This is a genomic window from Deltaproteobacteria bacterium (assembly GCA_029210625.1).
In the GTDB taxonomy this organism is placed as follows: Bacteria; Myxococcota; Myxococcia; order SLRQ01; family SLRQ01; genus JARGFU01.
Genome location: JARGFU010000036.1, coordinates 1 through 43,271 on the forward strand (window position 1 = coordinate 1; position 43,271 = coordinate 43,271).

Below are 43,271 nucleotides of genomic sequence, written 5' to 3' on the forward strand. Positions count from 1 at the left end.
ATCGCTGCCGGGGGTCGCGCGAGCCTCGTCGAGCTCGGGGTCGAGGGGGGGGAGGGGAGGCGGTGGGCTGCCGATGGCCGGGGTGCTCATGGGGTGACGCTCTGGCAAGGTCCGTGCCGCGCCGCCGGCTGCCGGGATCCGGTGGCTCTCCGGGCCGGGACCGGTCCGGCTCCCGGACGAGCGGCCCGGTGCCGCTACCGCCTGCTCGCTCGCTAGGCGAAGCCGGCCCCCGGTTGCTAGGGTCCGAAGATGCAGCGTTCAGGCTCCCGGATCGTTCGCGAGTGGCTCCCGCTCGTCTTCCTCGCCTCCATCCTGGCCCTCACGGGCTGCAACTGCGGGGAGGGCACCCTCGGGAACTGCCCCGCGGAGCGCTGCGACAACATCGACAACGACTGCGACGGCCAGACCGACGAGCTCGAGCTCTGGGAGGCCAAGGGCGAGAGCTGCAGCGTGGGCGTGGGCGCCTGCGCCTCCGGCGGCGTCTTCATCTGCAACCCCGACGATCGCCTGGGCCCGCTGACCTGCTCCGGCACGCCGGGCCAGGCCGGCGTCGAGGTCTGCAACGGGCTCGACGACGACTGCGACGGCCTCACCGACGAGGAGCCGGAGTGGTCGAACCTGAACCAGCTCTGCACCGTGACCATGGGCGGCTGCGTCGCGAACGGCATCTTCGTCTGCGACCAGCTCAACCCCACCGGGCTGACCCTCTGCTCGGCCACTCCGGGGCCGCCGGTGGTCGAGGTCTGCGACGGCTTCGACAACGACTGCGACGGTGACACCGACGAGGAGGCGATCTGGGCCGACCTCGGGGAGCAGTGCACGACCGGCGTGGGGTCCTGCGAGCGGGCCGGCATCCGGGGCTGCGACCCGGGCGACCCCACCGGGGCGACGATCTGCCTGGCCGTCGGCGGCAGCGAGGGCGTCGAGGTCTGCAACGGCGTCGACGACGACTGCGACGGCGAGACGGACGAGGACCTGGCCTGGGCGGACAAGGGGCAGCCCTGCGTGCTGGGGATCGGGGCCTGCGAGGCGCCCGGCATCCGGATCTGCGACCCGGGGAACGCGGCCGGGCCGACGATCTGCAACGCCATCCCCGGCAGCGGGGTGGCCGAGGTCTGCAACGGGCTGGACGACGACTGCGACGGGCAGACCGACAACGGCGCCCTCTGGGCCGGCAAGTTCGGGCCCTGCACGGTGGGCGTCGGCGCCTGCACCGCGGCGGGCCTGATGGTCTGCGACCCGGCCGATCCCACCGGGGCCCTGGTCTGCAACGCCGTGGCGGGCTCGCCGAGCGCCGAGGCCTGCAACGGCCTGGACGACGACTGCGACGGCCAGGCCGACGAGGACGCCCTCTGGCTGACCCTCGGCGACATCTGCAACGTGGGCATCGGCCAGTGCCGGGCGACCGGCGTCGAGATCTGCGACGTGGGCAACCCCGGCGGCGCCACGATCTGCTCGGTGAGCTCGGGGGCGGCCGGCTCCGAGATCTGCAACGGGCTGGACGACGACTGCGACGGGCAGACCGACGAGGAGGCGACCTGGTCCGACCTGGGCACCGTCTGCACCGTGGGCGTGGGCGTCTGCGAGCGGACGGGCGTCCGGCGCTGCGACGGGACCGATCCGGCGGGCGCGACGATCTGCGACGCCACCGCGGCGCCGGCGGGGGTCGAAGTCTGCAACGGGCTGGACGACGACTGCGACGGGCAGACCGACGAGGACGCCACCTGGGCCGACCTGGGCACGGTCTGCAGCGTGGGTGAGGGAACCTGCGAGCGCAGCGGCGTGCGGATCTGCGATCCGGGCGCCCCGGCGGGGCCGACGATCTGCAACGCCTCCCCCGGGAGCACCGGCGCCGAGGTCTGCGACGGCCTGGACAACGACTGCGACGGGCAGACCGACGAGGACGCCCCCTGGGCCAACAAGGGGCAGGTCTGCAACGTCGGCGCCGGCGGCTGCCAGGAGAGCGGCACCTTCATCTGCGACCCCACCGCGCCGGCCGATCCGACGATCTGCTCGGCGAACCCCGCGCCGCCGGGCACCGAGATCTGCGACGGCCTGGACAACGACTGCGACGGGCAGACCGACGAGGATCTCCTCTGGGTCGATCTGGGCACCATCTGCCGGGTCGGGCAGGGGGTCTGCGAGGCCGTGGGCATCAAGGTCTGCGATCCCGGCGCCCCCCTCGGCGCGACGATCTGCTCGGCCACCGCCGGGGCGCCCGGCACCGAGACCTGCAACGGGCTGGACGACGACTGCAACGGCAGCATCGACGACGGCCCGGCCTGGGCCGATCGGGGTCAGGGCTGCACCGAGGGCGTGGGCGTCTGCGCCTCGGCCGGCGTGCGGATCTGCGACGGGGCGAACCCCGCCGGCCCCACGGTCTGCTCGGCCACCGCCGGGGCGCCCGGCACCGAGACCTGCAACGGGCTGGACGACGACTGCAACGGCAGCATCGACGACGGCGCCCTCTGGGGGGACAGGGGCACCGGCTGCACCGCCGGCACGGGGATCTGCTCCGCCGCGGGCGTGAAGGTCTGTGACCCCACCGACCCCTCGGGCGCGACGGTCTGCTCGGCGACGCCGGGCGCGCCGGGCAGCGAGGTCTGCAACGGCCTCGACGACGACTGCGACGGCGCCATCGACGACGGCGCCCTCTGGTCCGATCTGGGCACGGGCTGCACCTCGGGGCAGGGGGTCTGCGCCACGGCCGGGGTGAAGGTCTGCGATCCGGGGAACGCGGCGGGGGCGACGGTCTGCTCCGCGAGCGCGGGGGCGCCGGAGGTCGAGGTCTGCAACGGCGTGGACGACGACTGCAACGGCAGCATCGACGACGGCGCCCTCTGGGCCAACAAGGGCCAGAGCTGCAAGGTGGGCGAGGGCGTCTGCGTCGAGTTCGGCGCCCGGATCTGCGATCCCGCAAACCCGGCGGGGGCGACGATCTGCTCGGGGACGCCGGGCACGCCCGGCACCGAGATCTGCAACGGGCTGGACGACGACTGCGACGGCAGCATCGACGAGGGCGCCCTCTGGGCGAACCTCGGCGACGGCTGCAGCGTGGGCACCGGCGTCTGCGTGGAGTACGGCTCGCGGATCTGCGACCCGGCGAACGCGGCGGGCGCGACGATCTGCTCGGCGACGCCCGGCGCGGCCGGCCTCGAGATCTGCAACGGGCTGGACGACGACTGCGACGGCAGCATCGACGAGGGGGTCCTCTGGGCGGACCGGGGCCAGGGCTGCACCGCCGGCACCGGCATCTGCGCCGCGGCCGGGGTGAAGATCTGCGACGCGGCGGACCCCACGGGCGCCACCGTCTGCTCGGCCGCGCCCGGCCCCGGAGGCGTCGAGGTCTGCAACGGGCTGGACGACGACTGCGACGGGGTGATCGACGACGGCGCGCTCTGGGCGGACAAGGGGACGGGCTGCACCTCGGGGGTCGGGGTCTGCGCCGAGGCCGGCTCCCGGATCTGTGACGCCGCCAACCCCTCCGGCCCGACGATCTGCTCGGCGACGCCGGGCACGCCGGGCACCGAGGTCTGCAACGGGCTGGACGACGACTGCGACGGCGCGATCGACGACGGCGCGCTCTGGGCGGACCGCGGCACCGGCTGCACCGTGGGCGTGGGCACCTGCTCCGCGGCCGGGGTGAAGGTCTGCGATCCGGGGAACGCGGCCGGGGCGACGGTCTGCTCGGCGACGCCGGGCGCGCCGGGCAGCGAGGTCTGCAACGGGCTGGACGACGACTGCGACGGCGCGATCGACGACGGCGCGACCTGGGCCGACCTGGGCCAGGGCTGCACCGTGGGCGTGGGTACCTGCTCCGCGGCCGGGGTGAAGGTCTGCGATCCGGGGAACGCCGCCGGGGCGACGGTCTGCTCGGCGACGCCGGGCGCGCCGGGCACCGAGACCTGCAACGGCCTCGACGACGACTGCGACGGGGCGATCGACGACGGCGCGCTCTGGGCCGACCTCGGCAGCGGCTGCACCTCCGGGCAGGGTGTCTGCGCCCAGGCCGGCTCGCGGATCTGCGATCCGGGGAACGCGGCGGGGCCGACGATCTGCTCGGCGACGCCGGGCGCGCCGGGCACCGAGGTCTGCAACGGCCTCGACGACGACTGCGACGGGACCATCGACGACGGCGCGCTCTGGGCGGATCTGGGCACCGGCTGCACCTCGGGGCAGGGCATCTGCGCCGCGGCCGGGGTGAAGGTCTGCGATCCGGGCGCCCCGGCGGGGGCGACGGTCTGCTCGGCGACCGCCGGCGCGCCGGGCACGGAGGTCTGCAACGGCCTCGACGACGACTGCGACGGAGTGATCGACGACGGCCCCCTCTGGGCCGACAAGGGCACGGGCTGCACCTCCGGCGTCGGAGTCTGCCTGGAGAGCGGCGCCAAGGTCTGCGACGCCGGGAACCCGGCGGGCCCCACCGTCTGCTCGGCGATCGCCGGCACGCCCGGGACCGAGGTCTGCAACGGCCTCGACGACGACTGCGACGGGGCCATCGACGACGGCGCCCTCTGGGCGACCCTGGGCGACGGCTGCACCGTGGGCACCGGCGTCTGCTCCGAGGCCGGCTCCCTGATCTGCGACGCGGGGAACCCCGCGGGTCCGCCGGTCTGCTCGGCGACGCCGGGCGCGCCGGGCACCGAGGTCTGCAACGGACTGGACGACGACTGCGACGGCAGCATCGACGAGGGTGCGCTCTGGGCGGACCGGGGCACGGGCTGCACCTCCGGCGCCGGCGTCTGCTCGGCGGCGGGCGTGAAGGTCTGCGATCCGGGCGCCCCGGCGGGCGCGACGATCTGCTCGGCGACGCCGGGCGCGCCGCAGACCGAGGTCTGCAACGGGCTGGACGACGACTGCGACGGCAGCATCGACGAGGGCGCCCTCTGGGCGGACCGGGGCGAGGGCTGCACCTCGGGCCTGGGCATCTGCGCCGCCGCCGGCGTGAAGGTCTGTGATCCCGGCGCCCCGGCGGGGGCGACGGTCTGCTCGGCGACGCCGGGCGCGCCGCAGACCGAGGTCTGCAACGGCCGCGACGACGACTGCGACGGCGCCATCGACGACGGCGCCCTCTGGGTGGACCTGGGGGAGGGCTGCAGCGCCGGCACCGGCGAGTGCATCGAGTTCGGGTCGAAGATCTGCGATCCGGGCGACCCCGCCGGCGCGACGATCTGCTCGGCGACGCCGGGCGCGCCGGGCGTCGAGGTCTGCAACGGCCTGGACGACGACTGCGACGGCAGCCTCGACGAGGGGGCGCTCTGGGCCGACCTGGGTGACGGCTGCAACGTGGGCACCGGCCTGTGCCTCGAGTACGGCTCGAAGATCTGCGACCCGGGCGACCCCGCCGCGGCGACGATCTGCTCGGCGACGCCGGGCGCGCCAGGCGTCGAGGTCTGCAACGGCCGGGACGACGACTGCGACGGCAGCATCGACGAGGGCGTCCTCTGGGCCGACCTGGGCGAGGGCTGCACGGCGGGCACCGGCGTCTGCTCGGCCGCCGGGGTGAAGGTCTGCGATCCGGGCGCGCCGGCGGGCGCGACGGTCTGCTCGGCGACGCCCGGGGCCCCGGGCACCGAGGTCTGCAACGGCCTGGACGACGACTGCAACGGGACGATCGACGACGGCGCCCTCTGGGCGGACAAGGGCGAGGGCTGCGCGGTGGGCACCGGCGTCTGCCTGGAGTACGGCTCGCGGATCTGCGATCCGGGGAACGCGGCGGGGCCGACGATCTGCTCGGCGACGCCGGGCGCGCCGGGCACCGAGGTCTGCAACGGCCTGGACGACGACTGCGACGGGACGATCGACGACGGCGCCCTCTGGGCCGACAAGGGCACCGGCTGCACCGCCGGCACCGGCATCTGCGCCGCGGCGGGCGTGAAGGTCTGTGATCCGGGGAACGCGGCCGGGGCGACGGTCTGCTCGGCGACGCCGGGCGCGCCGGGCACCGAGGTCTGCAACGGCGTGGACGACGACTGCGACGGCAGCATCGACGAGGGCGCCTCCTGGGCGGACCTCGGCCAGGGCTGCAGCGCGGGCACCGGCGTCTGCGTGGAGTACGGCTCGCGGATCTGCGATCCGGGGAACGCGGCGGGGCCGACGATCTGCTCGGCGACGCCGGGCGCGCCGGGCACGGAGGTCTGCAACGGCCTGGACGACGACTGCGACGGGACGATCGACGACGGCGCCCTCTGGGCCGACAAGGGCACCGGCTGCACCGCCGGCACCGGCATCTGCGCCGCGGCGGGCGTGAAGGTCTGTGATCCGGGGAACGCGGCCGGGGCGACGGTCTGCTCGGCGACGCCGGGCGCGCCGGGCACGGAGGTCTGCAACGGCCTGGACGACGACTGCGACGGCGGCATCGACGAGGGCGCCAGCTGGGCGGACCTCGGCCAGGGTTGCAGCGCGGGCACGGGGATCTGCGTGGCCTACGGCTCGAAGGTCTGCGACCCGGGCGACCCTGCCGCGCCGACGGTCTGCTCGGCGACGCCGGGCGCGCCGGGCACCGAGATCTGCAACGGCCTCGACGACGACTGCGACGGGACGATCGACGATGGCGCCCTCTGGGCGGACCGGGGCACCGGCTGCACCGCGGGCACCGGCATCTGCGCCGCGGCCGGGGTGAAGGTCTGCGATCCGGGGAACGCGGCCGGCGCGACGGTCTGCTCGGCCACCCCCGGCCCCTCGGGCACGGAGGTCTGCAACGGCCTGGACGACGACTGCGACGGCAGCATCGACGAGGGCGCCACCTGGGCGGACCTCGGCCAGGGCTGCAGCGCGGGCGCCGGCATCTGCCTGGAGTACGGCTCGCGGATCTGCGATCCGGGGAACGCGGCGGGGCCGACGATCTGCTCGGCGACGCCGGGCGCGCCGGGCACCGAGGTCTGCAACGGCCTGGACGACGACTGCGACGGGACGATCGACGACGGCGCCCTCTGGGCGGACCGGGGCACCGGCTGCACCGCGGGCGCCGGCATCTGCGCGGCGGCCGGCGTGAAGGTCTGCGACGCGGGCGACCCCGCCGGCGCGACGGTCTGCTCGGCCACCCCCGGCCCCGCCGGCACCGAGGTCTGCAACGGCCTGGACGACGACTGCGACGGGACGATCGACGACGGCGCCCTCTGGGCGGACAAGGGCACGGGCTGCACCGCGGGCCTGGGGATCTGCGAGGCCGCCGGGGTGAAGGTCTGCGATCCGGGCGCGCCGGCGGGCGCGACGATCTGCTCGGCCACCCCCGGCCCCTCCTCGACCGAGGTCTGCAACGGCCTGGACGACGACTGTGACGGCGCCATCGACGATGGCGCCCTCTGGGCGGACAAGGGCACGGGCTGCACCTCCGGGGTCGGCGTCTGCTCCGAGGCCGGCGTGAAGATCTGCAACGCCGGCGACCCCGGCGGCGTGACGATCTGCTCGGCCGTCCCGGGTGCGCCGGGTACGGAGGTCTGCAACGGCCTGGACGACGACTGCGACGGGACGATCGACGACGGCGCCCTCTGGGCGGACAGGGGCACGGGCTGCACCTCGGGGGTGGGCATCTGCGAGGCCGCCGGGGTGAAGGTCTGCGACGCCGGCGATCCCACGGGCGCGACGGTCTGCTCGGCGACGCCGGGGGCCGCGGGCACGGAGGTCTGCAACGGCCTCGACGACGACTGCGACGGGTCGATCGACGACGGTCCGCTGTGGACCGACAAGGGCCAGAGCTGCATCTCGGGCGTGGGCATCTGCGCGGCGGCCGGGGTGAAGATCTGCGACACCGGCGCCCCCGCCGGCGCGACGGTCTGCTCCGCCACGCCGGGTAGCCCGGGCACGGAGACCTGCAACGGGCTGGACGACGACTGCGACGGGACCCCCGACGACAACCTCAGCGCCGCGTCCTGCGCCAACCAGAACGGCGTCTGCTCGGGTTCGACCCAGCTCTGCGGGGGCACCGCCGGCTGGCTTCCCTGCGACGCCGGCAGCTACGGGGCCGACTACGAGACCAACGAGTACAGCTGCGACGCGCTGGACAACGACTGCGACGGCAGCACCGACGAGAGCCTGGTCGGGGCCTCCTGTCCTCTGCAGCAGGGGGTCTGCGCCGGCGTCCGGCAGGCCTGCTCGGGTGGGACCTGGCAGGCCTGCGACTACGGTCCGGCCTACCAGGCCGCCGAGGCCACCTGTGACGGCCTCGACAACGACTGCGACGGCGCGGTGGACGAGAGCCTCACCGGGGCGCTCTGCCCGCTGCAGGAGGGCGTCTGCGCCGGGGCGCGGCAGGTCTGCGCCGGGGCCTCCGGCTGGCTCGCCTGCAACGCCGGCAGCTACGGGGCCGACTACGAGGTCAGCGAGATCAGCTGCGACGGCCTCGACAACGACTGCGACGGCGTCACCGACGACGTCGACCTCGATGGTGATGGCCACGTGGACTTCGCCTGCGGCGGCGACGACTGCGAGGACCTCAACCCGCTGGTCTTCACCGGCGCCGAGGAGCTCTGCGGCGACGGCATCGACAACGACTGCAACTTCATCGCCGAGGACCGGGACGAGGACGGTGACCTGCACATCGACGTGGCCTGCGCGACCTACGGCGGCGCGCTGCCCATCGACGACTGCAACGACGCCTCGGCCCTGGCCAACCCCGACGAGACCGAGACCTGCGGCGACGGCCTCGACAACGACTGCAACGGTAGCATCGACGACGTGGATCTCGACGGTGACAAGCGCATCGACGTCGCCTGCGGGGGGGTCGACTGCGACGACAGCGACGCCGCCGTGCACCCCGGCGCGGTCGAGCTCTGCGACGGCAAGGACAACGAGTGCAACGGGGTGATCGACGACAAGGACCGGGACGTCGACGGCCACGTGGACGTGGCCTGCGTGCTCTACACCGGCGGCCTGCCCGTCGATGACTGCGACGACGCCAACGTCGGCGTGAACCCCGACATGGACGAGGTCTGCGGCAACGCCCTGGACGAGGACTGCTCGGGCGCCACCAACGACAAGGACGTGGACGGCGACGGCGCGGTGGACACCGATCCTCTCTGCGGCGGCCTCGACTGCGACGACGACGATCCGATGACCTACCCGGGGGCGCCCGAGGTGCTCGACGGCCGGAACAACGACTGCGACGCCGATGGCCGGGCCGACGAGGGGCTGGTCGCGGCGGGCCAGGTGATCGTCACCGAGATCTTCTACGACTCCTCGCAGACGCCGGACGAGAACTACGAGTGGTTCGAGGTCTTCAACCCGGGCGACCGGCCGGTGAACCTGCGGCAGTGGCTGCTGCGGGATCAGCCCGGCATCTCCCAGGAGATCGCGGTCATCAGCGCCGACGTGATCGTCCCGCCGCGGGGCTTCGCCACCCTCTGCCGCACCGGCGATCCCCTCTACAACGGTGGGGTCACCTGCGACTACGAGTACGGCTACATGCAGCTGGCCAACAGCGCGGACGAGCTGATCCTCGAGTTCGAGGGCGTGCTCGTGGACGAGATCTGGTACGGCGGCGCCGGCTGGCCCTCGGCCACCACCGGCTCGCTCAACCTCGATCCGGATCAGTACTTCGCCGACAACAACACCTCGGGGCCCTGGTGCAACCACCCGGCCGGCCCCCCCGAGCTGGCCAACGGCGACGACTGCAGCCCCGGGATCTCGAACATCTCCTGCACCCTCCCCATCGACGACCCGCAGGTCGTGGCGGTCCACCCCGACAAGGGCATCGAGGGCGGCGGCACCGAGGTCATCATCGTCGGCTCGGGCTTCTCCGGCGCCACCGACGTGCAGGTCGACGGCTCGAGCTGCAGCGCCTGGGTGGTCGACAGCGACGATCAGATCACCTGCACCGTCCCGCCGGGCACCGCGGGCACGGTGAACGTGACCATCGTGGAGGGCGCCACGAGCGACACCCTCAGCGCGGGCTTCACCTACACCCGCGAGGCCAGCTCCAACCCCGAGACGGTGAACGCGATCTCCATCGATCGGCCGGCCACCCTGGACGTGATCCGCGATCGCTGGTGCGAGGGGATCTTCGGCCTGGTCGAGGAGGGCGGCACCACCGGCGGCGGCTGCCCGGCCGGGCGGGAGTACGCGCCGGGCGCCCTCATCGCCGAGGTGGGCTACGGCACCCTCTCCACCGACCCGCGGACCGACGGCTCGTGGATCTGGTTCCCCTCCTTCTGCGCGCAGTCCATCGGCTCGGCCGACGAGTTCGTGGGCACCCTGAAGGTCTCGACCCCGGGCACCTACAGCTACGGCTTCCGGGTGAGCGTCGACGGCGGCGACACCTGGAACTACGGCGACCTCGACGGCAGCGGCAACGGCTTCTCGGCCGCGCAGCTCGGCGTGATGCTGGTGAGATGATCGAGGCGAAGATCGTGGAGGGCGACCTCCTCAACCAGGAGGTCGAGGTCATCGTCAACGCCTGGAACCGCAACCTGATCCCCTGGTGGCTGCTCCTGCCCCAGGGGGTCTCGGGGGCGATCAAGAAGCGGGGCGGCGCCGCCCCTTTTCGGGAGATCGCGAGGGGTGGGGCGATGCCCCTGGGCAGCGCCCGCCTCTCGGGGCCCGGGCGGCTCCCCTTCCGGGCGATCATCCACGTGGCGGGCATCGACCTGCTCTGGCGGGCCTCGCGGGCCTCGATCCAGGGCTCGGTGGAGAGCGCCATGGCCCTGGTCGAGCAGGAGGGCTTCGCCAGCGTGGCCTTCCCCGTCATCGGCGCGGGCTCGGGCAGCTTCGACGAGGAGGGCGCGCTCCGGCTCATGCAGGAGGCGCTCGCCGGCCTCTCGAGCCGGGCCGAGGTCCGCATCGTCCGCTTCCGCCGCGGATGACGCTGGCCTTCGGGGCCGGTCGGGACGAGACTCCTCCCATGGCTGATGGACCCGTCACCGAGGTGGAGGTGCAGCGCCACGGCCGCGAGCCCGGGCGCCGGGAGGACCGGGTGGTGGTCGAGGAGCCGATGGAGATCCGCCTCGAGTTCGGCCCCCTCGAGGCCCGGCTGGGCAAGAGCGTGAGCATCACCATGCGCACCCCGGGCGAGGACTTCGAGCTGGCCTCCGGACTCCTCTTCTCCGAGGGCATCATCGAGAGCGCCGCCGAGCTGAAGGGCGTCGAGCGCTGCGGGCCTCCCGCCGCCGGGAGGAGCGAGAGCAACGTGGTGAAGGTGAGCCTCTCGCCCGAGGCCGAGATCGATCCGGTGCGGCTGCAGCGCAACCTGATCTCGTCGTCGGCCTGCGGGGTCTGCGGCAAGGCCAGCCTGGAGGCGGTGGTGCCCGCCGAGCCGGTGGGGCCGGTGCCGGCGGGGCCGCGCCTGTCGGCGGCGACGATCCAGGCCTGGCCCGCCCGCCTGCGCGAGGGGCAGGACGCCTTCGCCGCCACCGGCGGAGTTCACGCCGCCGGGGTCTTCACGCCCGGCGGGGAGCTCGCCCTGCTGCGCGAGGACGTCGGCCGCCACAACGCCGTGGACAAGGTGGTGGGCGCGCTCCTCGCCCGCGGCGAGCTCCCGGTGGGCGAGCGCTGCCTGGTGGTCAGCGGCCGCACCAGCTTCGAGATCCTCCAGAAGGCGATCCGGGCGGGCTTCCCGGTGGTCGCCGGCGTGGGGGCACCCTCGAACCTCGCCATCGAGCTCGCCCGCCGCTTCGGCCTCACCCTCCTGGGCTTCCTGCGAGAGGATGGCTTCAACGTCTACGCCGGAGAGGAGCGGGTGGAGTAGGCTAGCGGGGGGGTGAGAAAGAAGGGCGCCAGACCGGAGGAGATCCTCCCCTCCCTCGCCGAGAAGGGCGGGGTGCTCGGTGGAAGCGTGCGCGAGGTCTCTCGGGAGACCGGCGTCCCCGAGGCCGAGGTCTGGGGCGCGGGCACCTTCTACGGGCTGCTCGCCGAGCCGGGCGAGCGGGTGCGGGTCTGCGGCGGCCTCTCCTGCCACCTGGCCGGCACCGATCGCCTCTGCGACGACCTGCGGGCCGAGGGGCACACCGTCGAGCAGGTGAGCTGCCTGGGCCGCTGCGACCAGGCCCCCGCCGCCCTCGACCCCTCCCTCGAGCTCCTCTCGGGGGTCGAGCCCGGGCGGGTGCTGCCCGCCGACCGGGAGCTCCCGATCGATCTGGGGGGGCCGGACTACGGCGGCTACACCGCCCTGGAGCGCGCCCGCGACCTGGGCCCGGCGGCGGTGATCGACCTCGTCGAGGCCGCCGGCCTGCAGGGGCGCGGCGGCGCCGCCTTCCCGGCACACCTGAAGTGGCGCGCGGTGCGGGCCGCCCGGGACGCGACCCGCTACCTGGTGGTGAACGCCGACGAGGGCGAGCCGGGCACCTTCAAGGACCGCGAGGTGATGCTGCGTCGGCCGCACCGCCTGCTCGAGGGCGCCGCCATCGCCGCCGAGGCCGTCGGCGCCCGGGAGATCGTCCTCTACCTGCGCGGTGAGTTCCTCGACTGCGCCCGCAGCCTGGAGCGGGCGCTGGAGGAGGCCCTGCCGGCGCTGGCCGGCCTGACGCTGCACCTGCACCTGGGCCACGGCGCCTACATCTGCGGCGAGGAGACGGCGCTCCTCGAGTCCCTGGAGGGCCGGCGCGGCGAGCCCCGCCTCAAGCCTCCCTTCCCCACCGAGGCGGGCCTCCGGGGACGGCCCACCCTCATCCACAACGTCGAGACCCTCGCCTGCCTGCCCTTCGTCCTCACCGAGGGCGGGGAGGCCTTCCGCGCTCTGGGCCGCACCGAGCCCGGCACCAAGCTCTACTGCGCCTCCGGGGCGGTGAAGCGGCCCGGGGTCTACGAGCTGCCCCTGGGCGTGACCCTCGACGAGCTGGTCGAGGCGGCTGGCGGCTACCGAGGCACGCCCCGGGCCTTCTCCCCCGGCGGCGCCTCCTCCGGCTTCCTGCCGATGCGCGAGCGCGGCCGCCCCCTGGACGTGAAGCACCTGGCCGAGGTCGGCTCGATGCTCGGCAGCGCCGGGGTGGTGGTGCTGCCGGACACCGTCGATCTGCTGGAGGCGGCGCGGGTGCAGCTCGCCTTCTTCGCCGCCGAGAGCTGCGGGCAGTGCGCGCCCTGCCGGATCGGCACCCGCTTCCTCCTGCAGGCCGCCACCCGCTTCGCCGGAGGCGAGGCCGCGGCGCTGGCCCACGCCGGGGACGTGGCCTGGGAGATGGCCGAGGGCTCGATCTGCGGGCTGGGGATGAGCGCCGCGAGCCCCCTGACCAGCCTGCAGCGGCACTTCCCCGAGCTCTTCGAGGGAGGCGAGGGATGAGCCGGCGCCTCTCGATCCGGCTGGACGGCCGCGAGGTCGCGGCGCAGGAGGGCGAGACCCTCCTCACCGTCGCCCGCCGCGAGGGGATCGCGATCCCCACCCTCTGCCACGACGACCGCCTCGCGCCGGCGGGCGCCTGCCGGGCCTGCCTGGTCGAGGTCGAGGGTGAGCGGCGGCTCCAGCCGGCCTGCACCTACCCGGTCCGTGACGCCCTCGCGGTCGAGACCGCCAGTGCGCGGGTGAAGCGGCACCGCGAGGTGCTCTTCGGCCTCTACCTCGCCGATCACCGCCTCGACGCCGGCGGCCAGCCGGTGGAGACCCCCAACGGCAACGCCCTGCGGGCGCTCGCGGCCGAGCACGGCGCGCTGCCCCTCGCCGGCCTGCCGATGCTGCGGCGCGGCCGGCCCGAGGACCCCAACCCCTACCTCAAGTTCCGGCCCGAGCTCTGCCTGGTCTGCGGGCGCTGCACCCGCTACTGCGACGAGGTCGAGGGCGTCAGCGCCATCGCCCTGGGCTGGCGCGGCGGCGAGACCACGGTGGCCACCGCGGGGATGCGCGGGCTGCTCGAGACGACCTGCGAGCTCTGCGGCGGCTGCATCGACACCTGCCCCACCGGCGCCCTCGTCGAGCGCAAGCCCCCCGCCTCCCTGCGGCCCGGAGACACGGAGAAGGTCCGCAGCACCTGCAACTACTGCGGGGTGGGCTGCCAGCTCGATCTCCACGTGAAGGGCGGGCGGCTCTTGAAGGTGACGAGCCCCGCGCCGGGCACCACCGTCAACGACGGGAACCTCTGCGTGAAGGGGCGCTTCGCCCACGACTTCGTCCACCACCCCGAGCGGCTGACGACGCCGCTGGTGCGCGGCGAGGACGGGGAGCTGCACCCGGCGACCTGGAGCGAGGCCCTCGACCGGGCGGCGAGGGGGCTCCTGGCCGTGAAGAAGCGCCACCACGCCGGGGCCCTGGGCTTCGTCTCCTCGAGCCGCTGCACCGGCGAGGAGAACTACCTGATGCAGAAGCTGGCCCGGGCCGCCTTCGGGACCAACAACTGTCATCAGTGCGCGGCCACCTGACACGCCCCGACGGTCGCCGGTCTGGTGACCATGTTCGGTGCGGGCGCGATGACCAACTCCATCCCGGAGATCCGGGACGCGGAGCTCCTCTTCGTCATCGGCTCGAACACCACCGAGGCGCACCCGATCATCGCCATGGAGATGAAGCGGGCGGTGCAGCGGGGCGCGCGGCTGATCGTGGCCGACCCCCGGGCGATCTGGCTCACTCAGATCGCGGATCTCCACCTCCCCCTGCGCCCGGGCACCGACGTCTGGCTGCTCAACGCCATGGCCCACGTGATCCTCGCCGAGGGGCTCGAGGACGCCCGCTTCGTCGCCGAGCACACCGAGGGCCTGCCCGCCCTGCGGGAGGCCGTGAAGGAGTACAGCCCCGAGGCCGCCGAGGTGGTGACGGGGCTGCCCGCCGGGCAGATCCGCGAGGCGGCGCGCGCCTACGCGACGACGCGGAGGGCCGGCGTCTACTACACGCTGGGCATCACCGAGCACACCCACGGCACCGACAACGTCTACGCCCTGGCGAACCTCGTTCTGATGACCGGCCACCTCGGCGTGCGCTCCGCGGGGATGAACCCCCTGCGCGGTCAGAACAACGTCCAGGGCGCCAACGACGCGGGCGCCTCGCCGATCTTCCTGCCGGGCTACCAGCGGGTCGACGACCCGGAGGCCCGCGCGCGCTTCGGCGCGGCCTGGGGCGCCCCGGTGCCGGAGGAGGCCGGGCTGAACCTCAACGCGATGATGAAGGCGATCGGCGAGGAGGTGAAGGGCCTGCTGGTGATGGGGGAGGACCTGCTGGTCTCCGAGCCCAACGTCGGCCGCCTCGAGGAGGCCTTCAACGGGCTCGAGTTCCTGGTGGTGCAGGACATCTTCCCCAACGAGACGATGCGCTTCGCCGACGTCGTCCTGCCGGCCGCCTCCTTCGCCGAGAAGGACGGGGTCTTCACCAACAGCGACCGCCGGGTGCAGCTCGTCCGGAAGGCCGTCGAGCCTCCCGGCGAGGCCCGCGCCGACTGGGAGATCCTCTGTGACCTGGCCCGGGCGGCGGGCTACCCGATGCCCCACTACGCCTCGGCCGCCGAGATCTACGCCGAGATGGCCTCCCTCTCCCCGAAGTTCGCCGGCATCTCCCACGCCCGGATCGCGGCCGAGGGCGGGCTGCAGTGGCCCTGCCCCACGCCGGATCACCCCGGCACGCCCACCCTCCACGAGGGCGGACCGATCATCGGCAAGGCGACCTTCCAGCCGGTGGCCTACCGGCCCAGCGCCGAGGTGGAGGACGTGGAGTACCCCTTCCTCCTCTCCACCGGCCGCACCCTCTACCAGTACAACGCCGCCACCCAGACCCGCCGGGATCCGGGCACCGCCCTGAAGGACGGGGTCTGCTTCCTCGAGATGCATCGCCACGACGCGAAGGTGGCCGGCCTCGAGGACGGCCAGCGGGTGCGGGTCAGCTCCCGTCGCGGCAGCGTCGAGGCTCGCCTCTCGGTCTCGAGCCGGGTGCGCCCCGGCCGGGTCTGGATGCCCTTCCACTACGCCGAGGCCCGGGCGAACCTCCTGACCAACGACGCCGGGGACACCGTCACCGGGACGGCCGAGTACAAGGTCTGCGCCGTGAAGGTCGATGGGCTCGGCGACGCGTAGGGAGAGCCTGGCCCCCGAGTTCCTCCGGCCGGCGCCCCTCCTGGCGGTGGCCGTGCTCGCCCTGAACGACCACTGGCTCAAGGGCGCGGACCTCCTGCCCGGCTGGCTGACCGGCAAGCTCTCCGACCTCGCCGGCCTCTTCTTCTTCCCCCTCTTCCTCTCGGCGCTGGTGGGCCTCCTCACCCGCCGCCCGCCGGGCACGCGCCGCCTGGCGGTCTGCGCCGGGATCACCGCGCTCGCCTTCACCGCGCTGCAGCTCTGGCCGGCCTTCCGGAGCCTCTACCTCGACCTGCACCGGGCGCTGCTCCCCTCCTGGCACTTCACGGTCACCGCGGATCCCACCGACCTGCTCGCCCTGCCGATGTGCGCCCTGGCCTTCTGGTACGGACACCGTCGATTGACAGCGGCGACCGCCGGAGATTGATAGGGCGCATGACTCCTGCATCCGAACTGAAGCGTGGCCACCGCATCCAGGTCGACGGCGAGGCCTTCGCCGTCATCGACGTCGCCCAGCAGACCGCGACCGCCCGCGGCGGCGGCACCCTGGTCCGCCTCAAGCTGCGGAACTTGCGGACCGGCCAGCTCCTCGACCGGGCCTTCAAGGGCACCGAGCGCCTGCCCCAGCCCGACTTCGAGCGGCGACAGGTGCAGTTCCTCTACCAGGAGGGGGATCAGGTCTTCCACTTCATGGACACGAGCTCCTACGAGCAGTTCTCCATGGAGCGCGATCGGATCGCCGACGAGGTCGGCTACCTCAAGCCCGAGGACGAGGTGCGCGGCAACTTCCTCGACGGGGTCTGCATCGGCTTCGAGCTGCCCACCTCGGTCGAGCTCAAGGTCGTCGAGACCGAGCCCGGCTCCCAGGGCGACACCGTGAGCAAGGTGATGAAGCCCGCGACCCTCGAGACCGGGATCATCGTGCCGGTGCCCCTCTTCGTGAACGAGGGGGACGTGATCGTCGTCGACACCCGCGAGGCGCGCTACGTCAAGCGAGCCTAGCGGTCCATCGTTGGCCGGAGTTCGGCTGCGCTCGGAGGGCGGCGGTCTCCTTGCAGGCAGCTCTCGGCTGTCAGCTATCAGCCCTCAGTCGCGTGGCTCACGTGTCGACAGCTGACAGCTGACAGCTGACAGCTGACAGCTGGACCACCGCGCCTCGGAACGGACTCTGTCGCCGCTCTTCAAGCCTCTCGTCGCCGGGTGTACCCTCGCCCGCCATGAACGACGCTCTCATCTGCTCCGCCCTCCGCACCCCCATCGGCCGCATCCGCGGCGGCCTCTCGGACGTGCGCCCCGACGATCTCCTCGCGCTGGCCATCGAGAAGGTGGTCGAGCAGTCGGGCGTCCCTCCCGAGGTGATCGACGACGTCTACGGCGGCTGCGCGAACCAGGCCGGCGAGGACAACCGCAACGTCACCCGGATGGCGCTGCTCATCGCCGGCCTGCCCGACTCGGTGCCTGGCGTCACGATCAACCGCCTCTGCGCCAGCAGCCTCGAGGCGGTGAACCAGGCCGCCCGGGCGATCAAGCTCGGCGAGGAGTCGGTCTGCATCGCCGGCGGCGTCGAGTCCATGAGCCGGGCGCCCTGGTCCATGCCCAAGCCCGCGATGGGGTACCCCTCGGGGAACGTCACCGTCTACGACACGGCGCTGGGCTGGCGCTACCCGAACCCTAAGCTCGAGGCCCGCTTCCCCCTCGAGGGGATGGGTGAAACCGCCGAGAACCTGGTCGAGAAGTACGGCATCGGCCGGGAGGAGCAGGACGAGTTCGCCTTCCAGTCCCACCAGAAGGCGCTGAAGGCCCAGGAGTCGGGCGCCTTCGAGGCCGAGATCATCCCGGTCTCGGTGCCCCAGCGAAAGAAGGACCCGATCGTCGTCGACCGGGACGAGGGCCCCCGCGCCGACACCACCCGGGAGAAGCTCGCCAGCCTCAAGCCCGTCTTCCGCAAGGGCGGCAGCGTGACCGCCGGCAACTCCTCCACCCTCAACGACGGCTCGGCGGCCCTGCTCCTGGCCTCGCCCGAGGCGGCGAAGGCGCACGGCCTGAAGCCCCTCGCCCGGGTGGTGGCCTCGGCCGCCGCCGGCGTGGATCCGCGGCACATGGGCATCGGCCCGGCGCCGGCCACCCGCAAGGCGTTGAAGCTCGCCGGCTGGTCGCTGGCGGACATCGAGCTGGCCGAGCTGAACGAGGCCTTCGCCGCTCAGTCGCTGGCGGTCCTGCGCGAGCTCGAGCTCGATCCCGCGATCGTGAACGTGAACGGCGGCGCCATCGCCCTGGGGCACCCCCTGGGGCAGTCCGGCGCGCGGATCCTGGTGACCCTGATCCACGCCCTGAAGGCGCGCGGCAAGCGCCGGGGCCTCGCCACCCTCTGCGTCGGAGTCGGTCAGGGCGTCGCGACCCTGGTCGAGCTGATCGACTAGCCCGAGATCCGGATTGCCCGATGAGTGAGCCTGGTCCAGAGCAGCATCTGCTGGAGGAGGACGCCGAGCGCTTCCGCACGCTCTACGAGCACGCTCCGGTGATGATCGACTCCTTCGACGCAGAGGGGCGCTGCCTCCTCTGGAACCGGGAGTGCGAGCGGATGCTCGGCTGGACGCGGGAGGAGCTGGAGGCGCTGAAGGATCCGCTGCGGGTCTTCTACCCGGACGAGGTGGAGAGGAACCGGGTGCTCGCCTCCATCAACCGGGCGGACGGGCAGTACCGGGAGTACCAGGTCGTCGCCAAGGACGGCTCGATCCGGCGGCAGCTCTGGGCGGACTTCCGCTTGCCCACCGGCGAGGCCCTCTCGGTGGGGCACGACGTCACCGAGCAGCGGCAGATGGAGGTCCAGCTCCGCCACACCCAGAAGCTCGACGCCCTCGGCCGCCTCTCCGGGGGCATCTCCCACGACTTCAACAACCTGCTCACCGTCGTCCTGGTCAACACCCAGCTCCTCGAGCGCCTCGTCGGTGACTCGCCCGCGGCGCTGGAGCGCACCACCGAGATCCAGCGGGCGGCGCGGCGGGGCGGGGAGCTGGTGCGCAAGCTCATGGCCTTCGGCCGCAAGGAGATGCTGCACTTCGAGCCCCTCGATCTCCCGACCCTGGTGAGGGATCTCGCGGGCACCCTGCGGCGCCTCATCCCCGAGCGCATCGAGATCGAGCTCGAGCTGGCCGAGGACACCCCCTACGTGCGCGCCGACGCGGGCGCCATCGAGCAGATCATCATCAACCTGGCCACCAACGCCCGGGACGCCATCGAGGGCCAGGGCATCCTGCGGATCGAGACCTTCCGCTGGTCGGGGCCCGAGCGGGACCTCGCGGTCATGGCCGTGAGCGACTCGGGGCCGGGCCTCTCCGTGACCGAGCGCGACCGGATCTTCGAGCCCTTCTTCACCACCAAGCCCCCGGGCGAGGGCTCGGGGATGGGGCTGGCGATGGTCTACGGTCTGGTGCAGCAACACGGCGCCGAGATCGAGGTCACGGAGACCGGCGCCCGGGGGACGACCCTCGAGGTGCGCTTCCCCGAGGAGCTCTCCGCCCCCCTGATCCCGCCGGCCTCCAGCACCACGCTGCCCGAGGAGCGGACCGCGACCGTGCTGATCGTCGAGGACGAGCGCGCCCTGCGGGAGGCCGCCCGGGCGGTGCTGGTGGCCGAGGGCCACCGGGTGCACGTGGCCGGCAACGGCGAGCAGGCCCTCGCCCTGCTGCGGGAGAACCCCGAGGTGGACCTGATCCTCTCGGACGTGGTCATGCCGCGGATGGGGGGCCTCGAGCTCTACGAGCGCCTGGGGGGCGCCGAGGGCCGCTACCGCTTCGTCCTGACCACCGGCTACCCCGGGATGATCCTCGACGAGGGGCTCGGCGCGACCATCCTGCGCAAGCCCTGGTCGCTCGACGGGCTGATCGAGTGCGTGCGGCAGGCGCTGGCGTGAGGGCGTGGCGACGAGTCACGAGTGCTGGCCGTCTCGGCTCGGTGCCTCGGTGATCGGCGGCGGGAGTCGGGGGAGGCTGCGAGCTTCGAGCTATGAGCTACGAGCCTTGAACCCTGGAACACATCCGTGAGCCTTGTTGCTCACAGCTCGTAGCTCACAGCTCACAGCCCCCGCCCGACAGGTCGGGAACGGCACACCACGGCGAGCCGCAGCCAGGATCCGCAGAAAGGCAGCGGTGACTACTTGATCCCCAGCGCCCGCTTCAGCTTCTTCACCGTCGCGAAGTAGGTGCTCCGGTCGTAGGGCACGTTCAGGATGTGGAAGTCGGCCTTCTGCAGGCCGACGCAGCCGAAGCAGTAGCTGCAGTCGGAGCAGCGGGTGCAGAGCTCGAGGTAGGCCGAGCCCACGCAGCTCTCGCAGCCGGTGCAGTGGGTGCAGGCGTTGCAGCGGACGCACTCGACGCACTGGTTACAGTGGGTGCACTCCTGGCAGTCCTCGCAGTAGTTGCAGCGGTAGCAGGCGTTGCAGCCCTTGCAGAACATGCAGGACGCACAGTCCTTGCACTCCCGGACCTCGTAGCAGGCGATGTTCGCCGCGGCCTCGGCGTGCTCCTTCCGGAGGGCCTCGAGGGCCCGCAGGAACCCGTTGCGATCGAGAGGAGGGAGCCCGTCCTCGCCTTCCAGGGGCTGGTCTGCCATGCGGGGTCTTTGCCACGCCCGGGCCCTCTTCCGCAAGAGTGGCATTCCTCCGCCGCCGCTCTATCCTGGCGTGCCCCGTGATCGATCTCTCGCACCTCAACCCCGAACAGCGCGCCGCCGTCGAGAAGACGGAGGGGCCGCTGCTCGTGCTCGCCGGCGCGGGCTCCGGCAAGACGCGGGTGGTGGTGCACCGCATCGCGCACCTGCTCGACAAGCGGGTGAAGCCCGAGGCCATCCTGGCGGTGACCTTCACCAACAAGGCGGCCGGCGAGATGCGCGAGCGGGTCGCCGATCTGGTGGGCAAGAAGAAGGCCGAGCGCCTGACGGTCTCGACCTTCCACGCCTTCGGCCTCTCCCTCCTGCGGGAGCACATCGACGCGCTCGGCTGGCCCGCGCGCTTCTCGATCTACGACACCCAGGATCAGCTGGCCCTCCTGCGCCGCCTGATGTCCACCCTGCGGGCGGGGCAGGACTTCGATCTGAAGCGCCTGCTCTCCCACATCTCCCTGGCCAAGAACGCCGGCGTGAGCCCCGAGCTCTTCGAGCGGGTGGCCAACACCGAGGACGCCTACGAGCTGGTCCTCTGCGATCTCTACCCCCGCTACCAGCGGGCCCTGAAGGCGCAGGGGGCCGTCGACTTCGACGATCTGATCCTCTTGCCCCTCGAGCTCCTCGAGCGCCACCCCTCGGTGCGGGAGCAGGTGCACGCCCGCTACCAGTACTTCATGGTCGACGAGTACCAGGACACCAGCCACGTGCAGGTGCGCCTGCTCCAGGCGCTGGCCCACACCGGGAACGTCTGCGCGGTGGGCGACGACGACCAGTCCATCTACGCCTGGCGCGGCGCGAAGCCCGAGAACATCCTGGAGTTCGAGCGCACCTTCCCCGGCGCGGTGGAGGTGAAGCTCACCCGCAACTACCGCTCGACCCGGGCCATCCTCGAGGCCGCGAACGCGGTGATCGCCCTGAACACTGATCGCCGGGGCAAGGAGCTCTGGACCGAGACCCCGACCACCGAGCCGATCCGGGTGGTGGTCCTCGACGACGAGCTCGAGGAGGCCGAGTTCGTCGCCGAGCGCATCGACGAGTTCGTCTACGAGCAGCGCCGTAGCCGGGACGACATCGCCGTGCTCTACCGGACCAACGGGCAGGGCTCGACCCTCGAGGAGGCCCTGCGGGCCCACAAGCACCCTTACCGGATGGTGGGGGGCACCCGCTTCTTCGACCGCAAGGAGGTCCGCGACGCGCTGGCCTACCTGCGGGTGGCCGCGCGGCCCGAGGACGAGGTCAGCCTGCGGCGGATCATCAACACCCCGCCTCGCGGCATCGGCGACACCACCCTCGAGCGCCTCGGGCAGGAGAGCCGGAGCAGCGGGCAGCCCCTCTGGAGTGTGCTGAAGCGGGCGGCCTCGGTGGCGGGCTGCGAGAAGGCCGCGCCCGCGGTGGCCGAGTTCGTCGAGCTGATCGAGCTCCACCGCAAGGCCATGCGGGGCAAGGGCCTGAAGGGTGGGGTCCACGACTTCTTCGAGGCGGCCGGGGCCTACGAGGCCGCCGGCGCGGGCCTCAAGAGCCTGGACGCTCGGGACGCGAAGGTGGCCAACGTCGCCTCCCTGGTGCAGTCCATCGAGCGCTACTGCGAGGGCAGCAAGCGGCCGGACCTGATGGAGTACCTGCGCCGGGTGGCCCTCGACGGGCGCGACGAGGACGAGGCCGAGGACGGCGGCCAGGGTCAGCTCACCCTCCTGACCCTCCACGCCGCCAAGGGGCTGGAGTTCCCGGTGGTCTTCCTGGTGGGGATGGAGGAGGGCCTGCTCCCCCACGAGGGGATGGGCGGGCTGCCTCCGAACCTCCCCGAGGAGCGCCGCCTGGCCTACGTGGGCATCACCCGGGCCCGGGAGACCCTCTACCTGTGCCGGGCCAAGACCCGCGCCCGGCGCGGACGCCGGCAGGAGCGGGTGCCCTCCCGCTTCCTGGAGGATCTGCCCGCGGGGGCCTTCGAGATCCAGGACCGGACCGAACCTGCCGAAGCGACCGAGACGGAATATGGTGAAGGGCTAGCATTTTTTGCCGCGATGCAGCAAAAATTGGCCGCTGGCTCCCAGGATGAATGATCCGGGGGGTCGGCCGGTCGAACTGGGGGGCCTGTTCGGGCCCCTGGCGAGAGGTCACACCTTGAGAAAACGCTCCACGATCCAGATCCTCACCGCCCTGCTCCTCGCGTCGGGAGCCGGCGGCGCCCTCCTCGGCGCGCTCGCCGCCTCCCCCGCGTCCGCCCAGCCAGGCGAACGCTACGCCGAGGTCTTCTCCGAGAAGCTCAAGATCCAGCGGGATCTGCGGGAGCGCCTCCAGGAGACCCTCTCGCCCCTGGCCGAGCCCTTCCACATCTACGTCTCGGTCTCGGTGGAGGCCAAGGCCGAGGTGCGCAAGCTCATCGACAAGGAGACCACCCCGGGGATGCAGGTGGACATGGGCTCGGGGGAGTCCTTCAAGCTCCCGGGCCTGCCCACCGTGCAGGGGACCAAGCTCAAGGGCTCCCCCAAGGTGAACATCACGGTGCCCAGCCGGGAGAGCATCTCCACCCGGGAGACGATCCAGGCCAAGCTGCACGCGATCAAGGTCGAGGTGCGGCACCAGCCCGGCATCACCGAGGAGCGCCTGGCGCAGATGCACGAGGTGGCCGTGGGGGTCGCTGGCCTCGATCTGACGGGGGGCGACTCGATCGTCTTCGTCGAGATGGCCCGCAACGCCGCCGAGGAGGTCGAGTTGCTCTTCGCCCCCGATCTGATCCCGGTCATCATCATCTGCCTGACCATCCTGCTCTCGACCTTCATGCTGGCGATGGCCATCGGCCGCCGGAAGGTCCACACCACCGAGACCGCCGGAGCGGGCGGCGGGGCCGGCCCGAACTTCAGCGACGCCGCCGAGATCGAGCTCGAGGGTGACCCGGACGCGACCGGCAACGGCGCGATCATCGGGCACCTCGGCACCGGGTACTTCGGCTTCGTCTCGGAGCTGAACCACGACCAGCAGGTCGAGCTCTTCGCCACCCTCGAGCCCCAGGTGGCGGCCATCGTCATCGACTGCATCGGTGTCGCCGCCGGCGTCCTGCGGGAGGCCTTCGAGCAGGTCGAGGAGAAGCAGAAGCTGGCCCTGATCCGCGCCATGGCCGAGCCCCGGAAGGTGGAGACCGCCCGCATCGAGGCCATGGAGGCCGAGGTGCAGGCGACGGTCGACCAGATCAAGAGCCGGATCAAGATCGGCTCGGCGGCCTCGGCCACCGAGATCCTGGCGCTGACCTCCTCGGACGACACCCGGGCGATCCTCGAGGCCATCGGCGCCGAGAACCCCGCGCTGGCCGAGCAGCTGCGCTCGGGCCTCGTCCTCTTCGAGGACGTGCCCGGCCTGCCGGTCGCCCAGGTGCGCACCGCCGTCGCCGCCGCCGACCCGCACACCGTCGCGGTGGCCCTCCGCGGCGCCGATCCCGCCATCCGCAAGGCCATCCTGGAGTCGGTCTCCAAGCGCCTGGCGGCCTTCCTCGAGTCCGAGGAGCAGTACCTCGGCGAGGTCAGCGAGGAGCAGGTCGAGGAGGCCCGGCTGCAGTTCGAGGCCCACCTGCGCAGCTCCGGCAGCGCGAAGAAGCCGGCCTCGGCGGAGGCCTCGAAGGAAGCCGCGGGGGCCGCATGAAGCTCGTCGTCCTCTTTGTCGCCGGGATGGCCATGGGCAGCCTGCCCGACCGGGCCGGCCTGCGCGACGCCCTCTTCCACTATCCCAACGAGGCGGGCGAGACCGCGCCGGTGGGGGAGGACCTCGAGTGGGAGGGACAGGGCAAGGTGCAGGTCAAGTTCGCCCGCACCTACCAGGAGCGCCGGGACGCCGCCCTCACCAAGGTGGCGGACCGCCTGAAGATGCTCACCGACCTGCTGGCCACCGCCTCGGCCGCCGAGAAGAAGGCCGACAAGGAGGCCGCCCGCCTCAACCTCAAGGGCTACGCCGCCGACACCCTCGGCCAGAACGACGCCGACTTCGTCGAGGCCGTGACCTGGGAGGGCAAGCGGATCCGCATGCTCCAGCGGGCGATGAAGGGGGCCAAGGCCAAGAAGGAGGTCATCCCCGAGCTGCAGGGGGATCGCCTCGACAACGCCGCGGTGCTCATCGACAACGGCGTCCTCGAGGAGCGGGTGAAGCAGCAGTCGGAGGCCTACCGCCTGGTCGCCGAGAGCTACGCCGCCTTCCTCGACAACAAGCTCATCGACGCCATGAAGAAGATGGAGGAGGCGAGCAAGCTCCTCCCCGACGTCGGGCTGCCCCACGTGCTGATGGGCTCCTTCTACTTCCTCGCCCGGGACCAGGAGCAGGCCCTGAGCGAGTGGAAGAAGGCCCTCGAGCTCGATCCGGACAACGACGAGCTCAAGCAGATCATCGAGCAGTTCGCGAACCTCGACGAATAGAGAGACAGCATGCGTTCCACCACCTACCTGGGCTTCCTCCTGGGTATCGCCGTCGTCTATGGCGTCGTCCTCGCCAAGGGCGGCGACGTCTCGATCTTCATGAACCCCATCGCCCTGACGGTCTGCGTGGGGGGCACGATCGCGGCCACGACCCTCTCCTCCTCCCGCTCGACGCTGATCCACGCCTTCTCGGCGATGAAGAAGCTCCTCGTGAAGCGGACCTCGAAGTGGCAGGAGGTCGCCGCCGTCATCGTCGAGATGGCCCGGACCGCCAAGACCTCGGGCCTGGCCGCCATCGATCCCGAGAAGCTGCCGCTCGCCAGCCCCTTCCTGAAGAAGGGCACCCAGCTGGTCGTCGACGGCGTGGAGCCCGAGCGGATCGAGGAGCTCCTGCGCCTCGAGTCCCAGATCCTCTCCGAGAAGCGCAAGTCCGCCGAGCGGATGTTCCGGCTGATGGGCACCTACTCGCCGATGTTCGGCCTGGTGGGCACCCTCATCGGCCTCATCCAGATGCTCAAGGACCTGCAGGATCCCCGAGCCATCGGCCAGGGCATGTCGGTGGCGCTGATGGCCACCTTCTACGGGGTGCTCCTGGCGGGCCTGGTCTTCCTCCCCCTGGCGGGGAAGATCCACACCCTCGACGAGGACGAGCGGCTGGTGCGGGACCAGATCCTGGCCGGGCTGCTCTCGGTGCGGGTCGGCGAGAACCCGGAGCACATCCGGGAGACCGTCGAGACCTTCGGAGCCCGACGCGACTGACGCGGGGCCGCTCATGCGCACCAACCCCCGCTTCACCGAGGAGGAGTCCCCCTCCCCGCTGCAGGACGCGACCTGGCTCTACTCCTACGCGGACATGATCACCCAGCTCCTGCTCTTCATCATCCTGACGGTCTCGGTGGTGGGCCTGAAGGCGATGGACCAGGTCAGCCAGGAGGACGAGCAGGTCAACGAGGCGGTGGAGGAGTTCGAGGACCTGATCGCCAAGCAGGGGCTCGACGATCAGCTCGACATCGACCGGGCCGCCGGAAGGCTGGTGATCCGCCTGCGCAGCTACCTGCTCTTCGGTGAGGGCAAGGCCGATCTCGGCCCCGACGCCGCGGCGGTCCTGGACGGCGTGGTGGTGCTCCTGCGGCACACCGACCGCCACATCCGGGTCGAGGGGCACACCGACAACGTGCCCATCAAGAGCGCGCGCTTCCCCTCCAACTGGGAGCTCTCCACCGAGCGGGCCCTCTCGGTGATCGAGTACTTCGAGAAGGCCGGGATCGCCCGGGATCGCCTCTCGGTCGCGGGCTACGGAGAGTTCCACCCGATCATGCCCAACGACACCAAGGCCCACCGGACCCTGAACCGGCGGGTCGAGATCGCCCTCCTCGAGGCCAAGCAGGAGGCCGGGGAGTGAAGAAGAAGGGCTTCCAGATCAGCCAGTCCCCGGAGACCGAGGAGGACCTCTCGGCCTTCTGGCTGATCACCTACTCGGACATGACCACCCTCCTGCTGGCCTTCTTCCTCCTCATCTACGCCTTCACGGTGATGGGGGATCAGGGGCGGGAGTCCCTCCTCGACGCGCTGAACCTCATCGACAAGAACACGCCCGCCGAGGAGCTCGACGAGCCGCTCGCGGCCCTCCGGGAGAAGGCCGATCAGATCGCCGAGATGATGGGCCAGGAGGCCGAGGAGAAGCCCTGGGTGCAGGCCACCGAGTCCGAGGTGACCATCGGCCTGCCCGCCGGCATCACCTTCGCCTCGGGCAGCGCCAAGCTGAACCCGGCCGCCAGCAAGCACCTGGCCCACGCCGCCCGGGTCCTCCAGGGGCCCGGCCAGCTCATCCGGATCGAAGGCCACACCGACGACATCCCGGTCCTGGGGGGGGCCTACCGGAGCAACTGGCACCTCTCGGTGGCCCGGGCCCAGACCGTGGTGCAGATCTTCGTCGCCGAGGGGATCAAGCCCCGGCAGATCGAGGTGGCGGGCTACGCCGACACCCGCCCCCGGGACACCAACGAGACCCCGCAGGGGAGGGCGAACAACCGCCGGATCGAGATCAAGCTCCTCTCCAGCGGCGCGGCCGGGGGGGAGGCTCCTGCCCCCGCCTCGGCCCCCGCGCCGGCCCCCGGGGAGGCCGGCTGAACACCCATTCAGGCCCCGCGGACCCGCCCCCCGGATCGGTTCGATCTTGACGGGCCAGCGCAGGCCTCCTATAAGCCCGCATTTCGCGCCATCGGTGAGTCTTGCCCGGTCGCGCCAGTTTTCCTCCATTGCATCTTCGGAGCTCAAGGACATGTCGACGCCAAGCATCAAGAAGGGTGAGATCGAGCGGAAGTGGCTGCTCGTGGACGCGGACGGGCAGGTGCTCGGTCGCCTCGCCTCGCAGGTCGCCTCCCTCCTCAAGGGGAAGCACAAGCCCCAGTTCACCCCGCACGCCGACGCCGGCGACTTCGTCGTGGTGATCAACGCCGAGAAGATCAAGCTGACCGGCAAGAAGCTCGCCGACAAGATGTACTACCGGCACACCGGCTACACCGGCGGCATCGTCGAGACCACCGCCGCGGAGCTGATGGAGAAGAAGCCCGAGGACGTGATCATCCACGCCGTCCGGCGGATGCTCCCCCGGAGCCCCCTGGGCCGTAAGCTCATGGGCAAGCTGCATGTCTACGCCGGCGCCGAGCACAAGCAGGTCGCTCAGCAGCCCGAGCCCTACGAGCTGAAGTACTAGGAGTAGAGAGAATCATGGACACCCCCGTTTTCATCGCCACCGGCCGCCGCAAGCGCTCCATCGCCCGGGTTCGTATCCAGGCAGGTGAGGGCAAGATCAGCGTCAACAAGCGCGACTTCGACGAGTACTTCCCCTGGGAGACCGGCAAGGCCGCGGTGCGTCAGCCCCTCGAGGCCACCGAGATGCTCGGCAAGGTCGACATCTCGATCATCGTGAACGGTGGCGGCCTCACCGGCCAGGCCGGCGCGATCCGCCACGGGATCTCCCGGGCCCTGACCCTCTACAACCCCGAGCTGCGCGGCGCCCTGAAGAAGGCCGGCTACCTCACCCGCGACGCCCGTCAGGTCGAGCGGAAGAAGTACGGCCAGCCCGGCGCCCGCAAGAAGTTCCAGTTCTCCAAGCGCTAGTCGCTTCCGAGCGGAACGCTCGCATCCTCGGCCGTCCCCCACGACGCCCTCCCGGGCAGCGTGGCGGGCGGCCGTCGTGTATCCGTCGCTTGTTCCAAGGTCGCGATCGACTGTGGTAGTTGGGGGAATTCGCGGGTGTTCTCCCGTCCCCGCCCGACTTCCCCTGGAGGGTCTCGAAGTGAAGCACGTGGTCGAGAAGTCGCTCTTCCTCTTCTCCCTGGCCCTGATCTCGCTGGCGGCCGCGGGCTGCCCGAACACGGCGCCGGTGACCTGCAGCACCACCGACGAGTGCGCGGCCGGGCAGTACTGCATCAACGGGGCCTGCACGACCTCGACCGGCGACGCCGACGGCGACGGCATCCGCGACGACATGGACAACTGCCCGGAGATCGCGAACCCGGACCAGCTGGACACCGACGGCGACGGCCTGGGCGACGCCTGCGACTCCGACCTCGACGGTGACGGGCACGACAACGACGCGGACAACTGCCCCATGAACTCCAACCCCGGGCAGGAGGATCTGGACGGCGACGGCCTGGGCGACGCCTGCGATCCCGACATCGACGGGGACGGGATCGACAACGGCCTCGACAACTGCCCCCGGGACGCCAACCCGAACCAGGCCGATCGTGACGCCGACGGCCTCGGGGACGTCTGTGACCCCGACGACGACAACGACGGCATCGAGGATCCCTTCGACAACTGCCCGACCGCCTACAACCCGGGGCAGGAGGACGCCGACAACGACGGCGAGGGCGACGCCTGCGACAACGACTTCGACGACGACGGCGACCTCGTGCCCAACGGCGACGACAACTGCCCGCTGGTCCCCAACCCGGGCCAGGAGGATCTGGACGCTGACGGGATCGGCGACGCCTGCGATGGCGACATCGACGGCGACGGCATCGACAACGGGGTCGACAACTGCCCGACCACCCCCAACACCAACCAGGCCGACCTCGACGGCGACGGCCTGGGCGACGCCTGCGACGACGACGACGACGCGGACGGGCACCTCGACACCGCGGACAACTGCCCGCGCGTGCCCAACCAGGATCAGGCCGACGGCGACGGCGACGGGACGGGCGACGCCTGCGATGACGGCGGCGTGCGCACCGGCGGCACCTTCAACGACCAGTGCAAGCTGAAGATCCGCAAGACCTTCGGGAACACCACCGAGTGGTCCTGGCCGGGCACCCAGACCCTGGCCTACCCGGCCCGCACCCGGGTGATGGTCACCCCGATGGTGGGTGACGTGGACGCCGACACCGACCCCGAGGTCGTCTTCGTCGCCCACGAGATGCTGGCCGGCGACATCCTCGGGCCGGGCGTGCTGGTGGTCGCCGACGGCGTAACCGGCGACACCGAGGTGATGGTCTCTCCCTCCGGCAACCAGCTGATGCCGGGCGCGGCCCTGGCGATCGGCGATCTCGACGGCGTGGCCGGCATGGAGATCGTCGGCGTCCGCTACAACCTGCCGGTGGGCCCGGTGGTGATGGACGCGGCGGGCAACGTCCTGTGGTCCTGCAGCACCACCGCCAACTGCCCGAGCCCCAACTACCTCCACGCGGGCACCACCTGGGGCAGCCCCGCCCTGGCCGACCTCGACGGCGACGGCGACGCCGAGATCATCTTCGGCTCGGCGGTCTAAGAGCGCAGCGCGACCGGCACCTACAACCTGGTCTGGCAGGGCCTCGCCGCCGAGGGCCACGGCGACAACGGCGTGGGCCCCCTCTCGGTGCTCGGTGACCTCGACCAGGACGGCCTCCTCGACATCGTCACCGGCCGGACCGCCTACGACTTCGTCGGCGGCGTGATGTGGGACGACGCGGTCACCGATCGCGCCGGCGCCCCCACCGACGGCTTCGTGGCCCTGGGCAACTTCGACGCCGACCCCAACCCCGAGGTGGTGGTGGTGGCCGACGCCCAGCTCTTCCTCCTCGAGCACGACGGCACCCTGAAGTGGGGCCCCGAGCTCCTGCCGGCCGGGGCCGGGCAGACCGCCCGCCGGGGCGGCCCGCCGACCGTGGCCGACTTCGACGGCGACGGTCAGCCGGAGATCGGCCTGGCCACCAACGGCGCCTACGCCGTCTACGACACCGGCGGTGAGCTGCTCTGGAGCCGCGACACCCAGGACCTCTCCTCGGCGGCGACCGGCTCCTCGGTCTTCGACTTCGAGGGCGATGGCTGGGCCGAGGTCGTCTACAACGACGAGGTCTACCTGCGGGTCTTCGACGGCGAGACCGGCAGCGTCCTCTACGAGCAGCCCAACACCACCGCCACCGCCTACGAGTACCCCGTCATCGCCGACGTGGACGGCGACGGCGCGGCGGAGATCGTGGTCTCGGCGAACCCCTACGGCAGCAACCCGACCACCGGCATCCAGGTCTTCGGGGGCGGCCTCGACGGCACCGGCCAGCCGGTCTGGGTGGACACCCGCCCGATCTGGAACCAGCACGGCTACCACATCTCGAACGTCCACGACGACGGCACCCTGCCGATGGTGGAGGCCGACGCCTGGGATCCAGGCACCATCGACGGCTGGGCCTTCGGCAGCGGCGGCGGCACCTACCGCGCCAACGCCAGCCCCCCGATCGTCGGCTTCTTCGAGCCCGCGGCGGACCTCGCCGTCACCTCGGCGATGATCGACCGGAGCAGCTGCGACACCGAGCTCACCCTGCGCTTCTGGGTCGACAACGTCGGCGCCACCACCGCGCCGGCGGGCATCACCGCCGACGTCTACCGGGGCCGCTACGTGGCCGCCCCCGACTTCCTGGGCAGCGCCACCACCACGGTGGCCCTGGCGCCCGGGGAGGGGGAGCTCCTCTCGGTGCGGATCACCTCGCCGGGGGCCCGCGACGACGTGCTCATCGTGGTGGACGACGCGGACGCGATCAGCGAGTGCGGTGGCCCGGCCAACGGCAACCTGATCGTCGGCGCGGTGGGCTGCCCCTAACCTCGCCCTTTCGTGGTGAAGCGCGCGATGGGGCGGTGACCTCATCGTGCGCTCGTGGGCATCCGCCGTGTAGGCGCATGTGCCCCGGTGTCGTTTGATCCGGCGGCGGCGCATCACTCACAATCGAGCAGGCAGATGGGGGGTCGGTAGCGGGTCGGCCCGATCCCTTCGCTCTCCTCCTGCTCATCTTGGGGGTACGCATGGCGCGTCGGTGGCTGCTGGTGGTCGGTTGCGTGGGGTCTTTCCTGCTCTCAGTGAGTGGGTGTGGAGATTCTCCCCCCCCCGATAGGGGTGGATGAGCCCGGATCGAGGCGGCAGTTCGCGACGGGAGATCCTGGGTCGGGCTGTGTACCCAGCGGCGTGACCGTCACGAGCGCCTGCGTGGATCATCAGAGAGGTCTCTGCGCGACCTACTCCTGTGAAGGTGGGCAGGGGCGCCTCCAGTGCTGCAACGACACGGGCCTCGGGTGCGGGATCGCGGACGATTGCCGCAACCCCGAGGACGAAGGGGAGGGCCTCGAAGCGCTGGCCTGCAACTCTGACGGCAGCGAGCGCACCTGCGACGGCTCGGATGACGACTGTGATGGAGAGACCGACGACGGCTTCGGCCTCGGGGAGGCCTGCGAGGAGGGGCTCGGAGAGTGCCGGGTGTCGGGTACGGTCCAGTGCGATCCCGAGGACGACACGGGGACGATCTGCGATCCGGACGCCACGCCTCCCTTGCCGGCGCCAGAGGTCTGCAACGAGAAGGACGACGACTGCGACGGGGAGGTGGACGAGGACTGCGGACCGCCGGGCGGCCCTTCGGGGCCCTGGCCGTATGGCGATGGCCCCGGCGGCGGCGGCGACGGCTGCGATCTGGTTGGCGGCTGCGGGGGCGGGGCTCCCGATCCAGCGGCGGGAGATCGATGCGAGTCCTCGGATGGGGGCAAGGTCGATCTGATCTCCGGCTAGGTCTTCCTCCGGCGGGGTGACCTGCGGGTGCCGGGAACGGGAGGCGTCCCGCTGGTCTTCGAGCGTGGCTACCTCTCCCACAGTGGAGGCGGGATCCTGGGGTACGGCTGGTGGACGCCCTTCGACCTGGAGCTGATCCCGCTGGTCGAGGCTCCCGGGGAAGGGCGGTGGCCGATCCGGTCTACTGGTACGACGGCGCCGGCAACGTCACCCAGGTCGCCCACTTCCTGAAGCTCGAGGTCTCGGGTGTCCAGGTGCCCACGGTGGTGCAGGCGCTCTTCGCCACGCAGGTCTCGCTCTGTCTGCAGCGAGACCACCTCGGTCGCATCACCTCGGTGGCCCTGGCGACGAAGGACCAGCTCGCGGTCCTGCCGGTGGATCTGTGCTACCTCGTGGCCGAGTCGCCCTGGGACATCGACGGCGACGCGATGGTCGGAGCGCCGCCGGACCTCCAGCCGGACGACCCGCTGATCCTGCCCCTGCTCACGATGGCCTACGACGCCCGCAACCGCCGCAGCGAGAAGCAGGTGCTGGGGATGCGCTGGCGCTACGCGCATGGCCCCGCAGACGAGCTGATCGAGGAGCGGGTGGAGCCGGTGGTGGGGGTGGGGCTGCCCGGGAGCGTCGCCTTGACCCGCAGCTGGATCCGGGCGGGCGGCGAGCTGATCGCGAGGCGCGATCACGCCCACCGCAACGTCCTCGACCCGGCGAGCGGCCAGCGCACCACCCGCACCCTGCTCTCCCGCGTGCTCTGGTACCATGGGGACCATCTGGGGACGCCCCAGGCGCTCACCGACGAGAGAGGCAGCGTGGTGTGGAAGAGCCACTGGCGCGACCCCTTCGGAGGCCCCGTGCAAGACCAGGATCCCGACGGCGACGGCGCCCAGGTCAGCGAGCCCGTGAGGTTGCCGGGGCAGTACGACGACGGGTACTTCGCGTGGATCGGGGAGGCCGGTCCCTACCACAACTGGACTAGGACATTCTCGCCTCGTATCGGGAGATACCTGGAGCCGGACCCGCAGCGGCAGACTCTCCCTTCTACACCAGACCAGGTGTTTTCTTACGCGAATGGCGCCCCGCTGACCGGCCTGGACCCTTTCGGCATGTATGTTCTTCATGGCACCTGTGGAGCTTGGAATACTGCTGTCGCACTGATTCGAAACCGCGTTGGAACTACCGAATGCAACTCATGCAGGAACAGGTTTCCGTTCGGCTGCAACATCGACGCCTGGCTGGTCCCCGGCAACGATCCTGATGTCTTCTTTCCAGACTGGGGCGTCTTTGGTTTTCGGGCATACACCAATTGCGCTGGCTTCCGTTCTGGCCCACCTGACTCCCGTCCCAACGCTGTGAATATTGCCCAACGGTTCTGCGGCGAGCCCGTTGTTCTGGCGGGCCTGATTGTTCACGAGTTCACCCGATGGTGCAGTTGTCAGGGTAACGAGTACGGGGAGGGGCAACAGGCCGGCACAAACACCGAGGTCGCTTGTGGCTTCTGATTCGAAAGGGGCTTTCGGGGAAGTGGGTTGGGATTTCTCTGTTCTCGTGTTGGCCTCCCTGTTGGTGGCCTTCGTCGTTGGAGTGTTTCTCCCTGCAGAGGCGACCTTGCTCGGTCCTGAGATCGGAGGTTTCGGTACCGCACCTGTTGCCTCGGAAGTAGCGGTCAGTGTGGCCCGCATCCCAGGAGTATGGGTGCTTCCCCTGGTGATACCGGTAATACCGTTGTTGGTGCGGAGTACGACGTGGAGGAAGCGATGGACACGTGGATGGATAGTGATCCACCTCGTTGCCTCCATCCTGTTGCTTTGGGCGTGGACCCTCACGGTGCAAGCCTTGACGCCCTGATGGTTTGTTCAGTCCATTGATGTAGATGGAGCTAGGGGGTGTCCCGGGTTGCTTTGGCGAAAAGGCACGATCAACCGGCCCCGTGGGCGCTGTGTTATCCTCACCGGGTTCGACCGCGGGGGTCGAAACAGGGGAGAGCAAGAGCACTCATGGAACTGAACGACATCCTCTCGGTCGCGCTGCGTGGCGGCGCCTCGGACATCCACCTGAAGGCCGGCCTGCCCCCGATGTTCCGGGTGGACGGCTCGCTGGTGCCCCTGAAGGACGCCCGGCGGCTGCCCCCCGAGGACGTGAGCCGGATGGCCTTCGGGATCATGAACAACTGGCAGAAGGAGAAGTTCAAGGAGCAGAACGAGCTGGATCTCGCCTACGGCGTGCCCGGCCTCGGCCGCTTCCGCGTGAACATCTTCCAGCAGCGCGGCACCGTGGGCGTCGTCCTGCGGGTGATCCCCTTCCGCATCCAGACCATCGAGCAGCTCGCCCTGCCCAAGGTGCTCGAGAAGATCTGCATGCACGAGCGCGGCCTGATCCTCGTGACCGGCACCACCGGCTCGGGCAAGTCGACGACCCTCGCGGCGATGATCGATCACATCAACGCGAACCGCACCTGCCACGTGATGACGATCGAGGATCCCATCGAGTTCCTCATCCGGGACAAGCGCTCGATCATCAACCAGCGCGAGGTGGGGGTGGACACCATCGCCTTCGGCCAGGCCCTGCGCTCCGCGCTGCGGCAGGATCCCGACGTGATCCTGGTCGGCGAGATGCGCGATCTCGAGACCATCGAGACCGCGCTGACCGCCGCCGAGACCGGCCACCTCGTGATGTCCACCCTCCACACCCTGGACGCCACCGAGACCATCAACCGGATCATCTCGGCCTTCCCGCCCTACCAGCAGAAGCAGGTGCGCCTGCAGCTCGGCGCGGTGCTGCGCGCCGTCGTCTCCCAGCGCCTGGTGCCCAAGTCGGACGGCCGCGGCCGCTTCCCGGCCGTCGAGGTCCTCCTGGTCACCCACTTCGTGCGCGAGCTGGTCGAGGACAAGGACCGCACCAAGGAGATCGCCGACGCCATCTCCAAGGGCCACCAGCAGTACGGCATGCAGACCTTCGATCAGTCGCTGATGTTCGCCCTGAAGAAGGGGCTGGTCAGCTTCGAGGAGGCCCTGCGCCAGGCGACCAACCCCGACGACTTCAAGCTGCGGGTCTCGGGCATCGCCAGCACCTCGGACTCCTCCTGGGACGACTTCGAGTCCGCGGCCACCGGTCAGGCGGCCGCCGTGCCGGGCACCGCCTCCTACGGTCAGGATCAGCAGCGGCAGCCCGCCGCGCCTGCGGCGCCCGCCCCGGGTGGCAGGGACGACTTCGAGATCGAAAGGTTCTAGGCCGCGTCACCAGATCCGATCGTGGATCGGGCGCTGGAGGAGGAGCTCCTCGCTGACCTCCTCGGCGGTCTGCAGGCGGTCCTTCGGATCCTTGCGCAGCAGCATGTGCGCCAGCCGCGCCAGGTCGTGGTCCACCCCCGGGTTGAGGCGGGAGAGGGGCGGCGGCTCGGTCTCGAGGAGCTGCCGCCAGAGCTCGAGGGGGGACTTGGCCACGAAGGGCGGCCGGCCGCCGAGGAGCTCGTAGAGGATGACGCCCAGGGAGTAGAGGTCGCTGCGGGCGTCGATCCCCTCCCCGCTGGCCTGCTCCGGGGACATGTAGCGGTAGGTGCCCACCACCCGGCCCGCGTCGGTGACCTCGTTGAGATCGGCGATGGTCTTGATCAGGCCGAAGTCCATCAGCCGGGCGTCGCCGTCCTCGTCCACCATGATGTTCGAGGGCTTCAGATCCCGGTGCACGCGGCCGCGGGAGTGGACGTAGGCCAGGGCGTCGCAGACCTGGGCCAGGAGCTCCCGGATCCGGGTCACCCGCACCGGGTTGTTCAGGCGGTCCAGGTGCGCGCTGGGGCCGGCGGGCAGGTCCATCGGGTCGAGCTCGCCGGCCAGATCGTCGTAGGGCTGATCCACCGACGGAGCCGGGCCGCTGGCGCCCACCGCCAGGTCGTCCGAGGAGGCGGCCTCGGTGCGGCCGAGGAGGAGGTCCGAGTCGGGCTCCTCCAGCCAGGCGTCCATGTCGAAGGCCTGCACCTGCTCGACCAGCGCCGAGCTGACGCTCTCCTCGTCCATGGTCTCCGCCTCGTCCAGCGCGACGGGAGGCCTCGGCGCGCGCAGCGGTCGGTCGATGCTCAGGGAGCCCTGGCTCACGGGGGTGTCGTGGGACTGCCAGGAGGCGGCGTCGTCGGCGACCCCGTCGAGGTGGCGCCGGATGTCGACCCCCTCGATCAGCTCCATCGCATAGAAGGGGAACTCGCCGGCCAGGCCGGCGTCGATCACTCTCACCACATGAGGATGATCGAACTCGACCAGGACCTCGAACTCTCGCTTGAAGCGAGAGAGCGCCCGCTTGTTGGTGTTGGTCGCGCCGGTGAGCAGCTTGATGGCGACCTCTTCGCCGTTGCGCTCGTCCTCGGCACGATACACCTCACCCAGTCCCCCGCGGCCGATGAGGCCGAGAACCCGGTAGTGACCAAGCCGTTCGGGCCGCATGACCCAAGAGGCTACGCCCCCCGGACCTCACCGATCAAGCAAACGACCCGAGGAGGAGCCACCCGCCCGCACATCGGGTAGGGTGTCAGACCCATGGCGGAGGGTGACTGGCCCCTGGAGGGCGACGGCCGGGAGGAGGCCCGGGGACGTCTCTGGCGGTGGCTGACCCTCCTGGCCGGGCTCGTGGCCTTCGCGCTCCTGGTCGCCGTCATCCAGATCTCCACCTATCAGGTCCGCTACGGGACCCAGGTCTTCGCCCAGCGGCGCTGGGTGGCCGGCCAGCGGGCGGCCCTCCGGATCGTGGTGCTGGACCTCTCCACCTCCACCTACGTCCGGGGTGTGGAGGTGAAGGCCGAGCTGGAGGCGCCCGGCGGGAAGGGCCGCCGCCCCCTGGGGGAGGGGGTGATCGGGATCAGCCGGACCCTGGAGCTGAACCCTCAGCTCCCCGACGAGACCCCGATCGGTGAGCACACCCTGATCCTGAACCTGGCCCTCCCGGGGGCCGCCCTCGAGACCGTCCGGATGCCGGTGGAGGTGATCCGGCCCGGCGAAGCCCGCCCGCCGGAGGAGCGCTGGCTGGCCCTGCGCCACGTCTGCGAGGAGGGGCGCTACCGCGAGGTCAGCGGCGCCTGGTCCCGGAGCCGGCGCTGCGAGACCCGGCCCCGCACCCGCCTCTACCCCGAGAGCGGCACCCTGGTGGGCAACCTGGAGAACCGGGTGCTGGTCTGGACCGAGGCCGCGAACGGGGCCCCCGAGCTGGCCTGGCGCCTGCGCGCGCCTCCGCCCGGGCCGGGGATGAAGGCGCCGCCCACCGACGTCGAGCCCCAGCCCATCGAGATCGACGCGATGGGGGTGGGAGAGATCCCGCTGCGGCCCGGCTTCCCCCGGCAGCGCCTCGAGCTCTTCGAGGGCGGGACGGCGAGCAACTACTGGCTGCGGGACGCGCCCACCCAGATCCTGATCCGGGCCGAGCGCTCCCTGCAGCGGGCCGACGAGACCTTCGTCGCCCAGATCGCCTCCATGCGCCGCGACGTCCCGCTCTTCCTCGACCTCTGGCTCGAGGGGCGCTGGATCGGCTCGGACAGCGTGGTCCTCGACGGCTCGGAGAGCCTCCGCTACGAGGTGGCCCTGCCCGTCGACGCGCAGGGGATCGCCCTGCTGCGGGTCTCGACCTCGCCCGACGGGAGCAGCGGCGCCGGGGACGAGCGGGCCGTCTTCATCGACTCGCGGGCCGAGACCGCCCAGGGGCTGCGCCGGCTGGTGGATCGGCTGGAGACCGTGCCGGCCGCCGAGCCCCAGGGGAGCGACGAGCTCGAGCTGCCCCGGGAGCCCTCCCTGCAGGAGCTGCTGGCGCTCGAGCCCCACCAGTTCGCCCGGGTGGACCGCCCGGGCCTGGACCGCGCCGCCGCGCTGCTCCTCTCCCGCCTGGAGGTGGAGACCGGACGGGCTCCCCTCCTGGGCGACGACACCGCCCGGAAGCGGGAGCAGCTCGCCGCCTGGCAGGCCTCGCTCCGGCGCCCCCTGATCGCGGCCCTGGTCGCGGTGCTGGCGCTGGTGCTGGTCGTGGTCACGATCTCGGTGGTGCGCGCCCGCCGCCGGATGCGCGAGCGCCTCGAGGCCCTCGAGCTCGAGCTCACCCCGGAGGAGGGCGAGGAGCTGCCGCTCACGGCGCTCGGCTCGGGGGGCCTGCGCCTCTCGGCGGTGCTCCTCGGGCTGCTCCTCCTCGCCGCGGTGGTGGGCCTCGTCATCCTGCTCGAGACCCTGCGCTGGGACATCGGCCAGTAGCTACAGGTTGGCGGTGCGGGCGGGGTTCTCGCGGGGGGCCAGCAGGTTGAAGCCCTCGACCGGCGACGTCCGATAGCGGGGGGAGCACCGCTCCCCCCGGACCCCCCAGGGCGAGCCAGGGGTCCACGGGACCGCAACGCTCCGCCGGCTATGCGCCGCCTGCGCGCGCTTCTGCCAGAGGCTAGAGGTTCGCGGTGCGGGCGGGGTTCTCGCGGGGGGCCAGCAGGTTGAAGCCCTCGACGGGCCACTTCTTGTAGTTGGCGTTGCGGCGCACGAAGGTGTCGAGGCGCTCGTCGACGACCTGGTGGTAGCCGGCCTTCGCCGCGTGGCGCAGGTAGGTGACCTCGCCCTTCTGGAAGACGAAGCCGAGGTGGGTGACCCGGTAGGGGCGGACGGGGAGATCCCGCCGGACCACCAGGAGCAGGGTGGCGTCGGGGATGCGGGCCATCACCTCCGGGAAGACGGCGATGGGGATGATCGGCAGGCGGTAGAGGCCGGTGGGCACCTCCTCGGAGGCGAGCGGCAGATCGACGCCCCGGCGGCTCGCCCAGAGGGCGGCGTCGAGGGTCTTCTCGGTCTCGACCACGTGCTCCCCGCCCACCTCGCGGGTGACGTCGATCAGGTAGCCCTTCTCGACGTTGCGCGGGATCCACTCGGCCATCATCAGGTGGTTGCGCTCCCCGAAGCTCGGGCGGCCGCGGGCGTAGCGCAGGTCGAGGAGGACGGGCAGGGGATCCTCCACCGGCGAGGCGGCCAGGGCGAGCACCTGCTCGACGTAGGTCAGGCAGTCGACGGCGTCGTAGCGGGCGAGGGGATCGGGATCGAAGCCCGCGCCCTCCCCCAGGGGGGAGATCTGGTAGGGCACGCCCTTGAAGTGATCGGAGAAGGCCGCGAGGCGCTCGGCGTGGGTGGCGGGCCGCTCCCGCAGGGAGCGGATGAGGCGGCCGAGCTCCTCGCCGGGCACCGTGTCCGCCGGCCGGGCGGCGGGCGGGGCGGGCGCCCCCATGCCAGCGCCGCCGCCCTCGGTGGCCATCTTCTGGCGCAGGCGGTCCACCGTCTTCTGATCCACCTTCAGCCTCCCCATCGCGTCGGCGGCGGGGACCGCGAGTCCGTCGGCGTCGGTGTCGAGCACCTTCAGCACGTAGATGAGGCCGGCGTCGACGCCCTGGGCGCCGAGGGCCTCGGCCACGCTCAGGCGGGTGCGGGGATCGGGCTCCCCCGCCAGGGCCTTCTCCAGGGCCTTCTTCGACCAGGGGGCCTCGACCTTGCCCAGGAGGGCGGCGGCGTCCTGCCGCTGGTAGGGCTCGGGGGCGGCGAGGCCGGCCAGGAGCTGCTGCCTCGCGCTGGGATCGCCCAGGAGCGCCAGGCCCCGCAGGGCGGTGAGGCGGATCGTCTCGCTCGGGCTCTTCAGCTTCGCCTTCAGGGCGGGCGCGCTGGCGCGGTCTCCCGTGTCACCGATCGCCTCCAGGAGGTAGACCTCCAGCTCGCGATCCTCGCCGACCTTGGTCAGCGCGCCGCGCAGGGCCTTGCCCGCCGCCGGGCCGCCGAGGGCGCCGAGGGTGCGCACCGCCTCCAGCCGCACCGGCCGCTGCGCGTCGCCCAGGAGGGCCGCCACGACCTTCACCTGCGCCCTCCCGCCGTGCCGGCGCAGGGCGAAGAGGGCCTCCCTGCGCACCTCCCAGTCGGGATCCTCGGTCGCCGTGGAGAGGGGGCCCACCACCCGGGGATTCTTGTCGAGGAAGCCCAGCAGGTAGGCCGCCTTGATCCGGGCCTGGGTGTCGGGATCCTGCAGGAGGCTCGAGATGTCGTAGGGGACCCGGGGGTGGTGCCCGAAGGAGAGCTCGTTGATCAGCGGGTCCAGCGCCTCCTTCGGCGTCTGGCGGATCCGCAGCAGGAGCAGCTCGTTCTGGGCCTTCGCCGGGGTAGGGGCCAGGAGGGCCAGCAGCAGGGCGAGAGAGAGGAGGCGTCCGGTGATACGCATGACGCGCCACATCTTATAGACTCCGGGGTCTGAAAGGTGGTGGCGCCCACAATCCCCTTTGATCTCATTCTGGCGACGTCCATCGGACTCCTCGTGACCTGGGGAGGCGCGGAGGCCCTCGAGCGCGAGGGCTGGCGCGCCTTCTGGCAGATCGGCGCGGAGGTCCTCGCCTTCCACCTGCTGATCTTCTGCCCGGTGGGGGTGTACCTCTACGCCACCGAGCCGGCCTGGTCCTGGAACTACCTCGTCGATCCCGAGGGGCCCTCGGGCTGGCTCGGCTGGGTGGGCGTGAGCCTCTATGCGGTGATGGGGATGGTGGGGACCGCGGTCGGCGGCCTGCTGGTCCGCCGCGGCCAGCGCCGGATCCTCCTGGGCGCGGTGATCGCGACCCTCGCGATGCAGGGGCTCTTCTTCGCGGTCTTCTTCCAGGAGTTCTGGTGGGTCGGCAGCTACAAGGCCTTCCAGGCCGGCCCCGAGGCGGGTGGGATGCAGACCTTCGTCGAGGCCCGCCTCGGCTGGTCGCTCTTCCTCGTCGGCCCGATCTTCGTGGGCGTCGTGGGTTGGCTCTTCCTGCGCTGGAAGCGCTTCTCCCGGCGCCTCCGCCTCGGCCCCTCCGAGCTGGAGATGGCCGAGAAGTCTTGAAATTTCTTGGGGAAAGCGGGTCTGGGGTAATATTGACACTCACCCGAACGCCCTGCTACCTCCGATGGGCGTCCGGCACTCTTTTTCGGGTGCCGACAAGCGGCTGGGAGGGGAGAAGATGCGACGAATCCTGGTGACAGCGCTGGCAGTGGCGGCCCTCGGCGTGGGCTGCGGGCCCATCGAGTCCACGGCGGTCATCGCCGACGCCTCGGTCGCCCTCTCCGGCGCCCGGACCGCCGAGGGCGAGAAGTTCGCCCCCTACGAGTTCACCTCGGCCGAGCTCTATCTGGAGAAGGCCCGCGAGGAGCGGGGCTACGCCGACTTCGAGGTGGCCATCGACTACGCCCGGAAGGCCCGGGACTTCGCCCGGCAGGCCCAGGCCAAGTCCCTGAAGGCCGTCCGCCAGGACGTCGAGGACTCGGGCGCTGGCCTGGCGCCCGCGGACGACGGCGCCACGACCGGCTCCATCGAGACCCTGACCCCGCCGCCCATGCCCTGAACGAGCCCCTTCGGCCCGATCGAGAGACCCACGTGATGCGAAAGCCCCTTCGACTCGTGCTCCTGGCGGTGATCCCCGCGCTGATCGGCGCTGGCTGCGTCACCAGCGATCAGATCCGCACCTCCGCCGGCGTGGTGGAGCAGGACCTCAAGCTCGCCCGCAAGCAGAACGCCATGAAGTGCGCTCCCAAGGAGCTGGCCACCGGCGAGGCGCAGCTCACCTTCGCGCTGGGTGAGCTGGATCAAGGCAACTTCGTCCGGGCCAAGCAGCACATCGACATCGCCGAGACCGCCGGCAAGCAGGCGGTGCAGCTCTCCAAGGGCTGCGTGAAGAAGGTCCACATCAAGCAGCCCGAGCCGCCTCCGGTGATCGTGAAGATCGAGGAGAAGGACACGGACAACGACGGCCTCCTCGACAAGGACGACGCCTGCCCCGAGGATCCCGAGGACAAGGACGGCTTCGAGGACGACGACGGCTGCCCCGAGCCCGACAACGACAACGACGGCGTGCTCGACGTCGAGGACCGCTGCCCGATGGTGGCCGGCCCGGTCGAGAACCAGGGCTGCCCCCTCGAGGCGCCGCTGGACACCGACGGCGACGGCCTGACCGACGACGTCGATCAGTGCCCGCAGGATCCCGAGGACAAGGACGGCTTCGAGGACAAGGACGGCTGCCCCGATCCGGACAACGATCAGGACGGCCTCCTCGACGGTGACGACGCCTGCCCCAACGAGGCCGGCCCGATCGAGAACAAGGGCTGCCCGGTCCACGACCGCGACGGTGATGGCCTCACCGACGACAAGGACAAGTGCCCGGACGAGCCCGAGGACAAGGATCAGTTCGAGGACACCGACGGCTGCCCCGACCTCGACAACGACTCCGACGGCATCCCCGACATCAAGGATCGCTGCCCGATGGATCCCGGCATCCCCGAGCTCGAGGGCTGCCCGCCGAAGGATCGGGACGACGACGGCATCTCGGACCACGAGGACAAGTGCCCCGACGAGCCGGGCGTGAAGGAAGAGCAGGGCTGCCCGAAGAAGTACACGCTGGTCGAGCTCAAGAAGGACAAGATCGAGATCAAGCAGAAGGTCTTCTTCGAGACCGCGAAGTGGCGGATCTTGCCGCGCTCCTACGAGCTGCTGAACCAGGTGGCCGCGGTCCTCAAGGACAACCCGAAGATCCAGATCCGGATCGAGGGCCACACCGACAGCAAGGGCTCCGACAGCTACAACCTGCGGCTCTCCCAGAACCGGGCCAACTCCGTGCGCGAGTACCTCATCGGCCAGGGGGTCGACGGCTCCCGGATGGAGGCGGCCGGCTTCGGCGAGACCCGTCCGATCGCCTCCAACGCGACGGCCATGGGTCGCGAGCAGAACCGCCGCGTCGAGTTCTTCATCACCGCTCAGTAGCGCAGGGCCGGCGGCGGTCGGCGAAAGGTAGAGCCGAAATGGCCAAGTACGAGGTCTTCATCCCGGCCCAGGAGCTGGTCGGCTTCGACATGACCTTCCGGGTCGACGCCGACAACTGGATGGCCGCGCTCAAGATCGGGATGGAGAAGACCGGCGGCGCGGGCCCCGGCGCGAACATCCTCTGCGACATCAAGGACGACAACTCGATCCACGTGACCGATCCCGGCTCGGGCAAGGTCTTCCGGATCCGGGAGCTCTCCGAGGCCGAGGCGGCCGGGGCGATGATCGCCCCGGCTCCCGAGGCGCCGCCCGCCGACGAGCTCGGCTCGGCGCCGGCGTTGGCGATGGACGAGGACGAGCCGGGGACCGAGCCCGGCGCGCCCATGGCCCCGGAGGAGATCACCGCACCCGGCGGCGGGACCCTGCCGGCGATGCCCGCGGCGACCCAGCCGGCCGCGCCCGCCCGGGCGCCCGCCCCGCCCACCGAGCCGGCCGCTCCGTCGCGCAGCGCGGCGCCG

General features: G+C 71.5%; 30 protein-coding genes and 1 pseudogene. 28 read left to right on the forward strand and 3 right to left on the reverse strand.

Annotated features, from left to right (window positions below):
* The first annotated feature begins 249 nt into the window (after positions 1-249).
* From P1V51_22705 to P1V51_22750, 10 genes and pseudogenes are all read left to right on the forward strand, one after another.
* Entirely contained in the window at positions 250-10,332 is a 10,083-nt protein-coding gene (locus P1V51_22705) for a MopE-related protein (protein MDF1565864.1), read from the forward strand.
* Positions 10,332-10,799, forward strand: a complete 468-nt coding sequence (locus tag P1V51_22710) for a macro domain-containing protein (protein ID MDF1565865.1) — start codon at positions 10,332-10,334, stop codon at positions 10,797-10,799. The genes P1V51_22705 and P1V51_22710 overlap by 1 nt, the downstream gene beginning before the upstream one ends.
* Positions 10,800-10,837: 38 nt before the next feature.
* Positions 10,838-11,680, forward strand: coding sequence for a formate dehydrogenase accessory sulfurtransferase FdhD (gene fdhD / locus P1V51_22715; GenBank protein MDF1565866.1), 843 nt, complete (start codon positions 10,838-10,840; stop codon positions 11,678-11,680).
* Between the two features lie 12 nt (positions 11,681-11,692).
* Positions 11,693-13,207, forward strand: a complete 1,515-nt coding sequence (locus tag P1V51_22720) for an NADH-ubiquinone oxidoreductase-F iron-sulfur binding region domain-containing protein (protein MDF1565867.1) — start codon at positions 11,693-11,695, stop codon at positions 13,205-13,207.
* A pseudogene (locus P1V51_22725) lies at positions 13,204-15,300 on the forward strand (molybdopterin-dependent oxidoreductase). The gene P1V51_22720 and the pseudogene P1V51_22725 overlap by 4 nt, the downstream one beginning before the upstream one ends.
* Before the next feature lie 66 nt (positions 15,301-15,366).
* Positions 15,367-15,915 carry a molybdopterin dinucleotide binding domain-containing protein gene (locus P1V51_22730; protein MDF1565868.1) on the forward strand — a complete coding sequence of 183 codons (549 nt, stop codon included), beginning with the start codon at positions 15,367-15,369 and terminating at the stop codon, positions 15,913-15,915.
* Positions 15,896-16,339, forward strand: coding sequence for a hypothetical protein (locus P1V51_22735; GenBank protein MDF1565869.1), 444 nt, complete (start codon positions 15,896-15,898; stop codon positions 16,337-16,339). The genes P1V51_22730 and P1V51_22735 overlap by 20 nt, the downstream gene beginning before the upstream one ends.
* A gap of 8 nt (positions 16,340-16,347) precedes the next feature.
* On the forward strand, positions 16,348-16,914 hold the full coding sequence (gene efp / locus P1V51_22740; GenBank protein MDF1565870.1) for an elongation factor P: 567 nt from the start codon (positions 16,348-16,350) through the stop codon (positions 16,912-16,914).
* A 215-nt stretch (positions 16,915-17,129) separates the two neighbouring features.
* A complete protein-coding gene (locus P1V51_22745; protein ID MDF1565871.1) occupies positions 17,130-18,332 on the forward strand; it encodes a thiolase family protein in 1,203 nt (400 codons plus the stop codon).
* 20 nt (positions 18,333-18,352) lie between these two features.
* Entirely contained in the window at positions 18,353-19,825 is a 1,473-nt protein-coding gene (locus P1V51_22750; protein ID MDF1565872.1) for an ATP-binding protein, read from the forward strand.
* Positions 19,826-20,064: 239 nt separating this feature from the next.
* On the opposite strand, the gene P1V51_22755 is transcribed toward P1V51_22750, so the two are convergent.
* Positions 20,065-20,523: a caib/baif family protein gene (locus tag P1V51_22755; protein ID MDF1565873.1), complete on the reverse strand. Its 459-nt coding sequence runs from the start codon at positions 20,521-20,523 to the stop codon at positions 20,065-20,067.
* Between the two features lie 77 nt (positions 20,524-20,600).
* Between P1V51_22755 and P1V51_22760 the strand changes: the two genes are divergently transcribed.
* The 13 genes from P1V51_22760 to P1V51_22820 all read left to right on the forward strand — a co-directional run bounded on the left by P1V51_22760 (position 20,601) and on the right by P1V51_22820 (position 35,231).
* Entirely contained in the window at positions 20,601-22,634 is a 2,034-nt protein-coding gene (locus P1V51_22760) for a UvrD-helicase domain-containing protein (GenBank protein ID MDF1565874.1), read from the forward strand.
* 61 nt (positions 22,635-22,695) lie between these two features.
* A complete protein-coding gene (locus P1V51_22765) occupies positions 22,696-24,207 on the forward strand; it encodes a FliG C-terminal domain-containing protein (protein MDF1565875.1) in 1,512 nt (503 codons plus the stop codon).
* Entirely contained in the window at positions 24,204-24,971 is a 768-nt protein-coding gene (locus P1V51_22770) for a hypothetical protein (GenBank protein ID MDF1565876.1), read from the forward strand. The genes P1V51_22765 and P1V51_22770 overlap by 4 nt, the downstream gene beginning before the upstream one ends.
* 9 nt (positions 24,972-24,980) lie before the next feature.
* Positions 24,981-25,730 (forward strand): MotA/TolQ/ExbB proton channel family protein, encoded by a 750-nt coding sequence (locus P1V51_22775; protein ID MDF1565877.1) that lies wholly within the window; start codon positions 24,981-24,983, stop codon positions 25,728-25,730.
* 13 nt (positions 25,731-25,743) lie between these two features.
* Positions 25,744-26,373, forward strand: coding sequence for an OmpA family protein (locus tag P1V51_22780; GenBank protein MDF1565878.1), 630 nt, complete (start codon positions 25,744-25,746; stop codon positions 26,371-26,373).
* Complete coding sequence (locus tag P1V51_22785) at positions 26,370-27,101, forward strand: OmpA family protein (protein ID MDF1565879.1); 732 nt, start codon at positions 26,370-26,372, stop codon at positions 27,099-27,101. The genes P1V51_22780 and P1V51_22785 overlap by 4 nt, the downstream gene beginning before the upstream one ends.
* 151 nt (positions 27,102-27,252) lie before the next feature.
* Positions 27,253-27,687, forward strand: a complete 435-nt coding sequence (gene rplM, locus P1V51_22790; GenBank protein ID MDF1565880.1) for a 50S ribosomal protein L13 — start codon at positions 27,253-27,255, stop codon at positions 27,685-27,687.
* Positions 27,688-27,701: 14 nt separating this feature from the next.
* A complete protein-coding gene (rpsI, locus tag P1V51_22795; GenBank protein ID MDF1565881.1) occupies positions 27,702-28,094 on the forward strand; it encodes a 30S ribosomal protein S9 in 393 nt (130 codons plus the stop codon).
* Between the two features lie 178 nt (positions 28,095-28,272).
* Positions 28,273-29,745 carry a thrombospondin type 3 repeat-containing protein gene (locus P1V51_22800; GenBank protein ID MDF1565882.1) on the forward strand — a complete coding sequence of 491 codons (1,473 nt, stop codon included), beginning with the start codon at positions 28,273-28,275 and terminating at the stop codon, positions 29,743-29,745.
* Between the two features lie 72 nt (positions 29,746-29,817).
* Positions 29,818-31,050, forward strand: a complete 1,233-nt coding sequence (locus P1V51_22805) for a VCBS repeat-containing protein (protein MDF1565883.1) — start codon at positions 29,818-29,820, stop codon at positions 31,048-31,050.
* 381 nt (positions 31,051-31,431) lie between these two features.
* Positions 31,432-32,004, forward strand: a complete 573-nt coding sequence (locus P1V51_22810) for a MopE-related protein (GenBank protein MDF1565884.1) — start codon at positions 31,432-31,434, stop codon at positions 32,002-32,004.
* A 167-nt stretch (positions 32,005-32,171) separates the two neighbouring features.
* Positions 32,172-33,503, forward strand: a complete 1,332-nt coding sequence (locus P1V51_22815; protein ID MDF1565885.1) for an RHS domain-containing protein — start codon at positions 32,172-32,174, stop codon at positions 33,501-33,503.
* A gap of 495 nt (positions 33,504-33,998) precedes the next feature.
* The gene (locus P1V51_22820) at positions 33,999-35,231 is read left to right on the forward strand and encodes a type IV pilus twitching motility protein PilT (GenBank protein ID MDF1565886.1); all 1,233 of its coding nucleotides are present in this window, start codon (positions 33,999-34,001) and stop codon (positions 35,229-35,231) included.
* Positions 35,232-35,237: 6 nt separating this feature from the next.
* Here the strand turns inward: P1V51_22820 and P1V51_22825 are convergent, their stop codons facing one another.
* Positions 35,238-36,434: a serine/threonine-protein kinase gene (locus P1V51_22825; protein MDF1565887.1), complete on the reverse strand. Its 1,197-nt coding sequence runs from the start codon at positions 36,432-36,434 to the stop codon at positions 35,238-35,240.
* 93 nt (positions 36,435-36,527) lie between these two features.
* Between P1V51_22825 and P1V51_22830 the strand changes: the two genes are divergently transcribed.
* On the forward strand, positions 36,528-38,219 hold the full coding sequence (locus P1V51_22830; protein MDF1565888.1) for a hypothetical protein: 1,692 nt from the start codon (positions 36,528-36,530) through the stop codon (positions 38,217-38,219).
* A 181-nt stretch (positions 38,220-38,400) separates the two neighbouring features.
* On the opposite strand, the gene P1V51_22835 is transcribed toward P1V51_22830, so the two are convergent.
* Positions 38,401-40,200 carry a DUF1460 domain-containing protein gene (locus P1V51_22835; GenBank protein MDF1565889.1) on the reverse strand — a complete coding sequence of 600 codons (1,800 nt, stop codon included), beginning with the start codon at positions 40,198-40,200 and terminating at the stop codon, positions 38,401-38,403.
* Positions 40,201-40,293: 93 nt separating this feature from the next.
* On the opposite strand from P1V51_22835, the gene P1V51_22840 reads away from it, so the two are divergent.
* From P1V51_22840 to P1V51_22855, 4 genes are all read left to right on the forward strand, one after another.
* A complete protein-coding gene (locus P1V51_22840; protein MDF1565890.1) occupies positions 40,294-40,842 on the forward strand; it encodes a hypothetical protein in 549 nt (182 codons plus the stop codon).
* Between the two features lie 118 nt (positions 40,843-40,960).
* On the forward strand, positions 40,961-41,341 hold the full coding sequence (locus P1V51_22845; GenBank protein ID MDF1565891.1) for a DUF4398 domain-containing protein: 381 nt from the start codon (positions 40,961-40,963) through the stop codon (positions 41,339-41,341).
* A 35-nt stretch (positions 41,342-41,376) separates the two neighbouring features.
* A complete protein-coding gene (locus P1V51_22850; GenBank protein MDF1565892.1) occupies positions 41,377-42,753 on the forward strand; it encodes an OmpA family protein in 1,377 nt (458 codons plus the stop codon).
* Positions 42,754-42,791: 38 nt separating this feature from the next.
* Positions 42,792-43,271 (forward strand): hypothetical protein (locus tag P1V51_22855; protein MDF1565893.1); only part of this gene is annotated, 480 nt, incomplete at its 3' end.

Bases quoted from the DNA above. Each gene is read 5' to 3' on its own strand.
- P1V51_22705 (MDF1565864.1), top strand. From the start codon at position 250: ATGCAGCGTTCAGGCTCCCGGATCGTTCGCGAGTGGCTCCCGCTCGTC.
- fdhD (MDF1565866.1), top strand. From the start codon at position 10,838: ATGGCTGATGGACCCGTCACCGAGGTGGAGGTGCAGCGCCACGGCCGC.
- P1V51_22730 (MDF1565868.1), top strand. From the start codon at position 15,367: ATGGCCTCCCTCTCCCCGAAGTTCGCCGGCATCTCCCACGCCCGGATC.
- P1V51_22735 (MDF1565869.1), top strand. From the start codon at position 15,896: ATGGGCTCGGCGACGCGTAGGGAGAGCCTGGCCCCCGAGTTCCTCCGG.
- efp (MDF1565870.1), top strand. From the start codon at position 16,348: ATGACTCCTGCATCCGAACTGAAGCGTGGCCACCGCATCCAGGTCGAC.
- P1V51_22745 (MDF1565871.1), top strand. From the start codon at position 17,130: ATGAACGACGCTCTCATCTGCTCCGCCCTCCGCACCCCCATCGGCCGC.
- P1V51_22750 (MDF1565872.1), top strand. From the start codon at position 18,353: ATGAGTGAGCCTGGTCCAGAGCAGCATCTGCTGGAGGAGGACGCCGAG.
- P1V51_22755 (MDF1565873.1), bottom strand. From the start codon at position 20,523: ATGGCAGACCAGCCCCTGGAAGGCGAGGACGGGCTCCCTCCTCTCGAT.
- P1V51_22770 (MDF1565876.1), top strand. From the start codon at position 24,204: ATGAAGCTCGTCGTCCTCTTTGTCGCCGGGATGGCCATGGGCAGCCTG.
- P1V51_22775 (MDF1565877.1), top strand. From the start codon at position 24,981: ATGCGTTCCACCACCTACCTGGGCTTCCTCCTGGGTATCGCCGTCGTC.
- P1V51_22780 (MDF1565878.1), top strand. From the start codon at position 25,744: ATGCGCACCAACCCCCGCTTCACCGAGGAGGAGTCCCCCTCCCCGCTG.
- rplM (MDF1565880.1), top strand. From the start codon at position 27,253: ATGTCGACGCCAAGCATCAAGAAGGGTGAGATCGAGCGGAAGTGGCTG.
- rpsI (MDF1565881.1), top strand. From the start codon at position 27,702: ATGGACACCCCCGTTTTCATCGCCACCGGCCGCCGCAAGCGCTCCATC.
- P1V51_22820 (MDF1565886.1), top strand. From the start codon at position 33,999: ATGGAACTGAACGACATCCTCTCGGTCGCGCTGCGTGGCGGCGCCTCG.
- P1V51_22825 (MDF1565887.1), bottom strand. From the start codon at position 36,434: ATGCGGCCCGAACGGCTTGGTCACTACCGGGTTCTCGGCCTCATCGGC.
- P1V51_22830 (MDF1565888.1), top strand. From the start codon at position 36,528: ATGGCGGAGGGTGACTGGCCCCTGGAGGGCGACGGCCGGGAGGAGGCC.
- P1V51_22835 (MDF1565889.1), bottom strand. From the start codon at position 40,200: ATGCGTATCACCGGACGCCTCCTCTCTCTCGCCCTGCTGCTGGCCCTC.
- P1V51_22845 (MDF1565891.1), top strand. From the start codon at position 40,961: ATGCGACGAATCCTGGTGACAGCGCTGGCAGTGGCGGCCCTCGGCGTG.
- P1V51_22850 (MDF1565892.1), top strand. From the start codon at position 41,377: ATGCGAAAGCCCCTTCGACTCGTGCTCCTGGCGGTGATCCCCGCGCTG.